The organism is Pedobacter alpinus (assembly GCF_042684645.1).
Classification (GTDB): domain Bacteria; phylum Bacteroidota; class Bacteroidia; order Sphingobacteriales; family Sphingobacteriaceae; genus Pseudopedobacter; species Pseudopedobacter alpinus.
This window is the reverse complement of the sequence record NZ_JBHULV010000029.1, coordinates 1-57,671: the sequence shown is the minus strand read 5'-3', so window position 1 is coordinate 57,671 and position 57,671 is coordinate 1. Positions and strand designations below refer to the sequence as shown.

Here is a 57,671-nt window from a genome sequence, read left to right as displayed (position 1 = left end):
ATTTCAACTCTAAAAGTTCCATTTTACGCCCGCTATAAGGACTTAACGTCGCCGGATCCGCCTCTTTAAAAATGTCGAAAACAGAAATTTCAGTTTTAATTGGACCTTCTAATTTTTTAACCGCAGTTACTACAACTTGGGCTCGCTCCTCTCCTTCTAAAAACTCGGCACCAAAAGGAAAACCTGTTCCTGCAATTAAATCACAGGTCATATTTAGTTTTTTTGCCTCGTCTAAAGTAAACTTTAAAAGATCAACCCATTCGTCACTTAACCATTCTACCGAAGGAATACCCATATCATCTGTGTTAGATGGAAACGAGATAGGATTAATTTCTACACCTCCAATACCGGCATCTTTTAATATTTTAAGTTCTCTGGCTAGTTCAGTTTTTTCTACTTTATTTCCATTCCACCACCAGCGTACAAAAGGACGATAATTTGAAGCAGGATTTTTAAATAATTGATATAAATCATTCTCAGAAACTTCCATTAATGTATTGGCAACAGTTTTAGAAAAAACATTACCATTTAACATTAATAAGCTTGCCGCCGAAAAAATTGCGCTTTGCTGTAAGAAAGTTTTTCTTTTCATAAATTCTATTTTTTTAGGCGTACCTATTTTGTAAAAAATCTTTCATCCATAAATTAATTCGCCACTGTTCATCTACCAAAGATGTTGTTCTATTGCCTTTTACCAAATATGGAGCTGGTCCAAATTCGGGAGTAATGGTAATTGGAGTTTGATTAAATCTCATTTGAGCTATCCATTTATCCCAAATTTTAAGATGAGCGTTTAATACTTCTTCATACTCTGGTAATGCCGGATCCCAAACTTGCGATGCTTGTGTGCTGCCAACTCTGGCGTGAATATGTTTTGCGTGTTTTATAGCACTTTGCACCGCGTTTTGTTGATCTTCTAATAAACTTTCTGATACACAAAACCAATGTGAAACATCAAAAGTTAGTTTTAAGTCCGGGTTTTTAGCCAAAATCGGTTCAACCGCGTGGGCTGCATAAGACCATTTATTTCTGTGTGTTTCTTGATAAATGGGTGTTTGATATTGCTGCTCAATTTTATTGCAAATGCTTAAACATTGTTCAATTTCTTGCTCGTTAAAAAACTCTCTACCTGTTTGGGCACTAAAAAACAAAGGTTTTTTATTTTCGTTTCTGATTTGCATCAGTTCATTCAAATCAGATTTAAGCTTTTTAAAATATGTTTCTGAATTGCTATAAGGTTCTACTACTGCCATTACAATAGCAAAATCTAAATCATAAAAAGCTAACAATTCTAAAACTCGCTCATCATCTCTTGGTTCTCCAAAGGGAAACCATTCAATGCCAGAATAGCCTGCATCTTTAACTTGCTTCAAAAAAACATCCCAAGGAACAGCTTCTGAACCCCAACGCGGACACAAAAATTTAATAGGCGAATTCATTTATTTTGCTTTATAAATTAATGGATTTTGTTCCTCGCTATTTAATAAATCGCCAACTTTTAATGTTTTTAAATAAGCATCTGGTAATATATTAGGTTCGCCGTTAAAAGTGTTTCCATCTGGCATATATGCGCATGTCATGGCTCTTCTATTGCCACAACTCATGTTTGCACCAGCACCATGTATGGTTAAACCATTATGGAAAGAACAACTTCCAGCTTTCATTTTAGCAGAAACCGATGCTACTTGTGCAAATTGAGGATAAGCTTCAAAAATACCATCCATATTTTTACCTATTCCTTTGTTTTCGTAGGTAGTTTCTTTAAATGAAGCTGGGATAAAATATAAACATCCGTTCTCTAAGGTTGCATCGTCTAATGCTACCCAAATAGATAATGCTCTTCTATCAGAAAAAGACCAAAATGGGGTATCCAAATGCCAAGAAGTTGGATTTGCCCATGGCTTTTTAAACAAAGCTTGATCATGCCAAATTCTAATTCCATCAGCACCAGAAAGTTGTGCTGCCATTTTACCAATTCTATCATCAAGCATAATTTCTTTTACCTTATCATTGGTTTGCCAAAGGTTAAGGAGTTGATCAAACACTTTAGAAAAATATTCTGAATCTTTATTTATGCCGTCATCTTCCCCAACAATTGCATCTTTACCTGGCATTTTCAATCCTTTTCTTTCTGCAATAGCCTCTGTAACGGCTTCACGCCATTTCTCTAATTCTTCTGCCGATAAAAAATCTTCAATTACAATAAATCCGTTCTCTTGGTAAAACTGAATTTGTTCTTTCGTTAATTCACATTTCATTTTTAAATATTTTAGGTTGAAAACATTTACTGGTTAGTTATTTTAGATAGCTGAAATTATCTAAAAACTGATTTGAGTACTACTTTGGTCGTCTAAAAACAATACCGCATTTGGATGATTTCTCAATAAAGTAGAGGGGAAATTATCACTTATTTCTTCGTTTAATGTATGATAAACCGCTTTAGCTTTTTTCTCTGTTGGCACTGTACAAAAAGCAATAGGAGCTTTTAATAAGGCAGGCAAAGTAAGCGTTAGTGCATGTGTTGGCACTTCGTCAATTGTTTTAAAGCAACCATCGTTTACTTGTTGTTTACGGCATTGTTGGTCTAAATCAACACGTTTAACAAAGAAAGGATCATCAACATTAGCCACATGCGGATCATTAAAAGCTAAATGTGTGTTTTCGCCAATTCCTAAACAAACTATATCTGTTGGCAAGTCCTTTAGTAAATTAGAATATCTTAAACATTCTGTTGTATAGTCTGTTGCATTACCATTAATATAATTTACTGTACGGAAAGGTGCTAAACCAAACAAGTATTTTTTTAAAAAATTGCCAAACCCTTGTGGCGCATCTGCATCAAGATTCAAATATTCATCCATGTGAAATGCATTTATCCTTGTAAAATCAACATCCTTTTTTAGCAGCGCTGCAAAAAAATCATTTTGAGAAGGCGCTGCTCCAAAAATTATATTTACGAAAGGTTGCTCAGCCATTAATTTATTAATACTATTGGCAACTGCTGTTGCAACAGTTTCGCCCATTAAAGCTCTATTCTCAAAAACCTTTACTGTTAATTTGTCTTTTGTAAACTGTATCATTTAATTTTTTTATTAGGCAAAATCTGGTGATGTATAAACTATATTTCCGTTAACCATGGTAATTTTAATGTTGATGTTTTCATCAAAAATTAACACATCTGCATCTTTTCCTGCTGTTAAAGTTCCTTTGTTTTTTTCTACTCCCATCACTTTTGCTGGCGTTTTAGAAATCATTCTTACTGCTTCAACTAAAGGAATATCTGCCATTTGCACCATGGTTCTTACCAATCTATCAGTTGTGGCAACACTGCCTGCAAAAGAAGATCCATCAGGCATTTTAGCAACTCCACCCTCCACAATTACTTTTAACCCCGTTTCTTTATTTCCTAAAATACTATCACCTTCTGGCATACCTGCAGCTCGCATGGCATCAGTAATTAAAACAATACGATCTGGTCCTTTAATTTTATAAACCAATTTTAAAAGTGGTGGAGGTACATGTATCCCGTCTCCGATAATTTCTACATCCATCGCATCAATTAGAAGTGACGCTTCAATTGAACCTGCGAAACGGTAAGTATCTCTTCGGGATACTGTAGACATTGCCGAGTAAAGATGTGTAGCTAAACTATATCCGTTTTCAACAGCATCTAAAACCTCTTCATAAATAGCATCTGTATGTGCAATTGCTGCAACAATATTTTTAGATTTTAGGTATTTACCCATTTCAACTGCGCCAGGCAATTCTGGGGCAACACTCCAGCGTTTGATAATATTTTCGCCTTGGGCAATTACTTCTTTATATTCTTCAACATCAGGGTTTCTTATATATTTTGGGTCTTGTGCACCACTTTGGTTTAATGCAAAGTATGGTCCTTCAAGGTGTAAACCTATAAACTGAGCTCCTTTGGTATTCTTTAAATTTGCACTTTTATATAAATCAATTGCCTCAAGTAACTCTTCATTTGCACAAGTAAGTGTGGTTGGAGCCATTGCTGTAGTACCATAAGTTGCATGTATTTCAGCAATTTTAAGATAAGCCTCTTCTGTGCCATCCATAAAATCATGCCCACCACCACCATGTATATGGATATCTATAAAACCTGGAGAAATATAATTACCCTTTGCATCTATGATTTGATAGTCTAAAGTTTCAATATCTACTTCGCTTATTAATTCAATTTTATCACCCTTGATTAATAGACTTCCGTTTTTAATAATACGGTAAGGAGTAATAATATGTCCGTTAATAATTTTAACCTTTTTCATGTATAGCTGTTTACAATTTTTTAATTGTATAATTTTTATCTGCTTTATGTTTTCTGTGTTAAGAAAATTCTATTTTTTTACTCGTTTGCAAAATATTTAGCAAAATTCACAACAACTTTATTCTCTTTTGTAGCATTCATTTTTTGTACTCAAAAACAATAGCTTTTAATATTTTTTACTTTACTTCTTTTGGCAACATCATAAAAAACATGTTGTTGTTCTATTTTAGCCTCATTACTTTATCAATAGGTAAATACTGATATTATTTTTTTATAACGCATATTCAGAAAAACTGAGATTATTTCTGAATCACAATTATTCTTAAACTTTACTTCTTAGGAGATAAAAATTATGAGCAAGCCAAATCCGTGGAATTGGCTTACTCAATAATTTCAAATTTTAAAACCCAGGGTTGTTGGGTAATAAGTTTGGATTTAAATCTGTTTCTGTTAATGGAATTGGGAACAACAAATACTTATCAGCAACTGTTCTATTAAAGGCTGCTAATTGTCTTGCTTTGTATCTTCCTAATCTTAACAAATCAAACCTTCTATGGCCTTCGGCACTAAACTCCCAAGCTCTTTCTTGCACTAAAGCGTCAATAAAAGCATCTTTTGTTGCTACATTAGCTAATAATAAATTTGGTAAATTTGCTCTAAATCTTACTGCATTAATACCTGTAAGTTTATTGGCATCAGCTGGGTTTATTTCATTTAAAGCCTCAGATTGTAATAATAAAACATCGGCATAGCGTGTAATTAACACGTTGTTTCTTGCGTTATTGGTTTGTCTTAGAGGATCGGCAAATTTAGAGTAGTAAGCAAACTGAGAAGTTGGCGTTTCTTTTCTTAATGTTAAAGCCTTTCTTATATCTAATGGTAAAAAAGAATCTTCAAAAGACTTCTCAACAACAAAAGATCCGGTACCGTTTAAACCAGCAGGTAAGTGCATACGTACAACAATATTTCCAACATTTGGAGGTAAATCAAACTGGATTGAAAATATATGGTCTCTGTTGTTTTCTTTAGTAACATCAAATACGTCGGCATAAGCACCTAAAGCGTATAAGCCAGAGTTAATTACCTTGTTAGATGCAGCTAAAGAATTTGTATAATCGCTTGCTTCTTTTGCAGCTGGAATTGATGCTTTTGTTAAATAAACTTTTGCTAATAAAGCAGATGCTGCACCAGTTGAAACTCTTCCTTTTGCATTAGCTGGGATTAAATTTTCTGCAAAGCAATTGGCTTCAGCATATTTTAAATCTCCAATAATTTGAGCATAAATTGCTGGAATTGGAGTTCTAGCTGGTTTTAAGTTGCTTAAATCTGTGGTTGGATTTAGAATTAATGGCACACTTCCAAAACTTCTTACCAAATCAAAATAAGCCATGGCTCTTAAAAAAGTAGCATTGCCAACAATATTGTTTCTTCTGGCAACATCCATAGGTACGTTCGGAACGTTTTTGATCACATCATTTGCCCTATTGATGAGGTTATAATTGCTGTTCCACCAGTTGCCAATTTCGCCGTTACTGGCGTCAAAGGTTTGTCCGTACAAGTTGTCTCTATCTGCAAGTGCGGCATTAACTCTCATTAAATCACCACTAAGCTCTGTTACTAACCAACTAGTTCTGCCAAAATAAGTTTGAGGTTGCAAACTACTAAACGCTCCGTTTAAGGCGGCATTTGCATCGCCTTCTGTTTTGTAAAAATTGGCAACTCCAATAAAATCGTAAGGTTTTTCCTCTAAAAATTTCTCACAAGAGATCATGGATACAGACACAAGGCCGACCATTGCTAAAATATATTTTTTCATCTGTTTAATTTTTAAAATCCAACTTTTAAACCTACCATAAACGTTCTTACATTAGGGTAAGCGTTATAATCTGTATTTAAGCTTAAATTGCTTCCACCAAATGAGTTAACCTCTGGGTCAAACCCACTATAATTGGTAAATGTGTATAGGTTTTGAGCTGTAACATAAATGCTTGAAGATTTAACAGTTTTAGCCATTGATTTTAAAACCGGAATTTTGTATGCTAATGAAACTGTTTTTATCCTTAAAAAACTACCGTCTTCTACCACATCACTTGTTACACCTGTTGATCTCCTTAAAACACTATTTGCTTTTGGGATGGTATTGCTAGTTCCTGGACCTGTCCAGCGGTTAGTAACGCTTTGTAATTTGTTGGTGTTTATAAGTCCAGATTCAATTTCGTATCTGTTTAAGTTAAGTACTTCAACCCCTTGCACTCCTTGTAAAAAAATGTTTAGATTTAAACCTTTGTAACTAAAGTTATTGGTTAAACCGTAAATAAAATCTGGTTGTGCCTTACCAATAATACTCCTATCGGCAGCATTAATTACTTTATCATCATTTAAATCTGCGTAACGTGGGTCTCCGGGTCTAACCGCATTGGTAATTCCGCTTGCAGTAATTTCTGCAGGTGTTTGCCAAATACCTTGAAAAGTATAGCCGTAAAAAGAACCAATTGGCTCGCCTACTCTTAAAACGCTACTTCCTGGGTTTGCACCTGGGAAAATACTGGTGCTTAAATCACCTACAAAACGCTGGTATTCGCCATTTAAGTTGGTTACCTTGTTTTTGTTAAAAGATATGTTGGCGTTGGTGTTCCACTGGAAATTTTTATTGTCAAAATTTACTGTACTTAAACCCAATTCTATCCCTTTGTTTTCTACACCACCTGCATTAATTAATGTGGTAGAATAGCCTGTACTTCTTGGAATTGAAACTTGCAATAATAAGTCGCTGGTTTTTTTCTGGTAATAATCTACAGTGAAAAGGATGCGATTTTGTAAAAATCCTGCATCTATACCTAAATCTAATGATGCGGTTGATTCCCAAGATAAATCTGGATTAGAAATATTATTAGGAGCAATACCAATAAGCCTAGTTGCACCGGTTGTGTAACCATTGTTAGAATATCTTCCTAAAGAAGAATAAGGCTCAATTTCTTGGTTACCTGTAATTCCGTAACTGGTACGTAGTTTTAAATCACTTAAGAAAGTAAGACTTTTCATAAAGTCTTCATCAATTACTCGCCAAGCAACCGCTGCTGATGGAAAATATCCCCATTTATTATTGTCACCAAAAGCAGATGAACCATCCGCCCTCATGGTAAAGGTAAATAGGTATTTTTCCATAAGGCTGTAATTAGCCCTTCCAAAGTACGATGCTAAACTTCTTCTAGATCTTGAAGACGAAGGAACTTGAACTGCAGAACCTAATCCAATATTATCGGCGCCTAAAATATTTGTAAAGAAATTGGCATTAGTAGCACTAAAATTAGTGTTATCAAACTGCTGCACAGATAAACCCGCTAACAAATTAAGTACGTGGTCTTTGTTAAACGACTTATCGTAAGTTAAAAAGTTTTCATTTATCCAGCTGTATCTATTTCTCGCCGTTCTGGTTGCAGTACCACCTTGTGGCCCTGTAGGAAAAAACAAGTCAGACGGTAAGTAATAATCACGGGTTTCGTAATTTAAATCTACACCTCCGTTTACCCTTAGCTTTAAGCCCTTCATAAATTCATATTCTCCAAATATGTTCATCAAACTTCTTAGGTTTGCGAATTTATTATCAACGGTTTCAGCATAAGCTACTGGGTTACCCATGTTGTTATCTGCATAGGGTGCTGGCCCATTTTGTATAGTGTATAGGCCTGTAACAGCATCTCTTACGGGTATAGCAGGATTGAATCTTAACGCATCTAAAATAACACCACCAGCACTACCTCCAGGTGTGTTTACCAAGGCTCTATCTTCATCTGTTCTAGAAATTTGGGTATTAAAACCAGTCTTAATTTTATCGCTTATTTTCTTATCCAAGCTGTATCTTACTGTTCCTCTTTTGAAACCAGAGTTTAGCACTACACCATCCTGTGTTAAAAAATTAAGACTTAAACTATGTTGTGCACTTGTACTTCCGCCAGACATACTTAATTGGTAACTGCTTATAGGTGCGGTACGTAACAGTGCATCTTGCCAATCTGTACCTTCTCCCAAAGCTGCAAGTTGTGCTGCCGTATATGCAGGCGCTCTTGTGCTACCAGTTTCTGCATTGGTTAATGTCACTACATCGTTAAGGTAGTTTCCAAATTCGGTAGCGTTCATCATATCGTAAGTTTTGCTAACGGTTTGAATACCTCTAAAGGTTTCAAAATTGATTGCTGTTTGCCCAGCTTTTCCTTTTTTAGTGGTTACAATTACAACTCCGTTTGCACCTCTACTACCATAAATTGCTGTAGCAGATGCGTCTTTTAAAACATCAATAGATTCAATGTCGTTTGGATTGATAGAGTTTAAATCGCCAGCACCTGGAAAACCATCGATAACAAATAATGGCTCGTTACCCGCAGTAATTGAGTTTGTTCCTCTAATACGAATAGATACGTTTCCACCAGGTTCTGAGTTTGTTTGGGTAACTTGTACACCACTTACTCGGCCTTGTAAAATTTGGTCAGCTCTGGTTATTGGTAAGTTTTCTACATCTTTCATGGTAACAGAACCTACTGCGCCAGTTACATCTCTTTTCTTTTGAGTTCCGTAACCCACAACAACTACCTCATCAATTTTGTATTTATCAAAATCCATGGCCATAGTTACGTTAACTGTAGTTTTACCTGTAATATTAATTTCTTGCGAAACATAACCTACATAAGTAAAAACTAAAGTTGCACCTTCTGGAGCAGTAATTTGATAATCACCATTAGTGTTTGTGCCAGCACTGGTTTTACTCCCTTTAACAGTAACAGTTACACCTTGTAATGCGCCGCCACCCTCGCTAGTAATTTTTCCTTTGATAACAACATCTTTTACAGATGAGATTTTGTTACTACCGCTTTTTAAACTTGTAGCAGCTTCAATATTATTAAATTTTGTTGTGCTTACAACCTTCTCTGATGCAGCATTTACATTTGAAGAAATTATTAATGCAGACGCACACAACAGTGTATGCTTGGTATTAATAACTTTGTAAAAGCTCAAAAAAGAACATGTTCTTTGTAATAGTTTTCTTTTCATTCTTTTGCGTTTAAAATTTATAATGATTTGCAGAAATGTGATCATTCCTGAGGTAACATTTGAAGATTGAATAAAAAATGCCCTTGGCTCCTTTTATCGTTCTGGTAATTTTAAGTTTTTTTAGAATTCATTGTCATTTCTTACGTTTAGTTAATACTGGTTAGTGTTATATTATTTATTGATTAATTATTCTTGCATTTTAACTTGAGATAAGCTGGTTTTTTTAAAACTTGGCATCCACCTTTTTACTAAATGACCATAAAAAGCATAATAAGCAAGGTACAGGTAACAAGGCACCAGTAACCAATAAGCACTTCTTACATCGTACAAATCAGCCAAATAGCCGTATATAACTGGAAAAATTGCGCTTCCAGACAAAGCCATAATTAAAGTTGATGAACCAACTTTTGTAAACCTGCCTAAGTTTTTTAATGCCAATGGCCAAATGCCAGCCCAAACCAAAGAGTTGGCAAGCCCCAACAAAACAATAAACCAAATTGAAATATCTATCTGATGGCCAAGTATCAGATAATCTCCGTTGGTGTATATTACTAGGAGCGTAAATATGGTTCCTAAAACAGTGCAAGTGCGTAAAATATTTACCTGCGAAATAAATTTTGGAATGAGCATAATACCAAGCATATAACCTACTATAGTTGCAAATAAGGTATAAGAAGGAAAAACCTTGGCTTCCATGATATTCATATTCATAGAAGTTGCATAACCTATTATAGTATCAATGGCTACAACTTGAGTACCTACATGAAAAAAGATAGCTAAAACACCTAAAATTAAATGAGGAAAATCAAACAGATTCTTCTTATCTGCATTTTGAGTCAACATTTCTGCGCTCTCTTGTTCGGTATCTATCTCTGGTAAAGGAGAAAATAGAATTAAAAAACCAAGTATAGTAAGCACTACACCTAATATGGAATAGGGCAAAATAACCCTTCTAATCAGCTCATTCAGCACCTCATTACGCTCAACATCGCCCATTAAAGGCAACTGATTTAACATTTCATTATCAGTAACCTTAAAAATTACAGATGCGAAAATTAAAGGTGCAATTATGCCAGCGCCTTTATTACATATACCCATAAAGCTGATTCGCTTAGCAGCTTTTTCTACCGGCCCTAAAATGGTAATGTATGGATTAGCCGCCGATTGCAAAACAGCTAAACTAGAACCAATAGTAAACAACCCTAATAAAAAAATTTCGTAAGTTCTTGTGAGTGCAGCGGGTACAAATATAAAAACACCTAATGCCATTATCCATAAACCGTACATAATCCCTTTTTTAAAACCTACCCTTTTTAAAAGATATGAGGAAGGAAGTGAAAACACGAAGTATGAAATATAAAAAGCGAAGGCAACTAAATAAGATTGAAAATTGGTAAGCTCGCAAGCAATTTTAAAATAAGGAATTAAAATAGCATTTACCCAAGTAATAAAACCGAAAATAAAAAACAAACCTCCCAAAATAATCATCGAGATGAGTGTTTGTTTTGAAGTAAGTGAATTTACTTGAACTGAATTTACTTTACTCTTATTTTGTATCATTGCGTTAAATAAGCATTATATATATGTTTTAATAGTTAAGATAATATTTACGTACACGTACACGTAACTTTTTTAAAAAATTTATACTGGTTAAGTATCTATTTTTAAAAATCTTGCTATTGCTAATTCAAATTGGTTATTCACGCAAAAACGTGAGCGTACACGAATATATGAATTTTTTATTTAAACCAAATTTTTTTGTTAATAATTTTTTAACAGTTTATCAATACTAAAATTTAGGCAGTTTAAATTACGGTTTGGAATAAAGCAATAGTTATTTGGTAATTTTGAGTTAGTGATATGCATTTAAAATTGCCTAATAGCATATCAACATTTTATTATTTCTAAGCATTTTGAAATTGAAAAAGCGGGGTGATTAAAAAGAGGAACCTTGCTTACACAAATTTCATTCACATACCCAAATCACAAATACAAAAACAGCGTCTTTTTAAAAAAAAAGACGCTGCCAATGTGAAAAATAATTTATTATCCTATAAAATCAAAACCTGTATAAGGTACTAAACACTCCGGTACTTTAATACCATCCTCTGTTTGGTAATTCTCTAAAATAGAAGCTAAAATACGTGGCAAAGCCAAAGCACTTCCGTTTAACGTATGAGGCAAAATGGTTTTACCTTCTTTTCCTTTATAACGTAATTTTAAACGGTTACTCTGGAAAGTTTCGAAATTTGAAACGGAAGAGACTTCTAACCAGCGCTCTTGTGCTGCACTGTAAACCTCCATATCGTAAGTTAATGCAGAAGTAAAGCCCATATCGCCACCACACAATCTCAAAACGCGGTATTGTAAACCTAGTTTTTGCAATAAGCTTTGTACGTGTAAACTCATTTGTTCTAAAACTTCATAAGATTTTTCTGGATGTACAATTTGTACAATCTCTACCTTATCAAATTGGTGCAAACGGTTTAAACCACGCACATGCGCTCCGTAAGAACCTGCTTCTCTTCTAAAACAAGGAGTATAGCCACAGTTTTTAACCGGTAATTCCTCTTCTTTCAAAATAACATCTCTGTATAAATTAGTTACGGGTACTTCTGCTGTCGGAATCAAATACAAATTATCAATACCTACATGGTACATTTGCCCTTCTTTATCTGGTAACTGTCCAGTTCCAAAGCCCGAAGCTTCATTAACCAACAAAGGAACCATCATTTCATCGTAACCTGCTTTTTCTGCTTCTGCTAAAAAGAAATTAATTAAAGCCCTTTGCATTTTAGCACCTTTTCCTTTATAAACCGGAAAACCAGCGCCGGTAATTTTAACGCCTAATTCAAAATCAATCAAATTATATTTTGCAGCCAATTCCCAATGAGGTAAAGCTTTGGCTGGTAAATTTGGTAAATCGCCATTAGATAAAACCACCTCATTTTCTTCTGGCGTTTTACCTTTTGGCACACTGCTATGAGGTAAATTTGGCAACTGAACTAATTTTTGATACAAATCTTGCTCAATACCGCTTAAATCTTCTTGCAGCTTTTTAATATCTTCTTTACCCTGTGAGGTTTGTGATTTTATAGCCTCTGCTTCGTCTTTTTTGCCATTACGCATTAACTCCCCAATTTGTTTAGCGGCAGCATTTCCTTTTGCCAGTAAATCATCTGATTGCGCTTGGGTGCTCTTACGTAAATTATCTAAACTGATAATTTCATCAACTAATTCTAATTGTTTAAAATTCTTTACGTTTAATCGCTCTAAAACTTCCTCTTTATTTTCGCGGATATAACTAACTTGCAGCATCTTTTTAATTTTTTACAAATATAGTATTGCGTACGGAAAATTGGGTATGTGATTGCTGATAGAATTTTAAAAACTGAGTTTAATGATTTAAGTTAAAGTAGAAACATAAATTACCGTTAAATTCGCCCTTGTCCGGTGCGGTTGAGATGAAGAAGTAAAAGTAATCCATTCATAGCATCAGGCGCAGGCGAGAGTTTATTCAATTTATTTGATATTTTTATTGGCTTTCATGTGTTCGCTTTCGCTCGATTTTTGATACTTTTTTCGGAAAAAAAGTTTCTGCCATTGCCCGGCATGAGGGCAGGAAGGACTGTGCGATTTTGGAAAAAAAGCACTCGATTATTATATAAATCGTAAAAATGACTGGCAAACTATACCTAGTACCCACGCCTATTGGCAATTTAGAAGATATTACTTTAAGGGCTTTACGCATTTTAAAAGAAGTGGACTTGATTTTAGCTGAAGATACTCGTACATCCGCACCTATGCTTAAACATTTTGAGATAGATCAAAAAGTTTTTGCCCACCACCAACATAATGAACATAAAGCTGTTGCAGAAATTGTTAAGTTTTTAAAAGAAGGTAAAAACATTGCTTTAATATCTGATGCAGGTACACCAGCCATATCAGACCCTGGTTTTTTATTGGTACGTGAGGTTCTAAAACACAATTTACCCGTTGAATGTTTACCAGGTGCAACTGCTTTTGTACCAGCTTTGGTAAACTCGGGCTTACCTAATGATAGGTTTACTTTTGAAGGTTTTATACCTGTAAAAAAAGGGCGACAAACTCGGTTAAAAGAACTCATTTACGAGCAACGTACCATGATTTTTTACGAATCGCCACACCGATTATTGAAAACCTTAGAAGAGTTTATTGAATATTTTGGTGCTGATAGACAAGCTGCCATATCAAGAGAATTAACCAAAATGTTTGAAGAAAATGTGCGTGGTACATTAACAGAAATTAAAACCCATTTTGAAGAAAACATCTTAAAAGGCGAATTTGTTATCGTAGTAGCAGGAAACGAAAAACCAGCACCAAAAAAAGATAAAGATTATTATAAATAATGAAAAAGTACATTTACTTAGCGCTAAGTTCTGCCGTTTTATTGTGGCTAGCGTGGCCTCCAATACCATACACCTCTCTTATTTTATGCTTTGCTTTTGTACCTTTAATGGTTGCTTTACAGCGATTAGAAAATGATGACAGCATTGTTAAAAAACCTATTTTTTTAATAGCAGGCCTAACTTTTTTAGTTTGGAATACTGCATCTATTTATTGGGTTTTCAACTCCTTAAACGCTGTAATGCCAACCATAGCTGCCTGCTTATTATCCCTAATTCCTTTTGGTTTAGGCGCACTTTTAATGACCTTAAGCTTTTGGATTTACCGTAAAATAACCAACAAAACAAAACCTTTTATAGCAGATATAAGCTTAATTGGTTTATGGATGAGTTACGAGTATTTGCACCAAAGTTGGGATTTAAAATTCCCTTGGATGACCCTCGGAAACGGTTTTGCAACTACACCACAACTGATACAATGTTATGAATTTACCGGCGTTTATGGCGGTTCTTTATGGATTTTAGTGAGTAATATTTTGATTTTTAGAATTTGGAGTTTGTGGAATAATGGAAAGTGGAAAGTGGAAAGTGGAAAACTTAACGTGGAAAGTAGAAAATGGAAAGTTAAAGGTTTATCCATTGCACTTTTTGCTTGGATTTTCATACCTACTGTTTGTTCTGTTGTTATTTATAACACTTACGAAGAGGAGATAAACCCATCAAATGTGGTGGTAGTGCAACCCAATATAGATCCTTATGGCAAAAACTACACTTATACAGCCGAGCAGCAATTAGAAGTTTTACTAAAACTAAGCAAAGAAAAAGCACAAGTTAATACCGAGTTTTTTATTTGGCCAGAAACTGCTTTGGTTGGTTTTACCGAGGAAACCAATTTTTTAAGTAGCCAAAACTTTAAAACTACCAGTCATTTTTTAGATAGTTTTAGAAATGCTACCGTAATTACCGGTGCCGAAACTTATGCTGTTTACCAAAACAAAAAAACACCATCTGCAAGATTAGATAAACAAAACAATATTTACTGGGACAGTTTTAATACAGCCGTGGCGATAGAGAACTCTCCAAAATTGCAATTTTACCATAAATCTAAACTAGTCCCCGGAGTTGAGAAAATGCCTTTCCCGGCATTTCTAAATATTTTAACGCCACTTTTCGAAAAATTTGGAGGTTCAACAGGTGGTTATGGCGGTCAAGAAGAGCCTAGCAATTTATACACTGCAAGCGGAATTGGTGTTGTTCCGGCTATTTGTTACGAATCTATTTGGGGCGATTGGGTTGCGAAATCAGTAAACCAAGGTGCACAATTTATAGCAATTATTACCAATGATGGCTGGTGGGGCAATACATCTGGCAAAGACCAACATTTAGATTATGCCCGTTTAAGAGCCGTAGAAAACCGCCGTTGGGTTGCCCGTTCTGCAAATACAGGCATTTCTGCATTTATAAATCAACGTGGAGATGTGGTACAACAAACCGAGTGGTGGCAACCAGCAGTTTTAAAGCAAGATATTAACCTAAACTCCGAACTTACTTTTTACACCAAACACCAAGATTGGCTAGTTTATCCTTTTTTATTAATTGGGTTTATGAGTTTGGTTTATGGGTTATTTATTCAGTTTTTAAATAAGAAGAAATCAGGAGGATAATAAAATCTTTATTGTGCGTGTTCACCTGTCTAAGAGCATTAATTTTATTGTTTAAAGTAGAATCATTAACTGTCGTAAAATTCAACCTTATTCTCTAGCACAATTCCGTTAATTTGAGCAATTATTTTCTCCGCGGCGTCATGTCGACGACAGGAGACATCTCACTAGCATGTTCTAAATATTGAACTTCCAAGATACCTGTAACGTGTTTCCCATCAAGCCAACGTAGCAACATGGTCATTATCTTCGCCAGACAGGCTTTGTCACTTTTTTCATTTCGTGATATTATTTTTATAGGCATTCAAGAGTGCTTCGCAATTCTCCTTGATGAGAATTAAACAACGAATCACTGCTTCACAATATTTGTTCGGTTAGCTCCAATAAATCTTTAAGAGCGCAATCTGAGCCGTTACAAAGGGTTTGCTGAAACAAAGTTTCTGCTTTTTCACTTCTACACATTGCTTGGTTCTTCTGTTCTCGAAACTACCTGCAAAAGATTTATCGGGATTTTTCGGTAGTTATTTTGTTTTTAAAGGTACTCAAGAACTTCCTTTGGTCGTTTCCCTTCCAAATCTTCTGATGCCGTCCTTATTTAATGGCTCTTCAAATTTGATATTCACACTTAGCATTTCCACAATACAAGGAGCGGTGGAAGTGCTAGGAAATCAGAAAATCGGTAGCACAAACATCATGAAAGCACCTCCGAGCCTATAGCGTAGCGGTTTTACGAATGTGTTTGCAATACCATTGTTTAGGCACAAACGAGTAAAAATCAGCGAACTCGATTTTCTGATGTGTGGTTGCCTTGTGACCAAAGCACCTTGGCAAAAAAAGAGATTTTTGTTTCTTTTCATCTGAAAAGAAATAGCCCCCATGGCAATGAATGGCGAATACTTGAAAATTTTAAAATCACTTTTTATCATGATAAAAAAGAAAGTCTTGCATACATTCAACTCAATTTTTAAACAAATTTCAAATCGAAATAATAAACAAAAACACCAAAAAACAAATTCCCGTCATGTTTTAACTACTTACATCATCAAGTTATTGATTTCTGTAAATTTGCGCCTTCAAAATTTTACCGATGAAAAGCAAAGAAAAAATCATCCTCCTATTATTAGCAGCAATCAACTTTACACATATACTAGATTTCATGATTATGATGCCTTTGGGCAACTACCTCATGCCATATTTTAACATTTCGTCCCAGCAGTTTTCTATGTTGGTAGCGGCTTATACCTTTAGTGCCGGAATTTCGGGCTTCTTAGCGGCTTTTTTTGTTGATCGGTTTGATCGTAAAAGGGTTTTATTGGTAGGCTATGCTGGTTTTTTAATCGGGACGCTGTTTTGCGCTTTATCTCCCACCTATTCCCTTTTATTATTATCGAGAATTGTGGCAGGTATTTTTGGAGGTTTAATTGGCGCACAAGTTCTTTCTATCGTTGCAGATTTAATTCCGTACGAAAGACGAGGAACAGCAATGGGCGTCATTATGGCTGCTTTTTCTGTTGCCTCCGTATTTGGAGTACCTTTTTCTTTGTACTTAGCTAATATATTTAACTGGCATGGTCCCTTCTTTTTTGTAGCCGGCATGGGTTGCTTACTATTACCATTCTTAATTAAATACCTCCCAAAAATAGATGGACACCTTACCGAAAACAGCAAAATAAAAGTAAACCCAATTGTTTTGTTAAAAGACATCGCAAAAGATAGAAACCAACTTTTGGCATTGGCACTATCTGCAAGTGTAATGTTAGGGCACTTCATGATTATCCCATTTCTAAACCCATTTTTAGAGTTTAATAAAGGTTTTAGTAAATCGCAAACGCCAGTAGTATATATGGTAGGTGGGGCATTAACTTTAATTTCTTCGCCCTTTTTAGGAAAAATAGCCGATAGAATTGGGAAACATCGTTTGTTTACCATCATGGCGCTCACCGCAATCATCCCTATCGCTATCATTACCAACTTACCAAACATACCCTTTTATGCCGTTTTAGTAGTTACTGGCTTTTGGTTTGTAGTATCATCCGGCCGCACCATTCCGGCACAAGCTATCATTAGTAACGTTGTAAATAGCGAACGCCGAGGAAGTTTTATGAGTATCAACTCTTCTGTACAACAAATATCTGTAGGCTTAGCATCTGTAATTGCCGGCTTAGTGGTTATCAAAACACCTACAAACGCCTTAGCACATTACGAGATTACAGGTTACATTAGCATTGCCGTTACACTTGTAAGTATTTTTGTTATCTCTAAATTGAATGCTAAAGTGAGTAGCAAAGGGGTTGTGGGGAGTAAGGAAGTGGCTTAGGTTTTGGGCGTTTAAACACGCTATCCGCTATATCTTTTTGTTCCGAAAGAAGAACAAAAAGGATGCCGCTGCTATCGTTAACGCGGTTGTAGCGTTTGCTAAAAAAGGATAAAATTTTCTTGAGTTTTTGAATTATAATTTTTTTTTCTTAAAAAAAGACACCCTTATTTAAGAAAAATGCCAAAAAACTTAAATAAAAGAATTCTTATTTAAAGAAAACAGCAAAAAGGTTAAATAGTGAGGATTAATTTTTAATCAAATTATAGATTATTGGCCGCTTCCTGCCTCACTAAGGCGAGACAATTTGTAGGTAGGCTTTTTGTCCCCTTTTTATTGGCAAAAAAATTTAGAGAAAAGCTTGTTAACGTTTAACCAAACATTGTTTTGTAAGTCTGATTATGTTTTAATTAATCTGTCAATTAATTCTATTTATATTACCAATGTTTTTCATTGAAGGTAGCTTACCTTGTTCTAGAGCTTTTCCAATTTCATCATAAATAGCATAAAACTTTCCTCCTTTTAACTTAACTAATTCTCGCTCTTTTTGAAATGCGGATCTAATATCTTTCCCTTCTTTTAAACAATGGTTGTAAATATTTACTATTTCATTAAGGTTATCTATCCAATGGCTTTCTTCCTCATAGTTGATCTTATCAAATATTTCCGGATTTTCTGAACGAACATGGTTAATTAGTTCCTTTTCGAAGTAACAATGCGCTTCTGAAATATCATTTTTATTATTTATACAGTTAATGATATGATCAATTTTTGCTCTTTGGGAGACACTGATATTATCAGCAATTAGCAAACCTAGTTTTTGATAATATGCAGAGGATAGAGCATAAATGCGGGCATTATCATATAAATTTGAAAAATCAATTTCCTGAATTTTATTCCTTTTCTGTTCTCGCTTTTTAAGTTCTTCTTTTGTAATCTTAAACTTGGAAATGCCATCTTGAAATAATTCAGAACTTACGAATTGTTTCATTTCATTAGACTGTATAATAGCATCCCAAAGCTCTTTCCGTTTTGAGAACTCACCATAATCATCACTTGGGGAATATTTTTTAATTAAATCATTGGTAAGTATCATTAACTCATTAAGCATTTGTATTAGAGGTTCATCAAGGCCTTCTAGTTGCCATATTTTTGCTAAATCAAAAGACGCTGAACCTTTACTACCGTTTGTATTTACATACAAAACCCCCATGGTATAAGGTATAACGGCAGAACGCAATTGTCCAATAGCATTTTTACCCACCCCATAGGTTTTTTCAAGGCTTTTAAATAAAATAATGCGGGCAACTACCTCCTCAAAAAAATCTCTGGTAACAATTATACCCTTACTGTTTTCATTGGGAGATATGACATCAATAAATTGTTTGAAGATTTTCTCTCCTCCCTTTTTTACCAGATAAGGCTGATCTCCCCATGACATAAAATATTTTGCAAGCTCTTCTTTGGTAAATCGTCTTTCTTTAGGATACTCATTATTAATTTTGGTTTTACCATTTGGGTTTTTACGTAATAGTGTATTAAATTCACCCTTGAATCTTTCAAAAAACCATTTACGCCCACTAGGTGTAGGAGTGCTTTCTGAAACTGATTTCAGTTTGATCAACTGTTCGTTTCTAGATCTTAAATCAGCAGTACTAACCTTAGACTGTGCATTGGAAAATCTACTGATATTTGAAATCAGATCATTTAGTTTTTCTTCATCAGCATTTTTGGCTACATTGATTTTAGCCATCACTCTTATTTTACTAATATCAAACCCATCTTTTTTGGAAAAATATATCGTTGCCGTTGTTTGCCCACCATTTACAATTTGAAAATCTGTTAGAGTGTTAATCACAACCTTTCCATTATTTTTTTGAATATCACCACCAACGGCTGTGATGGTTAAACCATTATTATAAGCAATAAAATGTTCTGGCTCCTTACGTATCGTATCCCTGATTCCCTGATTAACTCCTTTAAACTGTAGAAATGACCTCACATTCTTCTCAAGCATGCGGGAACTATAACGCTTATAAAGTTCTGCTAGCATTGAGGCAGGTAACACACAAAGATAGGATTCAAAATTCACCTCATCTGCTGCCTGAATCGCGGCTATCCCACTGCCAAAAACATCCGTAAAATTTACTTCGAGCAATTCTCGGTTTCCTTGTGAAATCAGAACACTATGCAAAAAATTCAAATCTATCAGTCGCTTATAAACCTGTATTTCTTTTTTAATAGTTTTCTTCTCTTTGTTCTGATAATTAACTGAAATTGATTCATTCTCAAAATCAATCCTTTTAGGTTGTGGTATGCTACCTCTTTTCTCTACGGTCGCTGAGGCCGAAATCAAAAATATCTCTATAACATCTATTTGCTCCATACCTTGTAGAGAGGAAGAGATAAATGATATTAATGCTTTTACTGGATGTGAGTCTTGCACTTCATCATCCAAATGATTTTTAATCGATTTATTAATGAATCTGAATATTCTGTTAAACTGACTGTCATAAACAGTTTTTTGGGAAACAGAAAGATCTTCATCCGAAGCCATGATATCAATAGAATCTTCATTAATCATGAACAATTGCAATCTTTCACCAGATTCATTAATTTGATAACCGTTAATTTTTAAATTATCCTTTTGCAAAAGAAAATAACAATCCTCATAGGATTCAGAATCAACGAGCTTAGCATCATTTAATGATGGCAAAATAGTTTCTAGAAAAGCTGATTCTGATACATACCCTTCTTCGTCTTTGCAATCTTCTAGAAGCTCAGTGCGGTATTTTAAAAACTCATTAATTTCCATTAAAACTCTATTTTGTTAGTTAGGTAAGATGCAATAGTCTGTATATTTATTTTATATTTAACTGAACTGATTCCCTCATTTAGTTCAGATCTTATAAGTTTTGGAAAACTTGATTCTTCTACGTTGTAGAAACTCATTTCAATTGGAGTATATCTTAAATGATCATAAGTATCTAGGTTTAGCATGGTTATTCCCTTTTGTAAAAGTGCCGTAATAACAATTCCAAAATCACCCAGCTTTAACCCTATGGTTTCTCTTATCATCATGACCAGTTCTTTTAATGTTATTCCCTCCGTGTCAGATTCAATAGTAACTATTAGTAAGTCTAATTCCTTATTGGGTTCGGTTTCTAGTTGATACTCACTTGAAATTAAAATACCTGAAGAGCTTATTGTTTTGGTTTTCACCTCCGTATTTTTAAATTCACCAATAAAATCATGTCCGGTATCATAAGGCCCCTTCCAAGAGTTGAGCATATCATTTAATTCGGTCGCCTTACATTCTTTAATCTGTTCATGCAAATAAATCAGTTCACCTAATAGTCCACGAATCGTTTCGTCCGATAGAGTATCCCCTCTGTTATCCTGAAAAAATTCGCTCCATTTATAATAAGTCAATAAAAATTCACTTATATATGCTTTAGGTTCTAACATTTGCCTAACCTTATAGTAAATGGAATAAATAAGATCATCAAAAAGATCGCTGTATTGTACATCCAAAAGTGTAAGGACCACCCATTTAGTTTCGGTATAAAGTTCAAGAGAAAGGTTCTGCTTGGTTGAGGATTGAAAGTCAGCTACATAACCTGATGGCAATTTCAATATCAAATTTCTGTATCCTTCTATATTAATACCAATGAAAAGATCAGGTATAGTTTCACTATTCAGTCTGATAGATTGTATACCGACTTTTCCTACATCGAGTAATGCCCATTTCTGGCTAAGTTGTTTTAATTCCATTTATCGTTTATTCATCTGTAGCTTCCATACTTTCATCCCACTCCTCTGTCTCATCAATTTCATCTTCAATGTCATAATCACCATGCAGATATTCCCCTCCAGGATCAGGCGAAATTGGAGGAAACCCTATTGCATACCCGATAAGGGGGATATCTGTATCAATCCTATTTTTGGCAACCATTTCATCCATTTCTAAATCATTTTCACCTTTTCTGAAAACAGTATCTAGGTCCATTAAATACACGACAAGTAATCCTTCATCATCAGACATTGCTTCTCGATAAACTCTTTCAGGTATGGTAGTCTTTTGTGATTTCTGCTCAGGATTAAGGATCCCTTTCTTCTTATAATCTTCAAGTATTTCATTTCTGAACAGCGCTTCAACTTCCTTTTGTTTTTCATCACTCAGTAACAAAGAGAAATCCTTTCCAGCACCTACAATATTGGCAGATTTTCCGGATGCTCCGAAAACTCCTTTTGTAAAAAATATATCTCTGTAATGACTATTTTTTTGTATCGGACCACTTCTTTCTGAAAGTGTTATATTTTCGTCAAGCCCACTTTTTTCAGAAAATAATACTTTTCCTTTGCCACTGGTCTTGATAGCAATAGTCCAGTTTCTAAGTTTATTTTTCTCTTTTGCAATCTCAATAAATTTAATAATTTGTGGTATTTCTATATTTTCAAATGCGTTTGGTAATTTTAGAAAATCAATAAGTTGCTGAACATCTAATTTTATAAGGTAGAAATCCTGCCCTTTATTTTTAATAATATTATTTTTCTGATCTTTAATAAAACCTTTAAAAGCCTCCCATGCAGTGGTTAATTTAACAGCGTCATTAATTATAAACTTTGTTGTTTGAACCAATTGGTCCTGATAAGACCAGTTCACCAGCTTGGTGTTTTTTAGTATAGATGGTCTGGTCACTTTTAAAGTGCCAGGATGTTTCCTAACCCTTAATACAAAATCAGCAGGTGTACGTTCCAACCTGCTCATCTTTTTAAATTCTATTTCCAGCTCTTCAATTGCTCTAGTGGTGGCGTCAAATTTATTAACTGCATCAGTATTTGTAAATATTTTACAACAATCAAGATAGCCAGGTCGATAACCAAACCATCGGCCCATTTGCAAAAGTGTATCTGAAAAATTTGTGTTTCTGATAAAATAATTGATAGTTAGACCCTCAAGAGTAAAACCTCTGGAAAGACGGTTTCCGCCAACTGCAATAATCTTTTTTCCATTTCCGTTATTATCTTTTTCATAATGCAGTTTATCACCTGTAGCACTGTTTACTGCCTTGATTTCAATACCTTTAACAGCATCAATAAGAAATGGTCTGATGTCATTAAAGGTTTTTGGCAATAAAAATTCATCCTGATAACCTTCAGGTAAATAAGCTCTTATGTTATGAACAATGGCTGCATAATATTTATCCCAAGTTTTCTCAAGTGTACCATAAATAAGCTTTGAATTATTGGGTAAATCATTATTGATGTCTGATTCCAGTTTCCAGAGGTATTCAATTAGTAGCTCTTTTGTCTTATTTTGCCAAGTGATAAAACGAGAGATGTGAACCAGCATGGTATGATGAGGATTTAAAAAACCTGAATCTGTCATATTAGCCAGTCTGCTGAATCTTAAAGCAATTGTTAAAATAAAACATTGTGTCGCTTCAATTAATGACCTTGGCAGATTGACAGGAAAATCATCATACTTAGTTACAGCCCGATCACTTTTCTCGTCCTTTGGCACATGGGAAGGAAATTCAATATTTGTATCATGTATTAATTCCACTAAAGGGAGCTTAATATTATCCTCAAAAACCGTTTCAAATATTTGCTTAGCTCCAACATAATTACTTGGTGTGTTTAAAAGCTCTATAAAATCATCTGGAAAAATATTCCCAACTTGATTGAATTCTTTCAACACCTGTTCACCATTCATTTTGTATGTTACTGGCCATTTCAAGGCTATGGTTTGATTTCTGTCCTGCAATACATTTGCGAAAGGAGTAGCAGTATAGCCCAGATAGCTTTTTTTGGTAAACAGATCCAGTAATGCCCTTATGTGGCCGTTTATGGCACTGGCATACTCTACTCCCTTTTTACCTAAGTTATTCAATGAAGCATTATCCGCTTCATCATCAACTATTAAAAAGGGTATATCATGCTTTTCTTTATTCTCATTTAGATAGTCACTTAACCAAATGAGAAGGTTTTTTAATACCCCTGTGTTTTTCTTACAAACAAGAATATTTTTATTATTTAATGAAAATACGGTATCCTTTACAGATTTTTTAAAATCAGACTTATAGGACGTTACAGAGAAAACCTGGCTTACGTTCTGATCTCCCATTTCTCCAAATCTGCGAATTTCTCCGACTCCTTTAAATCCTGTTCTATCCTTGGTAACATCTACTGTTCCTTCACCAATCACTTCTTCCTCAATTCTTAACTGTGTCTGGCTTCTAAGATCTTCCATTATGCCAGAAAGCACAATTATGAGACTGTACCCAGCATCAATCGACCTGTTAATAACAGCATTAAAATTACCCGTCTTACCAGATTGAACACTTCCGACCACCAAACCCTTGATATAAAATGACTTTTCTGATTTTGGATCACCTAGTTTAGAGAGGATTTTCTCACTACTTGTGCTGATTTCACTCAGCACTTTCTCTGAGCGGCCTTTTTTTGCCAAAAAAGTCATATAGCGTTTAATATAGTCATCCTTAATACTCTTTTTCCTTTCTTCGGTCAACCAAATAGGTAGCCCTTTCTTAGTTAAAGAATTGGATGGATCAATATCAATCGGGTTTACTGATTGAAACTCTTTCACACTGGTTTGATATAAATGATCAAGAGTTCTGTCATCCTTCTCCGCTATTCCTGGAAATATTCTTACCAAATTGACGATTTCATTCTTTATTTTGTCAAAAAATGAATGTGTTAAATATTCCTCCTTTTTTGCTTTTTCTTTAATAAAGGTTTTAATAATTTCAATAGTCTCAGTATTATTCATAGCCTTAATTAAGTAAATGTGTAATGTGGTCAGGGATGGTGTCAATATGATAGCCAAGAGAAGGCAAAATAATTTCTTTTATTATTGCTTTATCAGTTCCATTTTCTAATAATTTTTGAATAGTAGTTGAAATTTCACTGTCATGTTCTATTTCACTCTCGGTAAAGTAATTTTTATCTACGTGGGTTTGCTTTAGAATGTTAACACTTCTGTTAATCATTCTCATCAGCACATTAAATAATTTCTGTTGTTCCGGATTTAATTCAGAAAGTAGAAGCTGGATATTAGGATAATTTTTATTTAGCTCTAGAATTGGCCCTTTACTTGATGAAATTCTTTCAAAAAGTTGAGGTATTCCATCAGCTTTTTTTGAAGATATTTTTCTTAGACCTCTGTTGTAATATTCCTTTATCGCTTGCTCTTTTAATTCAGCTATATATTTTAAGAAACCATAATTTAAATCGTATGGAATGGTAATTTGTGATTTTGCAACATTCAAATGCATGTGCTGATCAATTTTATTTCCTATTTCTACCCTTAGCCTTGCTAATTGTAATCTGGGTGATTTACGTATGATTCCGTTCCATCCACCAAAAAGAATAATCCTGTTTGCTCTGTATATGTAAATCCCTTCCATATCCATAAGACCCCTAGATTTAGTAGTCCAAATATTGTTTATCTCTTTACTCTCTTCTAAGCTTCTTGAAGGCATTACAAAACCTTCCAATTTAATTACGTCATTTTTAAAAGGCTTTTGTTTCGATTCAATTAATCTGACATCTGTTTCGGTTATAGGAAATGGATTAAAGGATGTAAGTAATGTGTTATTTACCCTTATTTTAATAGGTTTATACTGGTCTTCCAAAAATCTATGAAAAACCAAAGAAAGATACTCGGTGGTTGTTTCTGTAATCTGACGTTTTAGTGAATCGCTCCGATTGGTGCCTTCAAGGTATTCATCAAATTTATACAAGCCTTCCCATTGTATAATAGTATTGGCTTCAAATCCATCAAACTCTTTTGAAAAACCTTTTGATAATGAGATATATTCTGTTAATATTTCCTCGACTTCAATTGTGGTATTAACAATTATTCGCCATTCTTTTTTCTTTTTTAGATATTCAACATCCCAAGTTCTTGCTGCAAAATTAACAACACCCTTGGGTCTGGATAAGACGGTTAGTTTTCTAGTCTGTGCAAAGGATGCTGTTTTCATTCCTAGACCAAATCGTCCTAGATCGTTATCACTCCTGTTTTCATCTACTGAAGAGCTGGGGAATTTCATATTTTTCTTAAGTGCATCTTCATCCATCCCAATGCCATTATCTGCCAGAAAAAGTTTAAAGGGAAAAGTCTCAGTATTGATTAAAATCTCAATTTCATTAGCGCCTGCAGTAATAGAATTATCAATCAAATCTGCGAGAGATGTCTCCAGTGAATATCCTTGTTCTGCTATAGATTTTATCAGAAATTCAGGAAATGGTGTACCATCTTCATAACCTTGATTTTCTTTTGTTTTATCTTTCATTTGTTAATGACTGGCTAGGACAAACTTCTTTTGATTATTCTTTTATTTCTTTTGTTTTCCCAAAGCATTAATTGCGATCAATTATAAGTCAGTAAACGAGCAATTACTCGTTTATTTAAACTCACTCATTGTTTTGATTTTAATTATGATATCAATAGGTAATCATTTATTTGATTCATAATTTTAGTTGTGTTTTCAATAGGTCTGCAATTTTCTTCGCCATCAATGGTGGTACTGCATTTCCTATTTGTTTAAAAGCAGCCGTTCTGTTAGCACCTTCTTTAACTCCTTCAAAATAAAAATCATCAGGAAAGGATTGTAACCGAGCAGCCTCTCTTACACTTATAGATCTATTCTGCTTAATGTCTGGGTGGATGTAATAATGTCCGTCTTTTGATATATGTGCTACTACTGTATGAGAGGTGTTTAAATCTTCTGCAACTACTTTAAATCTGTCCGTAAAAGAAGTGATATTATTATGGGTCTTAAGGTTTTCTGCTAAGTCGTTATAATTTAATCGCTCTTTATTAGTATTCCACTTTTCAACGGCAACTCTATAAATTTCTTTATCCTGCTCAGAATGGGGCCTAGCAATATGTTGTGTCAAAATGTCTATTCCATTTCTGATATATGATTTTCCCAAATAATCATTTGTTTCGGCTGTGTAATTTGTGTATTTGTCTTTTCCCTCTCCGGCTCTAAGAAATGGTAAATCGCTAAATAAATCTGAAATTGGCGCAGTTAAGCCCAAATTATAACTATCAAGATTTGGTAGATTAGGAACAAAGTCTTGCTTCCAACCTATTATAATTAATCTTCTCCTCTTTTGGAGTACACCAAAATTTTCTGCTTTAACTGTATAAATATGTATGGAATAACCTTTTTTGTTAAAAAGTCGTTCCATATTATTTAGATAAACCCCTTTACCAGCAGATCTTAAACCTAAAACATTTTCAAAAACAAACATTTTTGGCTTATACTTTTCTAAGTAAGCAGCGTATTGTACATATAAATAATTGCGAGAATCGCTTTTCATGTTGTTTTCAGATCGGGCTCTTCCAACTAATGAATAGGCTTGGCAAGGAGGTCCTCCGATAATTAAATCAACTTCTTTGTTTCCTAATGAGCGATTTATCTTATCAAAAATGACTTCATTATTTTCATTGCTTATGCCTAAATCTATTACAGAATCTAAAAGTTCAGTAGGGATTAATTCGTAAAGTTCTTTTCTGTTAATTTCTCCTTTTAGGTATTCTACATATTTATCATACAGATTATTTTCTTTTAGATAATAATATGCTGTTCTTGTTTTCAAAGTATAAGCTGCTGCTTTGTCTATTTCTACGTGAGCTATTGGATTTAATCCTGCTCTTTTGAATCCTTCAGATAATCCACCTGCTCCCGCAAACAAGTCTATGTAATTTAACTTATTTGCCATCTTGAAATATATTTACATTAAAAAACTCCAGCATAGAAACTTCTAGACCATTAACAATTATTTTTTCGAGATTGATAATTGAGATATTTCTTTTACCTTTTTCTACATGGTTCATGTAGGTACGGTCAACATCAGATTTATAGGCTAAGACCTCTTGAGTTAAACCTCTTTTATCTCTTAACTCTTTGATACGATTGCCGATTTTGACTTTTATATCCATCAGCTAAAAGTAGCAATACGTGACTCATAATACATTTGCTTATAAGTCACGTTTGCTTGTTCTTTAACTAACAAGTTACTTAAGTTTGAAACATTAATATTTAACGTTGGATATTATTTTGAGTCGATTTATGATGAGTAGCTACAAACATACTTTACCATATAGCAAGTCCCGCGTTAGGCATTTGGAGCAAGGTTTTGCAAAAACCTGTTCTTTTTGCTTTTTCAGCAAAAAAACCGCAGCGTAGCGGAGTGCGTAAAACGCCGCCCTTGCGTTGGCCATAGGGATGGAAGGGAACGCCCAAATAAAACAAACTAGAGAATTTACATACTCTTCGCTAACATGTAAAACAGCATGAGTTTTAAAAACCCGTTTTTATTTAATTGATGTTAAATTCTATCCTCATAAATTAGCCTAACCTTATATTTAATTAAAATCCCTTAAAACCACCTCCCCCATCCCATTTTTCTCATAAACAGCTAAGCAGTATTTCTCAAAAGTTTGATCAAAAACAGGTTCAATTAAATTTAAAGATTTTGGAAATGGTTTATTGGGACTGAAGAAATAAACTTTGGTATTTCCGTATTTATTATGAGGCATAAAGTTACCGTAAGTGGTCATATCTGCTAAGTTTAAACTATCAATAGTAACAAGATAAGCTCGTAAAATGGGTCCGTCATTTTGTTCATTACGGATGGAGGTAATTTCTTTAAATTCTGATTTTAAATCTCCAATGCCAGGTTGTGAAAGGCTGTTGTAAACCATTATTGCTATTAAAATTATAGCAGCGGAGATTAAGAAAATATTTCTTTTTTGGTTTTTCATTAGTTAAAATTACAAATTATTAGGTTAAAGGTGTTTCTATTCGCACATACGTTAAATTTAAACCTTTTATTTTGTCTCCATACAATTTTGTGTTAAGGATAGTAGCGGCAGCTTTTTTGTTTATCCTGAGCGAAAGCGATGGGAGAAACAAAAAACTATATCCGCCAGCTGGCGGACCAACCCCAATTTTTCATTAGGGAAACACCAAAAGTTTGAAACGCTTATACCCAAAACTAAAAATCCTTTAACCCAAATTAAACCTCGCACCTCAATCCTTAAAGTCTAACCTTAAACCCTACACCTTAAACCTTTTTCAAACCTCCTACCCTAAACCCTCTTTTTTATGACTCAACATTTACCAGAAAAACCCGTATTTTTGGCAAAATTTATTTTTAGATGGACGTAAAAGCAACAGCAGCTTTAAAAGGATTATACTGCAACTCAATTACTCAATACAGCAAGTTTATAACTAAAGAAGTAAATATTGGGGGTATAAAAATGGGCGGCACACAACCTATCCGCATACAATCTATGACTACCGCATTCACCATTGATACCGAAGCATCTGTTGCGCAAAGCATTAGAATGATTGATGCCGGTTGCGAATATGTGCGTATTACTGCTCCGTCTATAAAAGAGGCGCAAAACCTTGCTGAAATTAAAAAGGGTTTAATAGCAAAAGGCTACCACACGCCATTAGTTGCCGATATTCACTTTACACCAAATGCTGCCGAATTAGCTGCTAAAATTGTTGAAAAAGTAAGGGTAAACCCAGGCAATTACGCCGATAAAAAGAAATTTGAAGAAATAAATTATACGCCAGAAGCTTATGAAAAAGAGCTGGCTCGTATTAAAAAGAAGTTTGCCCCACTGGTAGAAATTTGCAAAGCCAACGGAACGGCAATGCGTATTGGTACTAATCATGGCTCGCTGTCCGACAGGATTATGAGCTGGTATGGCGATACTCCGAAAGGCATGGTAGAATCGGCAATGGAATTTATACGTATTTGCCGCGAGTTAGATTATCACCAATTGGTGATATCTATGAAAAGTAGCAATACGCAAGTAATGGTGCAAGCTTACCGTTTATTGGTGCAAACTATGGTTGCCGAAGGGATGAATTACCCGCTACATTTAGGCGTTACCGAAGCTGGTGATGGCGAAGATGGCAGAATAAAATCGGCAGTGGGGATTGGGACTTTGTTAGAAGACGGTTTAGGCGATACCATTAGGGTTTCTTTAACAGAAGAGCCTGAATTTGAAATTCCTGTAGCACAAGCTTTGGCACAACGTTATGAGCAGAGAAAAGCTGTTTTGGCTGATGATGTGGAAATGCCAGATTTTGAAATACCTCTTGATTTTTCTCCTTTTGCGTATAACAAAAGAGCATCTGCAGAGCTGAATACTTTTATTGGTGGCCACCAAGTACCGAGGGTGATTTTAGATTTATCTGATCAAAACTTAAAAGACGCACAAATTTTAGCTGCCGCTGGATATAATTATTCGCCAATTTTAGATAAATATAACATGGGCGACCAGTCCATAGATTTTGCCTACCTAGCAGATGAGTTGCCTTCTTTCAACTTTCCGGGTAATTTAAAACAGCTTTATAACTATAAAACTTGGTTAACACTTAAGGATAATACCAATTGCCATCCGTTATTCAGTTTAAAAGAGTACATCAGCGCAAGCGATAAAGACAAATCTTTAAACTTAGTTAGCGTTTGTAATACCGATTTAGACGGTGATAATTTTGCAAACCTTCCGTTTGATAAAACTTTAGTTTTTGTTTTAGAAACCACTAAAGAGCATGGTATGGCCGACCAAAGGGCATTCTTTTTTAAATTGATGAATGCTGGTATTGATACGCCGGTAATTATAAAACGTAGTTACCATTTTGCTGATAGCGAAACTTTAGCACAAAAAGAGTTAAAAGCTCAACTATACTCCGCAACAGATTTAGGTGCCTTATTATTAGATGGTTTGGGCGATGGTGTTTGGTTAGATGCGCCTCAAGTTTCAACAAAATTCAGAGTTTCTACTTCATTTGGTATTTTACAAGCCACGCGTTCTCGAATATCAAAAACAGAATACATTAGCTGCCCAAGTTGTGGCCGTACGCAGTTTGATTTGCAAGAAACTACTCAAATGATTAGAAGTAAAACTGACCATTTAAAAGGAATAAAAATTGGTATTATGGGTTGCATAGTTAACGGCCCCGGCGAAATGGCTGATGCCGATTATGGTTATGTGGGCACTGGCCCCGGTAAAATCACTTTATACCGAAGCAAAGATGTGGTAAAGAAAAATGTGAGTTCTGATAACGCTTTAAATGAACTGATTGATATTATTAAAGAAGATGGTAATTGGGTGGAAAAAGAGGTTTTGTAAAAGGTGAGTTTGAGTTTATCTTTCTCCTCGGTCTGTGTCCTCACAGACCGAAACTAATGAAAAGAAAAATGGTCTGTGAGGACACAGACCATGGGATAGAAAAAAAAATCAAAAAAGTTGATGTGGATCTATTTTTAAAAATTCTTGCCAAGGCAAACCTCCATTTCCGATCATTAAAACTTTATCAGGATGGTGCATTTTACTAAAAGCCGTCATGCCGCCAGTACTTACTGTATTATTTGTTTTTACTTCTAAACCTATCACTTTTCCTCTCTTTTCAAGCACAAAATCTAATTCATCGTTTCTATGTCGCCAATAGTGAACTTTGAAATTATAAACCAAACCTGCATTTATTAAATGGCTGCCAATAGATGATTCTACCATTCTTCCCCATTCTTCTTTATTGGTTAAAATCTCATTAAAAAACTCATTTCGTTGTGCACTAATTAAAGCGTTATTGTGTACCTGAAATTTGGGACTTGATGAACGTTTCCTAATTACATCCGCAGCATATTTTTCTATCCCAGCTAATAAACCAGCGGTATCTAACAGCTCTAAATAATTAGAAAGTGTAGTGGTATTTCCTGCATCTTGCAACTGCCCCATTACTTTGGTATATGACAGTATTTGCCCTGAGTATAAACAACCCAATTCAAATAAACGCTTCATTAAAGCGGGTTTATCAATACGGGTAAGCATTAAAATATCTTTAGAAATACTAGTTTCTATTAGTGCATTTCTAACATAATTCTTCCATCTTTCCTCATCATTAATTAAAGAAACAGAACCCGGATAAGCTCCAAACCAAACATATTGTTCTGGCGAAAACCCAAAAGCTTGTTCCATTTCACTAAAACTCCAATGCGGAATATAAGTACTTTCAAACCTGCCAGCTAAAGACTCTGTTAAACCTTGCTGCAATAATAACCTTGAAGAGCCTAGTAGAATAACTTTTAATTGGAGCTTATTTCTAGCATCCTCATCCCAAAGCCTTTTAACCATCTCGCTCCAGTTGTCAATTTTCTGAATTTCATCAACGATGAGTATCACATCTTGACCTTTCACACTACGAGCTAAAAGTCTAGCCTTTTCCCACAGCGTAGCAATCCAAGTATGGTCTGTTGCAGCTACCGCATCAGCAGATTCAAAAATATATTGACAATTAATTTGAGCGGTTAACTGTTCAATTAAAGTAGTTTTACCTACCTGCCTTGGCCCCATTAACACCTGTATAAACTGTTTTGGCTCATTCATTCGTGTTATAAGCTGCTGTAAATAAACTCGTTGAAACATACTTTACAAATTACTCAATACATTGAGTAAAATTACTCAATGTATTGAGTAAAATGAAATTATTGTAAATAATATTTATAATGAGGTATTTAAGAAAATATTATTGTTTGATAAAATCGACTGAATACTGCAAAAATTCTTGCAAGTGATTTGGAAGTTCTTCTTTTTGGTAAGGATGTGTAGCGCCAAAAACATGATCTCCACCTTCGATAATTAACAACTGAGATTGCGGTTGCAACTGATGAAAATTTTCGGCAACGCTTACTTTAACAGCGGGGTCTTTTGTGCCTTGAGCAATTAACCAAGGTTTATTTAAGGATTGTGCAGCAGTGTTTAAATCAAACTCTTCTTCATGGTTAAGTACATCCTCTAAAAGCGCAACAGAAAGTGGCATCTGCTCTTTTGTCCTGCCGTTTAAAATGTATTTAACACCATTTTTTTTCCATTCCTTTTCATCCTCTAGCTTCCATAAGTTACGGAAACTACCAATTGCTGCCCATGTAATTAATTTAACAACTCGTTTATCTCTTGCAGCTTGTAAAATGCTTAAAGCTCCGCCCCTGCTATGCCCTAATAAAGCAATTTTAACTTTAGGAAATTTCTGAACTGCAAAATCGAGTATTTGATTTAAATCATAAAGTTCTTTGCTTGGTGTATTCAAAGAAAAAGTTTCCAAATCATTTATATCAGATAAATCTGTTGGCTTAACACCACTATGAGAAAAATTAAACTTTAAAAAGTAGATTCCGTTTTGTACAAAAAAATTAGCCATTAATTGGTGCGTTCCCCAATCTTTAAAACCTTTAAAACCATGAGCAAAAATCACCAAAAAATCTGGGTAGCTGTTGGCATAAGTGATATCACCAACAATAGGTAAACCATCTGCTCCCTCAATTTCAAAATCTTCTTTACTAAACTCCTCTAACAGCATAATTTCAAATTAATTAAATTTATTTTATTCAACCACTATACTCTCAATACTCAATACCCAATACTCAATACTCTATACTCAATACCCAATACCCAATACTCAATACCCAATACCCAATACCCAATACCCATAAACTAATGATTCGCCTTAGCAGAAAAGAAGTTAAAAAATAATACGATATAAGATATTGAGCAGAAAATTTGAACTAAAGCAATCCTTTTCCCTATTACAGTAATTGGATACATATCTCCATAACCAACGGTTGCACTTGTAACAAAAGAATAATATATAGCATCTATTGGCATTAACAATTGCACATTTAAATAATTACCAGATAAGTATATAATAGCAAAAGTTAAACCCGATTCTAAAAAATTTAAAGTCAACAATAGCAATGTTCGCATGTGCGAAGCTTGAAGATGATGTTCTGCAATAAATATTTTACTAAATAAATATAAGTAGGTTTCTACCAAAAGGTAGATGCAAAATAAAAGTGCAATTTGATTGGTGTACCAGCCATTTAGTAAAACTAATACCGGAAACACAATTTTAAGAATCACATAAGTTTCAACAATTAATTTCCGAGTAAGCGTAGTGCTGTTTTTAAATAATTCATCAATAAATACACCTGGAAATAAAATCAAAAACGAAACTAAGCTCAGCCTAAAAACTCTAAGTATCCCATAATCATCTTTCCTATTTCCGTTCCAAACCGCTGCTATTTTTTGTAAATGAGACCTAAACCCCGCATGTTTTTTCTCTTGAAAAGAGTGGTCGCCCCTAAATATTTTACCTAAGTTCCTGCTCAAAATTTAAGCTTGTGCAGTTGGGCCTCCAAAATTAAAAGGCATCCCTCCATTGTTGTCTCCGCCAACATTTATAGTTCCGTTTATCATTTCAAATTTCTCTATATTATCTGCTAACGCGTTTAATAACCGCTTGGCATGGTCAGGTGTAAGCACAATTCTGCTTTTAACTTTTGCCTTAGGTACACCTGGCATTACCCTAATAAAATCTAAAACAAACTCACTATTAGAATGCGTAATAATTGCTAAGTTAGAATAAGTTCCTTCCGCCATCTCTTCAGATAGCTCTATATTTAATTGATTATCGTTATGTTCTTCCATGCTACTAAATTAAAAAAGTAAAGGGGTAAAATTATAATTATCTAATAAAATCTCATATTATTAAGAATTCTTGAAATTTAAAGTAAATTGATAGCATATGAATAGCATCAAATATCTTATACTTACTATATTTCTATTTAGCTTATGCTCGGTAAAAGCCCAAAAGCTCAATAATACACAAACTAACGATTCTCTTCCTAAACAATTAAAACCTTTACAATTAATTGATGGTCAAATTTTAGGCCCAGGGCTATTCTTATCAGTTAATTACGATACGAGATTTAAACCTAAAAACAAAGGTTTAGGGTTAAGATTAGGCATAGGTTCTAGTCTTTTAGGTTTAACATTTCCATTATCTATAAACTACCTAATCGGCAATAATAACAAAAGAAGTTTCTTAGATATTGGAGCAGGAGTTACACTATATATACCATCAGAACAAAGTTGGAACCAGTTTGAACAAACCACTCTATTACCAAATACCTATATCATGTACAGGTATCAAGCGCTAAAATCTGCAAACACTTTTAGAATTGGTCTCTCACAAATGAGAATATTTGAAGACAGTGGTTTTATTCCTTACTATCCTAGTATAAGTTTAGGACATATCCTAAATCGTAGAAATTAAAAAAGGTCTGCATAAAAATGCAGACCTTTTAATGAAATCTAGTATTTGCTTGCAGCTTTTAGCCTTCTGCAATTAGCTCATTAAGCTTCAACTTCTTCTTCCTCTTCTTCTTTTTTAGAAGCCATTAATTTATCGTATTCTTCTTGAGAACCAACAATGATTCTTTCGTAATCACGTAAACCCGTACCAGAAGGAATTAAGTGTCCAACAATAACGTTTTCTTTCAAGCCTAATAAATGGTCACGCTTACCAGCAATTGCTGCTTCGTTTAACACTTTAGTAGTTTCTTGGAAAGAAGCCGCAGAGATGAATGATTTAGTTCCTAATGAAGCTCTAGTAATACCTTGTAGCATTGGGCTTGCTGTTGCAGCTCTTGCTTCGCGGGCAGTAACTAATTTCATATCCTTACGTTTTAACTGTGAGTTTTCATCACGTAATTTACGTACAGATACTATTTGACCAGATTTTAACACATTAGAATCTCCTGAATCTTCAACTACCATTTTATCAAAGATTTCATCATTTTCTATAGAGAAATCAAATCTATCAACAGCTTGTTTTTCTAAGAAAATTGTATCACCAGCGTCTTCAATCAATACTTTTTGCATCATTTGGTGAACGATTGTTTCAAAATGCTTATCGTTAATTTTCACACCTTGCAAACGGTAAACCTCTTGAATACCATTTACTAAATATTCTTGAACCGCAGCCGGACCTTTGATAGATAGGATATCTCCAGGAGAGATAGCTCCATCAGACAATGGCATACCCGCTTTAATAAAATCATTATCTTGTACTAAGATGTGCTTAGAAAGTGGTACTAAATACTTTTTAACTTGTCCGTCTCTTGATTCAATAGTTACCTCACGGTTACCACGTTTAACACCACCTAAAGTTACCACACCATCAATTTCGGTTACAACTGCAGGGTTAGAAGGATTTCTCGCTTCAAACAATTCAGTCACACGTGGTAAACCACCCGTGATATCTCGTGTTTTACCAGTTGTACGAGGAATTTTAACAAGGATTTCTCCCATTTTCATTTCCTGACCTTCATCAACAACTACGTGAGCACCAACCGGAATATTGTATTCTCTGATTGAACCACCTTTTTTGTCAACAATTTTAACAACCGGATTTTTAGTTTTATCTCTAGTATCGATAATTACTTTTTCTCTGTGACCAGTTTGCTCATCAGATTCCTCGCGGAAAGTAACACCTTCAATTACTGCTTCAAACTCAACCCTACCTGAGAATTCAGAAATAATAACAGCATTGTACGGATCCCAAGAACAAATCTTATCTCCTTTAGTTACTTTATCACCTTCTTTTACAAAAAGGAATGAACCATAAGGAATATTATTTGTCATAATTACCCTTCCAGAATTTGGATCAGTAATTTTGAATTCACCTGAACGTCCTAATACAACCTCAGTATCACCTTCTTCTGTGGTTCTTGTTACAGTTCTTAAGTTTTCAAACTCAATAACTCCATCAAATTTAGCATTAACTTGAGACTCGGCTGCAATGTTAGATGCTGTACCACCCACGTGGAAAGTACGTAAAGTTAACTGTGTACCTGGCTCTCCAATTGATTGTGCTGCAATAACACCAACTGCTTCACCCATTTGTACTGGTTTACCAGAAGCTAAGTTACGACCGTAACATAATGCACAAACTCCTCTAGAAGCCTCGCATGTTAATACAGAACGAATTTCAATACCTTCTAAAGCAGATTCCTCTATTTTTAAAGCAATTTCTTCAGTGATATCTTTATCAGCTTTTACATACAACTCGTTGGTAATTGGGTCATAAACATCATGTAATGAAGTACGTCCTAATATTCTATCGTATAATGGCTCAATAATATCCTCGTTGTCTTTCAAAGCAGTAGTAAACATACCTCTTAATGTACCGCAATCATGGTGTTTAATCACCATATCTTGAGCAACATCATGTAAACGACGAGTTAAATAACCAGCATCGGCTGTTTTCAAAGCCGTATCGGCCAAACCTTTACGAGCACCGTGAGTAGAAATAAAGTATTCTAATACTGATAATCCTTCTTTAAAGTTAGAAAGAATAGGATTTTCAATAATCTCACCACCTGAACCTGATTTTTGAGGTTTCGCCATCAATCCCCTCATTCCACATAACTGACGAATTTGCTCTTTAGAACCACGGGCTCCAGAATCAAGCATCATGTAAACAGAGTTGAAACCTTGGTTATCGTTAGTCAATTGGGTCATTACGTGAGTAGTTAACCTGTTATTGATACGAGTCCAGATATCAATAATCTGATTGTAACGCTCATTATTAGTGATGAAACCCATGTTATAGTTACCCATAACATCAGCAACTTCTTTTCTAGCTTGCTCTAATAAAGTATGCTTCTCTGTAGGAATGTTTAAATCTTTCAAGTTGAAAGATAAACCTCCGATAAATGCAGATTGGAAACCTAAGGTTTTAATCTCATCTAAGAAATTAGCAGCACCAGCCATACCAGTAATTTTAACTACTTCTCCAATAATATCACGTAATGATTTTTTGGTTAAAAGTTCGTTAATATAACCTACTTCTTTTGGTACAACTTCATTAAATAATACCCTACCAACGGTAGTATCAATTAGTTTTTCAACTAAAGAACCATCTTTTTCTCTTACTAAAGCTTTTACTTTAATAAATGCATGTAAGTCTAGTTTCTTCTCGTTGTAAGCAATAATTACTTCTTCTGAAGAGTAAAAAGTTAATCCTTCTCCCTTTATAATATGTCCTTCTTCAGTTCTACGGCCTTTGGTCATGTAATACAGACCCAAAACCATATCCTGAGATGGTACTGTAACCGGTGTACCGTTTGCAGGGTTTAAAATATTGTGAGAAGCTAACATCAAGATTTGGGCTTCCAAAACCGCAGCGTTACCTAGTGGTACGTGAACTGCCATCTGGTCACCATCAAAATCCGCGTTAAACGCAGTACACACTAATGGGTGTAATTGAATAGCTTTACCTTCTATTAATTTTGGTTGGAAGGCTTGAATACCTAACCTGTGTAATGTTGGTGCTCTATTTAATAAAATAGGGTGACCTTTCAATACATTCTCCAAAATATCCCAAACTAATGGGTCTTTTCTATCAACAATTTTCTTTGCAGATTTAACTGTTTTAACTACGCCACGTTCAATCATCTTACGAATAATAAACGGTTTAAATAGTTCGGCAGCCATATCTTTTGGTAAACCACACTCGTGTAGTTTCAAAGTTGGTCCTACAACAATTACAGAACGTCCAGAATAATCCACACGTTTTCCAAGTAAGTTTTGACGGAAACGACCTTGTTTACCTTTTAAAATATCTGATAAAGATTTTAAAGCTCTGTTACCTTCAGTTTTAACAGCATTCACCTTACGTGAGTTGTCAAATAAAGAATCAACAGCTTCTTGAAGCATACGTTTTTCGTTACGTAAAATTACTTCTGGAGCTTTAATTTCCATTAATCTTTTTAAACGATTGTTACGGATGATTACTCTTCTGTATAAATCATTTAAATCTGAAGTAGCAAAACGACCACCTTCTAGAGGTACTAATGGACGTAATTCTGGTGGAATAACTGGAACGATTTTAACAATCATCCACTCTGGGTTATTCTCTATACGTGTTTTTGCACCACGGAAAGCTTCTACAACTTGAAGACGTTTTAAAGCCTCATTTTTACGCTGTTGAGATGTTTCGTTAGCTGCTTGGTGACGTAAATCGTAAGATAATTGATCTAAATTTAATCTTCTCAATAAATCTTCTAAAGCCTCAGCGCCCATTTTGGCGATAAACTTATTAGGGTCTTTATCGTCTAAGTACTGATTCTCTTTAGGTAATTTATCTAAAATATCAAGGTATTCTTCTTCTGTTAAGAAATCCATGTAATTGATTCCTTCATCAGCCATCATACCCGCTTGGATAACCGCATATCTTTCGTAATAGATAATTAAATCTAAACGTTTTGTAGGCAATCCTAATAAATAACCAATTTTGTTAGGTAAAGATCTAAAATACCAAATGTGTGCAACAGGAACCACCAAGTTGATGTGTCCCATACGCTCACGACGTACTTTTTTCTCAGTTACCTCAACACCACAACGGTCACAAACAATTCCTTTGTAACGAATTCTTTTGTATTTACCGCAATGACATTCGTAATCTTTAACCGGACCAAAAATTCTTTCACAGAATAAACCATCACGCTCAGGCTTATAAGTTCTGTAGTTAATGGTTTCCGGTTTCAACACTTCGCCACTTGAGCGTTCCAAAATTGCTTCTGGAGACGATAAGCTAATGGTTATCGAAGTGAAATTACTTTTTATTTTACTATCCTTTTTGTAAGACATATATTTTTTAAGCTAAAAGCTTAAGGCTGAAAGCTTAAAGCATTACGCCTTAAGCTTTCGGCCTTCGGCCTTATTAATCTAATGTAATATCTAATCCTAAACCTCTTAATTCATGAACCAATACATTGAATGATTCTGGAACTCCTGGAGTTGGTAAGTTTTCGCCTTTTACGATAGCTTCGTAAGTTTTAGCTCTACCCACCACATCATCAGATTTTACGGTTAAGATTTCTTGTAGGATGTTAGATGCACCAAATGCTTCCAATGCCCAAACCTCCATCTCTCCAAAACGTTGACCTCCAAATTGAGCTTTACCACCCAATGGTTGTTGTGTAATTAAAGAGTAAGGTCCGATAGAACGAGCATGCATTTTATCATCAACCATGTGACCTAATTTAAGCATATAAATTATACCTACAGTAGTGTGTTGATCAAAACGCTCACCTGTTAATCCGTTGTACAAATAAGTTCTTCCAGATTCTGGAACACCTGCTTGTTTTACGTAATCTTCAACCTCGTCATGAGAAGCACCATCAAAAATTGGAGTAGCAAATTTTAATCCCAATTCTTTACCAGCCCAACCTAAAACAGTTTCGTAAATCTGTCCTAAGTTCATACGAGAAGGTACACCTAATGGATTTAAAACGATATCTACTGGAGTTCCATCAGCTAAGAACGGCATATCCTCATCTCTTACGATACGAGCAACTATACCTTTATTACCGTGACGACCCGCCATTTTATCACCAACTTTTAATTTACGTTTTTTAGCAACATAAACTTTAGCCATTTGTACAATTCCAGATGGAAGCTCATCTCCTACGCTAATAGCAAATTTATCTCTTCTGTAAGCACCAAGCTCTTCGTTGGTTTTGATACCGAAATTGTGTAATAAGATTTTAATTAAATCATTTTTATCATCATCAGTAGTCCATTTTGTTGGGTTGATGTGGTTATAATCTAATTCCATTAATAGTTTTTGAGTGAATTTAACACCTTTAGCTATTAACAATTCTTTGTACACATTGTAAACTCCTTGAGAAGTTTTACCATTTACAATAGTGAATAATTTTTCAACTAAACTTTCTCTAAGCTCTCTTACTGCTTTCTCATGTTTAGCATCTAATTTTTCAATCATTGCTTTCTCTTCAGCTTTTGAAGTTTTCTTAGCTCTAGAGAATAATTTGGTATCAATAACTACACCTTTAATAGATGGTGGAGTTTTTAAAGATGCATCTTTAACGTCACCAGCTTTATCACCAAAGATTGCTCTCAGTAATTTCTCTTCTGGAGACGGGTCAGACTCCCCTTTCGGAGTAATCTTACCAATTAAAATATCACCTTCTTGCACATCAGCACCAACTCTAATAATTCCGTTTTCATCTAAGTCTTTAGTCGCCTCTTCAGAAACGTTAGGAATATCTGGTGTTAATTCTTCTTCTCCTCTTTTTGTATCACGTACTTCTAATTCAAATTCTTCAATATGAAGAGAAGTAAAGATATCTTGAGAAACTACTCTTTCAGAAATTACAATCGCATCCTCAAAGTTATATCCTTGCCAAGGCATGAATGCAACTTTTAAGTTGATACCTAATGCTAATTCTCCGTCTTGGGTAGCATAACCTTCACATAATACTTGTCCTTTTTCAACTTTTTGGCCTTTTTTAACAATTGGCTTTAAGTTGATACAAGTACTTTGGTTGGTTTTCTTAAATTTAATTAAGTTGTATGATTTAGATTCGCCATCAAAAGATACTAATCTATCATCATCATTTCTATCATAACGGATAGTGATTTTGTTGGCATCTACATACTCAACAACACCATTTCCTTCTGCATTAATTAAAGTTCTAGAATCACGAGCAACCCTACCTTCTAATCCAGTCCCAACAATTGGGGCTTGTGGACGTAATAAAGGCACAGCTTGACGTTGCATGTTAGATCCCATCAGGGCTCTATTCGCATCATCATGCTCTAAGAAAGGAATCAAAGAAGCTGCAATAGAAGTAATCTGATTTGGAGCAATATCAATGTAATCTAACTTTTCAGGATCGATTACAGGAAAATCACCTTCGTATCTTGCTTTTACTTTATCTTCTTCAAAAATACCTGCATCACTGTATTGCGCACTTGCTTGTGCAATCGTCATTCCGTCTTCATCCTCAGCACTTAAATAAGTAACCGGTTGGTCCATCACTACCTGTCCGTCATTTACTTTACGGTAAGGAGTTTCAATAAAACCAAGGTTATTAATTTTTGCGTGAACGCAAAGAGAAGAAATCAAACCAATATTTGGTCCCTCTGGAGTTTCAATCGTACACAACCTACCATAGTGGGTATAGTGAACGTCACGAACCTCAAAACCAGCTCTCTCACGTGATAAACCACCAGGGCCTAAAGCCGATAGACGGCGTTTGTGCGTAATCTCTGCTAATGGATTGGTTTGATCCATAAACTGAGATAACTGGTTAGTTCCAAAGAAAGAGTTAATTACAGATGATAATGTACGAGCATTAATTAAATCTGTTGGTGTAAACACCTCGTTATCACGAATGTTCATACGCTCACGGATTGTTCTAGCCATACGAGCTAAACCAACACCAAACTGAGCGTATAATTGCTCACCTACAGTTCTTACTCTTCTGTTTGATAAGTGATCAATATCATCCACATCTTCTTTAGAGTTGATTAATTTGATCAAATATTTAACAATCGCAATAATGTCTAACTTAGTTAAAACCTTAGTTTCAACAGGGGTATCCATTTTTAATTTACGATTGATTCTGTAACGACCTACGTCTCCTAAATCATAACGTTTATCAGAAAAGAATAAACGATCAATGATACCACGAGCAGTTTCCTCATCAGGTGGTTCGGCGTTACGTAATTGTCTATATATATGTTCTACCGCTTCTTTTTCAGAATTGGAAGTATCTTTTTGCAACGTATTGTAGATAATTGTATAATCTCCAGAGTTACCATCTTCCTTAGAAAGGATTAAGGTTTTAACTCCAGCATCAACAATCATATCTATGTGATCTTCTTCTAAAATGGTTTCTCTCTCGAAAATAATTTCATTTCTGTCAATAGAAACTACCTCACCAGTATCTTCATCAACAAAATCTTCTACCCATTTTTTCAGAACTCTGGCAGCCAATTTACGTCCTACGTATTTCTTCAAACCAGATTTACTAACCTTAACCTCATCGGCAAGATCAAATAATTCTAATATATCTTTATCAGAATCGTAACCAATTGCTCTTAAAAGTGTAGTTACCGGGAATTTCTTCTTACGATCAATGTAAGCATACATGACGTTGTTCACATCTGTTGCAAATTCAATCCACGAACCTTTGAAAGGAATTACACGAGCAGAGTACAGTTTACTTCCGTTTGTATGACGACTTACGCCGAAGAATACTCCCGGAGAACGGTGTAATTGAGAAACAATCACACGCTCTGCACCATTAATTACGAAAGTACCTTTAGGAGTCATATAAGGAATAGTTCCTAAATAAACATCCTGTACAATAGTTTCAAAATCTTCATGCTCTTCATCATTACAAGACAAACGGAGTTTGGCTTTTAGAGGAACGCTATAAGTTAGTCCACGCTCAATACATTCATGAATGTCATAACGAGGTGGATCAATAAAATAATCCAAAAATTCGAGAACAAAAATGTTTCTTGAATCAGAGATCGGGAAGTTTTCAGCAAATACCTGGAATAAACCTTCAGTATGACGGTTATCCGATGTGGTTTCTAGCTGAAAGAATTCCTTGAACGATTGGATTTGTACATCCAGAAAATCAGGATAATCTAACACATGCTTACTTTGAGCAAAGTTTATCCTTTGATTGCTTTTGTTTGCCAAGGGTCTTAAATTTTAGTTAAACCGAGAATTCGATTAAAAACTGAACCTTTGTTCAGCACAATTTTGGTGATATACACCAAAAGCCGTAAACTCCGTCCGCCTTTTGGCAGATGGAGTTTATGGCTATTTTTTTATTGAGGTAGTAAATTACTTGATCTCAACAACAGCTCCAACTTCTTCAAGTTGTTTCTTAAGAGCCTCAGCTTCGTCTTTAGCAACACCAGCTTTTAATTCTTTTGGTGCACCATCAACTAAATCTTTTGCTTCTTTTAATCCAAGACCTGTTAAGTCTTTAACTAATTTTACAACAGCTAATTTCTGACCACCAGCTTCTTTTAAGATTACATCAAAAGATGTTTTTTCTTCAGCTACTTCAGCAGCAGCAGCAGGACCAGCAGCAACAGCAACTGCAGCAGCAGCTGGCTCGATACCATACTCGTCTTTTAAGATTTGAGCTAACTCATTAACTTCTTTAACAGTTAAGTTTACTAATTGTTCAGCAAACGATTTTAAATCCGCCATTATATTTAATTTTAATTTTTTTACAATAATTTACTTCCAAACTTAAGGTGTTTGAATTAACCTTCTCTTTCTTGTAAAGTTTTGACAATACCTGCCAATTTGTTTCCGCCAGACTGTAATGCTGAAATAACATTTTTAGCTGGAGATTGTAATAATCCAATGATTTCGCCAACAAGTTCTTCTCTTGATTTAAGATTAACTAATGCGTCTAATTGGTTATCGCCAATGAAAACAGCTGAATCTACATAAGCTGCTTTTAATACTGGTTTCTCTGCTTTTCCTTTTCTCAACTCTTTTATTAGCTTAGCCGGAGCATTAGCATTAGTTGAAAACATTACAGATGAAGAACCTTTAAGGACTTCAAATAATGGAGAAACATCACCATCTAATTGCTCTAAAGCTTTTCTGATAAGTGTATTTTTCACTACTTGCATTCCGATTTCGTTCTCGAAACATTTACGGCGAATATTATTGATTTTAGCAACCGATAAGCTTGAAGTATCAGTAATATAAAAATTACCTGATTCTTTCATTCTATCGACTAAAGCAGAAACAACTTCGTGTTTTTCTTCTCTTCTCATAATATTAAATTCCCGCTACTGATTTAGTTTCAATATTTATTCCTGGAGACATTGTAGAAGAGATATTAATACTCTTAAAATATGTTCCTTTTGCAGCTGATGGTTTTAATTTAGAAATGATTTGAAGAACCTCCAAAGCATTTTCATAAATCTTATCAGAAGGGAAAGATACTTTACCTATTGAGCAGTGAATGATACCTGTTTTATCAACTTTAAAGTCGATTTTACCACCCTTTACATCTGTAACTGCTTGTCCCACATTCATGGTTACAGTTCCTGATTTAGGGTTAGGCATCAAATTACGAGGACCCAAGATACGACCTAATTTACCAACTTTAGCCATACAGCTAGGTGTAGTAATAATAATGTCAACATCCGTCCAGCCACTCTCAATCTTAGCTATATACTCATCCAAACCTACAAAATCAGCTCCTGCTGCTTTTGCTTCTTCCTCTTTATCAGGAGTTACTAAAGCTAAAACACGAACTGTTTTACCAGTACCATGTGGTAAAGTTGCAATACCACGTACCATTTGATTCGCTTTACGCGGATCAACACCTAAACGAACATCAATATCAACTGATGCGTCAAATTTAGTAGTAGTAATGTCTTTCACCAAGGCTGCCGCATCTTTTAAAGAATAGGCTTTACCAGCTTCAAGTTTGGAAAGTGCCGTTTTTTGATTTTTTGTTAATCTTGCCACTGTCTTTTACTTATTTTTGTTAATTAATTAGTCCAGGGTGCATCTCCTGTAACATTGATACCCATACTACGGGCAGTTCCAGCAACCATTTTCATTGCTGATTCCATTGTAAATGCATTTAAATCAGACATTTTATCTTTTGCAATTACTTCTACCTGTTCCCAAGTAACTTTAGCTACTTTTTTACGGTTAGATTCTGCTGATCCACTTTTTAAGTTTGTAACTTCCAATAATTGAATAGCTACTGGTGGATTTTTAATGATAAATTCGAAAGATTTGTCTGCATAAACAGTGATTACAACAGGAAGTACTTTGCCTGGTTTATCTTGGGTACGAGCATTAAATTGTTTACAAAACTCCATAATATTCACACCTTTTGCTCCTAATGCAGGACCAACAGGTGGAGATGGGTTTGCAGCTCCTCCTTTGATTTGTAATTTGATTAACGCACTGACTTCTTTTGCCATTTGTTTATTTATTTATTTCTCAACGTTAATAATGTGGAAGCATTTGTAACATTTAAGATTTTGTTAGTATTGAGATGTAGGTATAGAGTATTGCGATTAACCGCTATACTCATTACGCTATACGCAATACTTTATAATTATTCTTTTTCAACTTGCATATAGTTAAGTTCTAATGGGGTTTTACGTCCAAATATCTTAACCATTACTTTTAGTTTTTTCTTTTCCTCGTTAACTTCTTCAATAACACCAGAGAATCCATTGAAAGGACCATCCATAACTTTGATGTTTTCTCCAACATAATAAGGCACATTCATGGTTTCGCCTTGTTCGGCCATTTCATCAACCTTACCTAAAATTCTGTTTACTTCAGCCGGTCTCAAAGGCACAGCATTACCTGCTTTGTCTCCTAAAAAACCTATAACACTATTTATGGCTTTAATAATTTGTTCTAATTCTGCGTTCAATGCAGTTTCAATTAAAACATAACCAGGGTAGTAATTTCTTTCTTTTGCGATTTTTTTACCATCACGCATTTGGTAATATTTTTCCATAGGTATTAACACCTGCGGAACTAAATGCGTAAGACCTAAACGGCTTATCTCTGCATCTATATATTGCTTAACTTTCTTTTCTTTCCCACTTACCGCTCTTACAACATACCATTTCAATTGATCGCTCATGCCCTATATCTTATGCAAATGATTTATACATTAACTTTAATAAATTACCTGCTGACTCATCCATTGCTAAAATGATTAAAGCAATGATTAAAGATGCTACTAGGGTGATTACAGCACTATTTTGTAATTCGCTCCAAGTAGGCCAAGTAACTTTTTGAGTTAACTCTATATATGATTCTTTTACGTATTCTGCAAAACCAGCCATGCTTATTTTTTTTGCGTTAGCACGGGAACAAGGATTCGAACCCTGATCAAAGGTTTTGGAGACCTCTATTCTACCGTTGAACTATTCCCGTGTGTATATACCTCTTTCGAGCTATAAATTTGTTATTAGATAAAAAGTACTTAGGAAGTATCTCCTAAGTACTTTTTTATTTAAAAAACCCTAATTAAAGGAGTTTTAATTATTTAACGATTTCAGTTACCTGACCAGCACCTACTGTTCTTCCACCTTCACGGATAGCAAAACGTAAGCCTTTTTCCATTGCAATAGCATTAATCAATACTACATTGATTGTTACGTTATCACCTGGCATAACCATTTCAACACCTTCTTGTAACGTAATTTCTCCAGTTACATCTGTAGTTCTGAAATAGAATTGTGGACGGTATTTGTTAAAGAATGGAGTGTGACGTCCACCTTCTGCTTTTGATAATACGTAAACCTCAGCTTTGAAATCTGTGTGAGGAGTTACTGAACCTGGTTTACAGATAACCATACCACGACGGATATCAGTTTTCTCAATACCACGTAACAATAAACCTACGTTATCACCTGCTTCACCTCTATCTAAAATTTTACGGAACATCTCAACTCCAGTTACTGTAGATTTTAAGTTCTCAGCTCCCATACCTAAGATATCAACACCTTCTCCAGAGTTGATAATTCCTCTCTCAATACGACCTGTAGCAACTGTACCACGACCTGTAATAGAGAAAACATCTTCAACTGGCATTAAGAAAGGAAGATCAGTCAAACGTGGAGGAATTGGAATGTAGTTATCTACTGCTTCCATTAATTCTAAAATTTTTCCAACCCATTTAGCATCACCATTTAATCCACCTAAAGCAGAACCTTGGATTACTGGAATATCATCACCAGGGAAATTGTAGAATGATAATAATTCACGAATTTCCATTTCAACTAATTCTAATAATTCTGGATCATCAACCATATCCACTTTATTCATGAATACAACTAATGAAGGAACACCTACCTGACGAGCTAATAAAATGTGCTCGCGAGTTTGTGGCATAGGACCATCAGTAGAAGCAACAACGATGATTGCACCATCCATTTGTGCAGCACCTGTTACCATGTTCTTAACGTAATCCGCGTGACCTGGACAATCTACGTGAGCATAGTGACGGTTAGCCGTAGAATATTCTACGTGTGCTGTGTTAATAGTGATACCTCTTTCTTTTTCTTCTGGAGCCGAGTCAATTGAATCAAATGAACGAGCTTCAGAGAAACCTGCATCTGCCAATACTTTTGTAATAGCTGCAGTTAACGTAGTTTTACCGTGGTCAACGTGACCGATTGTACCGATGTTTAAGTGTGGTTTACTACGGTCAAATTTTTCTTTTGCCATGATTTTATACTTATTAGTAGGTTAATTTTTATTTTTAATCTTCAATATTTTTTGTGAGCCAAAGATGGGACTTGAACCCACGACCTCTTCCTTACCAAGGAAGTGCTCTACCGCTGAGCTACTTCGGCTTATCTTTTTCACTAAGTTCAAAACAATAAAAATAGCTCATTAGTTATATAACTATTGAACTAAGTTGAACTTTTTCTCATCAATAAACTCAGCTTACCAATGAACTCAAAGAGCGAAAGACGAGGTTCGAACTCGCGACCTATAGCTTGGAAGGCTATCGCTCTACCAACTGAGCTACTTTCGCAATTTAATGTTGAATGAGAGAATAATGAATGAGAGAATAAATTCAATCATTAAAAATCTCAGCCCTTCAATCATTATTCAGTGGGGGGAGAAGGATTCGAACCTTCGAAACCGAAGTAACGGATTTACAGTCCGTCCCATTTGACCGCTCTGGAATCCCCCCATCTTTTTTTAGATCATTAAATCTAAAAAAAAGAGCCTCCTATCGGGATCGAACCAATGACCTACTGATTACAAGTCAGTTGCTCTACCAGCTGAGCTAAGGAGGCTTTTTTAATATTTTAAAGAACTTTTTCTTTATCCCCGTACAAGTCGATTGCTTAAGGGACTGCAAAAATACAAAAATTAATATCCGAACAAAATTTTTTTGAAAAAAAAATCAATGTTTTTTAAAGAACATTGATTTTTAAAATGAATTAGCTTAGTAGCCAATATCTTATCAAATATCTATTTGATTTACTATTTCTTTATGATTACTCTCATGAGACTTTATTTTGTCTTTATGCTTAGTAATTTGCTTTCTTAAAGACTCAATTGCTAAATCTGTGGCTTCTTCAAAAGATTTACAAGTTTCTTTTGCAAATAAAGTACTCCCAGGAATCATGATTTTTATTTCCGAAACCTTATTTGCATCATCTGCAACATTGTCTAGTTTCAAATAAACCTCTCCGCCTATAATTTGATCATAAAACAGGTCTAGTTTATCAACTTTTTTTTGAATAAATGCTAATAACTTCTGATCAGCATCGAAATGGATAGATTGAATCCCAATTTTCATTTTTCCTCCTTTTTTTAAGCTTTTGGATGTGCTTGTTTATAAATTGATTTTAATCTTTCTATAGAGTTATGCGTATATACCTGTGTTGCAGCTAAATTTGCATGTCCTAATAAATCTTTAATTGCGTTAATATCGGCTCCCTTATTAAGAAGACTTGTAGCAAATGAATGTCGTAAAATATGGGGACTTTTTTTTGATTGTGTTGAAATAAAACTTAAATATTTTTGAACAACTCTATAAATTAATTTTGGATAAGCTTTTTCTCCTTTGTCTGTTAGAAACAAAACGCCATCATCAACGCATAGTTGTTGGGTTTCCCTAAGTTTAAGATAATCACTAAACAAGTGTAACACAGTGTTGTTTAAAGGGATTATACGCTCTTTATTCCGCTTTCCCAAAACCTTTATTGTTTTTTCGGCTAAAAAAACGTCGTTACACTTTAAATTTAAAAGTTCACTTAACCTTATTCCTGTGGCAAACAGTAATTCTATTATTAGTTTATCTCTTATTCCAGAAAAATCATTCGTAAAATCTACTTCATCTAAAAGATAATTTATTTTATCATCACTAATAAATACAGGTAGTTTTTTGGAAACTTTAGGACTTAAAACTTTTAAAACTGGGTTTTCTGTTATTAAACCCTCTTTAAGTGAAAATTTGTAGAAAGATCTGATGCTAGAAATTTTTCTATTTACAGATTTTGCATCTAAATGGTTATCCATTAAAGAAACTACCCAAAGCCTGATATCTTTATGATTTGCTTCTTGAAACTGTAATTCTGATTTTTCTAAAAATTCCTGATATTGAGAAATATCTGTTTTATAGGCAGTTATTGTATGGCTCGAGTATCTTTTCTCGTATTGTAGATATTTTAAAAAACCCTCTAAAACCATAAAAACTATTTGCTTATCCCCTATAAAAGTGAATATACAAATAGTTTATATATAGTAAGAAATTTAAGCTAAAAAGATTAAGCTTCTTGGTTCATTCCTTGAACGTAAATTGCGTGTTTTACTTCCATTCTTCTAGCTACAGATTTTTTTTCGTAAGCTTGACGACTGCGAAGTTCTCTTAAAACACCAGTTTTCTCGAATTTCTTTTTAAAGCGTTTTAATGCTCTGTCAATTGATTCGCCATCTTTTACATTGATAATAATCATTTATTAAATACCACCTTTCTATCCCCTTTTAAAATTCTGTTGGGGCTGCAAATGTAGAAAAATAAAATAACAATTAAAATTAAATACCAAGTTAATTTTCAAGAGCTTACAAAATATTCAATTTATAATTCTTCATTAAACCTATAACCAACTCCCCTAACTGTTTGTAAATAATCGGGTCTATCTGGGTTAGCTTCTATTTTTTTTCTTAATCTAACAATGTGCATATCTAAAGTTCTGGTATTCACATCAGAATTGTAACCCCATACTTCCATCATCAAATCGTCTCTGCTAATTACTTTGTTTCTATTATTTAAGAAATATAACAATATCCTATTTTCTAATATGGTGAGCTCTATTTTCTTATTGTTTCTTAGAAGCGAGTGGGTATTTGGATGGTGCTCCATGTCTCCAAATTTATTGTTCTCTTCTTTTCCGTGAACTACATACTTAACTTTACTATCTAACATGGCCACTAAAACATCCATATTAAACGGTTTGCTTACATAATCTGACACCCCAAAATGAAAAGCGTCAATTTTATCAACGTCTTGAGATTTAGCAGACATCATGATAATGATGTTTTCAAATCCTTTAGAGCGTAAAGTGGTGCAAATTTCTGAACCTTCTTTACCTGGGAGCATCCAATCTAACAAAACAATATCTGGTAATTCTGTAAGAATTAGTTCTACTGCCTGATTACCATCACCAGTTTCAATAATTTTATAGCCCTCTTTTTGTAATCGATGATTTACTAAAAACCTTAGATTTTCATCATCTTCTATAATAGCTATTTTAATTTCTTTTTGCATGATTATTTATTAAGAGGTAAAAAAACATCGAAAACGGATCCTTTATTGGGTTTGCTTTTTGCAGTAATATCACCATTCATAAAGTTAACTAGTTCTTTACAGAAAGCCAAACCTAAACCAACACTTCCTTGTTGGTTATATCTGTTTTGTATTCTGTAAAATTTCTTAAAGATATTATTTAGTTCGGAAGCTTCAATACCAATTCCTTTATCTCTAAAAGAAAAAACTATTGTTTTTTTAAATTTATAGATAGATATCTTTAAATGCTTATTTCCAGTGTTGGCATATTTATAAGCATTTTCTATTAAATTATAAAAAATACTACTTAATAATACTGGGTCGGTTAAAAATGTTTGAAGATTAACTATATTTAATTCAATTTCATAATCAGGGTATTTAAGCTGAAATGCATCAATTATATTTTGTGAAAAGATTTCGAGGTTTATTTCTTGGTAGTTTACTTTAATTGACTTGGTTTCAATTTGGGTAAATGAAAGCAACTTATTCATTAAATCGTTCAGTTTATCAGCTTCTTCATCTAATATCTTCCCATAGCGCTTCCTATCTTTATCATCTAAATCTGTAGCATTTAAAATATTATTACCTGCTATTTTAATGACTGCAACAGGTGTTTTAAATTCGTGTGTAAAATTATTAATGAAATCATATTGTAACCTAAAAAGTTTTTGGTTAACTGCAAGATTTCTGTTGAACAAAAAAACGATAACGCCCAAAATAATGTAAACAGCAAAAACGCCTAATGCTATGGGTAAGAATCTTTGTCTCACTTCCTTATCTAAATAAGATCTATCGCTGGTTAAATACAATTTATAATCAGAAAATGCCCAAGGCAGTGCAATTTCTGTGGTTATTAAATTTGGTTTTTCTAAAATAGATTCAAAAGACAAGGGCCTAATTGTAATTGTCTGATACAATTCTGGATGTGTATTTTTTATGCTTAATTGATAGGGGTTAAGCTCAAAAGAGAAAACATCTTGCTCGTAGTATGGAGATGGTGCTTGCTTTTGAAGCATTAATTGTTGGTATATTTTTATGTCCTCTCTTCTTGGAACATTCATGTAGGTGATTTTATTGCTTACGATGTTATAAAATGTTTTAAAAATTTCATCGTTGTTTAATACTTTAGTGGTATCTGCATTTTCTATGTAGCTGGCTACTTTTAAACCAATTTTATTAAACTCGTCTCCACTAGTTAAAGAAAGTGAACCTGGTTCTTTTCCTGAAAATAAGACTGTAGAATCACTATTTATATTTCTGCCATATTGATAAAGACTTTTTAAACCTAAAGAAAAGTAACCTGTTCTTAAACCATCTTGTACAGGGTGATTACTTATTTGCGCATCGTAAAAAAGTATTTTTTCTACAAATGAATAATTTTTAAGAACTGTATCGGCATATTTTGCAGCTGAGGCCGAGTCGAGAAAGCCTTGATAAAAAGATATTTCGGGAATTTTATTTTGAAAAAAGGTATTATACGGTGCAACGGTTTTTTCTAAAACATCAACCTTAAGGGCAGAAAACTCATTGTCAATTACTTTTTTAGTTAAGTTATAACTTACCAGTAAAACCACTATTAGAGAAATTGAAATCAAAACCATAAAGGAAATGATGAGCATAAAGTTTTTACGATAGCTTAAGTTTTTAGCTCTCATTTATTACTTATCTGGATTGATTTGCTTATCCAAAAAGTCTCCCAATTGCCTATAAAAAGTGAATTTATTTTCCGGATTCTTAAATAGCTGCGTCTCATTCTCGTTTAAGATATAATTAACCGCTATTTGTTTTTTACGAAGTTCTTTAACAAATTGGTTAGTTTCTGTAACGTTTACCTTTGAATCTTTACCTCCTTGAGCAATTAAAATAGGGGTTTTAATTTTATCAACTTGAAAAATTGGGGAAGAACTTTTAAGATAATCTATGTCTTTTTCTGGATCTCCAATCATTTCATTTAACATTAATTTGTAAGGCTTATAATATGCCGGGAAACCTTTAAGGTATGTAAATAAATTGATATAGCCAGAATATGATGCCGCACATTTGTAAAGTTGAGGGTAATATACTACTTGATTTAAGGCCGAATAACCCCCAAATCCGTAACCAAATACTCCTATTTTTTTAGGATTAATTAGGTCTTGGTTAATTAACCATTTTACACCATCATAAATATCTTCTTGAACTTTTTTGCCCCATTGCTTAAAACCAGCGTTTTGAAAGTTTTTACCATAACCTGTTGAACCCCTATAATTCATCTGGAAAACAGCATAACCTTTATTGGCTAAATATTGTACTTCTGGTGTGTAACCCCAAACATTTCTTGCAGATGGACCTTGATGAGGCATTACAATGCATGGTAAGTTTTTCTCATCCTTTCCAATAGGTAATGTTAAATAGCCATGTATAATTTGACCATCTCTGGCTTTATAACTTACTGCTTTCATTGCACACATATTATCAGGATTAATCGCTGAATTTACATCTGCAAGTTTTGTTAAACTTTTATCCTTAACTGCATATAGGTAATAAACTCCTGGACTTTTATCTGTATAAGTTTTAACAATGAAGTGATGTTCTGAAGCGTCTTTATCAACAATTATAACCTCATCATTAGGCAATATTTTGTGAATATCATTATAAATGCTTTGATAATTTGCATCTAAAAAATGTATTTCTCTTTTATCTATTTCGTAGGTTAAGTAGGCTAAATTACCTTTGGTTTTAGAATTTACTACCTCCAAAATATCAGCATCTTTATTTTCATAAATCACTTTTATTTCTTTCCCTGTAGCACAATCAAACTCAACCAATGCTAATTTATCTCTACTTAAATTAGATAGTGCATAAATATGATTTTTATCTTTAGTAAAACCTAAAGGCTTTAAAGTGCTTTTAAAATTATTGCTTATCACAGGTTTAAATTTCTCCGACTCATTGTTTCTAAAATACAAAGTTTCATTTACACCATCACTACCAATTGCTAAATTAACCTCACCATCATTATCAGTAAACCATAAAACTATATTCCCCGGGTTTTTTACCAATAATTCTTTTTTACCTGTATTTATATTTAGCTTATACACATCAAAAAAAGTTTCATCTCTTTCATTTAATGCTATCAAAATATGCTCTTGATTTCTTAATTCTTGATCTACTATGTTAACTTTTGTGTTAGGAGAGGTTTGTATGGCTATATTTTGAGTGCCATCCTTATTCACTAAAAATGCAGGATAATTATCTAAGCTATCTTTTTCTTTTAGGTAAATTAACTTATCGTTACCTACCCAATTAGCAGTTCTAACAGACCTATCTGTATAGGCTGTTACCTGTGTAACCAAACTATCATTTACACATTTAACATAAACATTTAAATAACCCTTGTAAGGTTTCAAAAAAGACAAATACTTGCCGTTAGGAGAAAGACGATACATAGATTGCTCAGGATTTTTAAAAAACGTTTCTACAGCAACAGGATCTACTGGTGGATTATAATTGCATCCCATTATCATGAAAAACAAAAAGCAATAAAGAAAGCTTCTATACAAATGAGACATTTTTATTTAAGTAGCGATTAAAATAAATGAAATTTAATATAAGTGATTATTAGCTGAAACAAATTAACTGTTTTAATATGATTTAGGTTAAAAAAAGGAGTAACATTTAAAATACATGTGGAAGGTGATAAATATTAGGTTTACGATAATAGAAGTATCGAAGAACCTGTTTAAAATTCTATTTATATAAGAAATATACTTTAAAGAAACCCCTGTCTTTTATTCTTATCCAAATAGTAGTTATCCAGTTTATAAATATGCAAATAGCTAAAAACATAAATATCAAAACAAAATTACCCCAACTCCTTAAGTTAAGCGCTATATATATGAATAGTAAATTAGTTAAAGCTAGTAGTAAAGTGGTTTGGATATGAGAAAAACCTAGTCTTAAAATTCGATGGTGAATGTGGTTTCTATCTGCTCTAAAGGGAGATTGTCTTTTTAATATTCTGATGGAGAAAATACGAAATGTATCAAACAGTGGGATAATCAAAATTGCTACTGCAATTGCTGGGGCAGAATAAAAAACAGGTCTTATTTCGTTAGAAGTGAATTTATTCAATTCTATAAATTTAAATGCTAAAACTACAGATACCAGTCCAATTAAAAGACTGCCTGTATCTCCCATAAAAATTTTTGCTGGGCTGTAATTGTAAATTAAAAAGCCTACAATTGCACCTACCATACTAAACGCTAAAGAAGCCATTTCTATTTGCCCCATGTGAATAAATAATACTGCAAAGGTTAAATTTACTACTAAACCTATTGTACCCGCAAGACCATCTATACCATCAATTAAATTGAAAGCATTAACAATAAACATGATTAGAAGTATTGATATAGAAATACTTAGATAAAGCGGAATTTCAAAAACATCAAACACTCCGTACAAACTTGTTAAACGGACATTACCCAATAAAACTAGTATTGAACCAACTAAAAACTGCATGGCAAACTTTGTTCCTGGTCCTGCTCCTGCTAAGTCATCTTTTAAACCTACTGCAAATAAAATGATACAAGATGTGAGAAGGATATTTGTAGGAAGAACGGCGTCGTATTTAGCAAATAACAGGGAAACAATTGTGAATGAACAAAAAATAGCTACTCCGCCCAAGCGAGGTATTCCATGATCGTGTTCTTTTCGATGGCTTTGCAAATCATCATATAAATGCCTTTCTCTGGCAACAAAAATAATTGATGGAATAGCTGATACAGAAACTAATATTGAAATAACTATTACTACTAAATAGTATAGCCACTCTATATCTAAAAAAGAATAATCTACATTCACAGCACAAATTTAGAATTTTTTATTTCAAATATTGGGTGATTTTAGATAAGGGTTTAAGTATTGATACCCATAAAGAATTTGGAACTCCATTTGTTTTCAAAGCTAACCTATCTTCTCTGTTGGCTCTAATTCTGTTTTTAATTGATTTATTACTTAAACCCCCTACCCTCATTTTTACTAATACCTTAGGTAGGTAGCTTGTAGTTATTTTATGCTTAAATAAAAACCGAAGAATTAAATCGTAATCTGCTGCTGATTTATAAGTCAAATCATAGACACCAAATTTTTGGAAACATTCTTTTTTTATGAAGAGTGTGGGGTGTGGAGGCATCCAGCCTTTTGCAAAATTATTTCTATCAAATTTTCCTGACACCCAGTTTCTAATGATTTTATTAGGGTCATCTCTATCTACGTATTGTAAATCGCCATAAACAGCTTGCAAGTTTGGATCTTTTTCGAATAGATCTGTAACGTCTGCTAACAATGTAGAATATGCAAAAAAATCGTCGGAATGTAATATGCCAATGATATCTCCACCTGCTAAATTTATTCCTTTGTTGAGGGCATCATAAATCCCTTTGTCTGCTTCAGATACTGATTTATTGATGATTTGATGGTTCTGTTTTAATATTTCGAGGGTCTTATCTTTACTTAATCCGTCTATTACTATTAATTCTTTATTTTGTAGTGTTTGCGATTTATAGGAATTTAATGCCTCTTGCAAATGGGTTTCAGAATTGTAAGTAGCAGTAATAATAGATATTTGCATAACATTCAATTTTAAAGAAAATATTGGTGATTTGGAAATGATTTTTTTAAGCATGGATATTTTAAGTCCAAGCAGGGTCTCGCTCAATGTCATTAAGTTCAGGAAAATTCATATAGCATCCCTTCTGTCCAAGCAGGGTCTCGCTTCAGCTGACCCTGCGTTTTGAGTTTATTGCAATCTGATTTTTCTTTGAAAAAAGTCCAAGCAGGATCTCGCTTCAGCTTAGCATTGTTTGTTTTTGCAATCTGGTTTTTCTTCTGTACCAAAATCTTCCCGCCTCATTGCCAGCGGAAGGGCTAGTCACTTTTTTCATTTTTTGCATATTTTATTTTTATGCATTCAAGAGTGCTTCACAATTTTTTCCGCAAAAAAAGTAACCAAAAAACTCTCCGCTGCGCCAGTTGCTACAAAGCAAGTGCAAGAACTTCTTTATCGCTACCGCAACTGCCAAGGCGGAATTTTCCGTTAACGAAGGGTTATTACTTACAAGAATACTGCTTTTAGTGAGAGCACTCCTTTTAACCTGCACTTCCTCCCCTTCCACCACGTCACCCTGAGCGGAGTCGAAGGGTCTCTGCGTTAATTGTTTCTGGCTTGTTTTTATGGTTGTTACTTTTTTTGATTTGTTCTTTAAGCTACTACCTTCCCGCTCATTGCCGCGGAGGGCTAGTAACTTTTTTTTCCGCAAAAAAAGTAACCAAAAAACTCTCTGCTGCGCCAGTTGCTACAATGGAAGTGCAAGTCGTTCTTCTTCTCTGCCGCAACCGCCAAGGCGGAATTTTCCGTTAACGAAGGGTTATTACTTACGAGAATACTGCTTTTAGTAAGAGCACTCCTTTTAACCTGCACTTCCTCCCCTTCCACCACGTCACCCTGAGCGGAGTCGAAGGGTCTCTGCGTTAATTGTTTCTGGCTTGTTTTTATGGTTGTCTTTAAATTGGAAATTCTTTTGTAAACTACTACCTTCCCGCTCATTGCCGCGGAGGGCTAATAACTTTTTTTTCCGCAAAAAAAGTAACCAAAAAAACTCTCCGCTGCGCCAGTTGCTACAATGGAAGTGCAAGAACTTCTTTATCGCTACCGCAACCGCCAAGGCGGAATTTTTCGTTAACGGAGGGTTATTACTTACAAGAATACTGCTAGTAGTAAGAGCACTCCTGTTACCCCGCACTGCCTCCCCATCCACCACGTCACCCTGAGCGGAGTCGAAGGGTCTCTGTGTGAATTGTTTCTGGCTTTTTTTACGGTTGTTACTTTTTTTGATTTGTTCTTTAAACTACTACCTTCCCGCTCATTGCCGCGGAGGGCTAGT

Annotated in this window: 43 protein-coding genes and 5 tRNA genes (1 of these 48 running past the window's edge); 5 read left to right on the top strand and 43 right to left on the bottom strand. The window is 34.3% G+C overall.

Going from position 1 to position 57,671, the window contains the following annotated elements:
* From ACFSSE_RS10150 to serS, 9 genes are all read right to left on the bottom strand, one after another.
* Positions 1-592 carry the beginning of a glycosyl hydrolase gene (locus ACFSSE_RS10150; RefSeq protein WP_379041392.1) on the bottom strand. Its footprint begins 2,276 nt before the window's first position, so only the first 592 of its 2,868 coding nucleotides appear in the window; it begins with the start codon at positions 590-592; the stop codon falls past the left edge of the window.
* Between the two features lie 13 nt (positions 593-605).
* The gene (locus ACFSSE_RS10145) at positions 606-1,439 is read right to left on the bottom strand and encodes a sugar phosphate isomerase/epimerase (protein WP_379041391.1); all 834 of its coding nucleotides are present in this window, start codon (positions 1,437-1,439) and stop codon (positions 606-608) included.
* The gene (locus ACFSSE_RS10140) at positions 1,440-2,258 is read right to left on the bottom strand and encodes a phytanoyl-CoA dioxygenase family protein (RefSeq protein WP_379041390.1); all 819 of its coding nucleotides are present in this window, start codon (positions 2,256-2,258) and stop codon (positions 1,440-1,442) included.
* 60 nt (positions 2,259-2,318) lie between these two features.
* On the bottom strand, positions 2,319-3,080 hold the full coding sequence (locus ACFSSE_RS10135) for a 6-phosphogluconolactonase (RefSeq protein WP_379041389.1): 762 nt from the start codon (positions 3,078-3,080) through the stop codon (positions 2,319-2,321).
* Positions 3,081-3,092: 12 nt separating this feature from the next.
* Positions 3,093-4,289, bottom strand: a complete 1,197-nt coding sequence (gene nagA, locus ACFSSE_RS10130; RefSeq protein WP_379041388.1) for an N-acetylglucosamine-6-phosphate deacetylase — start codon at positions 4,287-4,289, stop codon at positions 3,093-3,095.
* Between the two features lie 399 nt (positions 4,290-4,688).
* On the bottom strand, positions 4,689-6,104 hold the full coding sequence (locus tag ACFSSE_RS10125) for a RagB/SusD family nutrient uptake outer membrane protein (RefSeq protein WP_379041387.1): 1,416 nt from the start codon (positions 6,102-6,104) through the stop codon (positions 4,689-4,691).
* 11 nt (positions 6,105-6,115) lie between these two features.
* Positions 6,116-9,334: a SusC/RagA family TonB-linked outer membrane protein gene (locus ACFSSE_RS10120; protein ID WP_379041386.1), complete on the bottom strand. Its 3,219-nt coding sequence runs from the start codon at positions 9,332-9,334 to the stop codon at positions 6,116-6,118.
* 186 nt (positions 9,335-9,520) lie between these two features.
* A complete protein-coding gene (locus ACFSSE_RS10115; protein WP_379041385.1) occupies positions 9,521-10,894 on the bottom strand; it encodes a sugar MFS transporter in 1,374 nt (457 codons plus the stop codon).
* 486 nt (positions 10,895-11,380) lie between these two features.
* Positions 11,381-12,652, bottom strand: a complete 1,272-nt coding sequence (gene serS / locus ACFSSE_RS10110; protein ID WP_379041384.1) for a serine--tRNA ligase — start codon at positions 12,650-12,652, stop codon at positions 11,381-11,383.
* A gap of 359 nt (positions 12,653-13,011) precedes the next feature.
* On the opposite strand from serS, the gene rsmI reads away from it, so the two are divergent.
* From rsmI to ACFSSE_RS10095, 3 genes are all read left to right on the top strand, one after another.
* Positions 13,012-13,722: a 16S rRNA (cytidine(1402)-2'-O)-methyltransferase gene (rsmI, locus tag ACFSSE_RS10105; protein ID WP_379041383.1), complete on the top strand. Its 711-nt coding sequence runs from the start codon at positions 13,012-13,014 to the stop codon at positions 13,720-13,722.
* Positions 13,722-15,383, top strand: a complete 1,662-nt coding sequence (gene lnt, locus ACFSSE_RS10100; RefSeq protein ID WP_379041382.1) for an apolipoprotein N-acyltransferase — start codon at positions 13,722-13,724, stop codon at positions 15,381-15,383. Before rsmI ends, lnt begins: the two co-directional genes overlap by 1 nt.
* Positions 15,384-16,467: 1,084 nt before the next feature.
* Complete coding sequence (locus ACFSSE_RS10095) at positions 16,468-17,697, top strand: MFS transporter (RefSeq protein WP_379041381.1); 1,230 nt, start codon at positions 16,468-16,470, stop codon at positions 17,695-17,697.
* Between the two features lie 415 nt (positions 17,698-18,112).
* Here ACFSSE_RS10095 and ACFSSE_RS10090 read toward each other — a convergent pair whose 3' ends face one another.
* The 7 genes from ACFSSE_RS10090 to ACFSSE_RS10060 all read right to left on the bottom strand — a co-directional run bounded on the left by ACFSSE_RS10090 (position 18,113) and on the right by ACFSSE_RS10060 (position 28,501).
* Complete coding sequence (locus ACFSSE_RS10090) at positions 18,113-20,509, bottom strand: AIPR family protein (RefSeq protein ID WP_379041380.1); 2,397 nt, start codon at positions 20,507-20,509, stop codon at positions 18,113-18,115.
* The gene (locus ACFSSE_RS10085) at positions 20,509-21,468 is read right to left on the bottom strand and encodes a PD-(D/E)XK motif protein (RefSeq protein WP_379041379.1); all 960 of its coding nucleotides are present in this window, start codon (positions 21,466-21,468) and stop codon (positions 20,509-20,511) included. The genes ACFSSE_RS10090 and ACFSSE_RS10085 overlap by 1 nt, the downstream gene beginning before the upstream one ends.
* 7 nt (positions 21,469-21,475) lie before the next feature.
* Positions 21,476-24,490 carry a Z1 domain-containing protein gene (locus ACFSSE_RS10080; RefSeq protein ID WP_379041378.1) on the bottom strand — a complete coding sequence of 1,005 codons (3,015 nt, stop codon included), beginning with the start codon at positions 24,488-24,490 and terminating at the stop codon, positions 21,476-21,478.
* Positions 24,491-24,494: 4 nt separating this feature from the next.
* Positions 24,495-26,018 (bottom strand): ATP-binding protein, encoded by a 1,524-nt coding sequence (locus tag ACFSSE_RS10075; RefSeq protein WP_379041377.1) that lies wholly within the window; start codon positions 26,016-26,018, stop codon positions 24,495-24,497.
* A gap of 175 nt (positions 26,019-26,193) precedes the next feature.
* Positions 26,194-27,456: a DNA cytosine methyltransferase gene (locus tag ACFSSE_RS10070; RefSeq protein ID WP_379041376.1), complete on the bottom strand. Its 1,263-nt coding sequence runs from the start codon at positions 27,454-27,456 to the stop codon at positions 26,194-26,196.
* Positions 27,446-27,676 carry a helix-turn-helix domain-containing protein gene (locus tag ACFSSE_RS10065; protein WP_379041375.1) on the bottom strand — a complete coding sequence of 77 codons (231 nt, stop codon included), beginning with the start codon at positions 27,674-27,676 and terminating at the stop codon, positions 27,446-27,448. The genes ACFSSE_RS10070 and ACFSSE_RS10065 overlap by 11 nt, the downstream gene beginning before the upstream one ends.
* A 426-nt stretch (positions 27,677-28,102) precedes the next feature.
* Positions 28,103-28,501 (bottom strand): hypothetical protein, encoded by a 399-nt coding sequence (locus ACFSSE_RS10060; RefSeq protein WP_379041374.1) that lies wholly within the window; start codon positions 28,499-28,501, stop codon positions 28,103-28,105.
* A gap of 396 nt (positions 28,502-28,897) precedes the next feature.
* Between ACFSSE_RS10060 and ispG the strand changes: the two genes are divergently transcribed.
* Positions 28,898-30,892, top strand: coding sequence for a (E)-4-hydroxy-3-methylbut-2-enyl-diphosphate synthase (ispG, locus tag ACFSSE_RS10055; RefSeq protein WP_379041373.1), 1,995 nt, complete (start codon positions 28,898-28,900; stop codon positions 30,890-30,892).
* A 108-nt stretch (positions 30,893-31,000) separates the two neighbouring features.
* Here the strand turns inward: ispG and ACFSSE_RS10050 are convergent, their stop codons facing one another.
* The 4 genes from ACFSSE_RS10050 to ACFSSE_RS10035 all read right to left on the bottom strand — a co-directional run bounded on the left by ACFSSE_RS10050 (position 31,001) and on the right by ACFSSE_RS10035 (position 34,243).
* Positions 31,001-32,146, bottom strand: coding sequence for an ATP-binding protein (locus ACFSSE_RS10050; RefSeq protein WP_379041372.1), 1,146 nt, complete (start codon positions 32,144-32,146; stop codon positions 31,001-31,003).
* A 139-nt stretch (positions 32,147-32,285) separates the two neighbouring features.
* The gene (locus ACFSSE_RS10045) at positions 32,286-33,116 is read right to left on the bottom strand and encodes an alpha/beta hydrolase family protein (protein ID WP_379041371.1); all 831 of its coding nucleotides are present in this window, start codon (positions 33,114-33,116) and stop codon (positions 32,286-32,288) included.
* 134 nt (positions 33,117-33,250) lie between these two features.
* Positions 33,251-33,925, bottom strand: a complete 675-nt coding sequence (locus ACFSSE_RS10040; protein WP_379041370.1) for a potassium channel family protein — start codon at positions 33,923-33,925, stop codon at positions 33,251-33,253.
* Positions 33,926-33,928: 3 nt separating this feature from the next.
* Positions 33,929-34,243 carry a DUF3467 domain-containing protein gene (locus tag ACFSSE_RS10035; RefSeq protein ID WP_379041369.1) on the bottom strand — a complete coding sequence of 105 codons (315 nt, stop codon included), beginning with the start codon at positions 34,241-34,243 and terminating at the stop codon, positions 33,929-33,931.
* Between the two features lie 97 nt (positions 34,244-34,340).
* Between ACFSSE_RS10035 and ACFSSE_RS10030 the strand changes: the two genes are divergently transcribed.
* On the top strand, positions 34,341-34,871 hold the full coding sequence (locus tag ACFSSE_RS10030; protein WP_379041368.1) for a hypothetical protein: 531 nt from the start codon (positions 34,341-34,343) through the stop codon (positions 34,869-34,871).
* Positions 34,872-34,951: 80 nt separating this feature from the next.
* Here ACFSSE_RS10030 and rpoC read toward each other — a convergent pair whose 3' ends face one another.
* The 23 genes from rpoC to ACFSSE_RS09915 all read right to left on the bottom strand — a co-directional run.
* Positions 34,952-39,250, bottom strand: coding sequence for a DNA-directed RNA polymerase subunit beta' (rpoC, locus tag ACFSSE_RS10025; protein WP_379041367.1), 4,299 nt, complete (start codon positions 39,248-39,250; stop codon positions 34,952-34,954).
* Between the two features lie 73 nt (positions 39,251-39,323).
* Positions 39,324-43,124 carry a DNA-directed RNA polymerase subunit beta gene (gene rpoB / locus ACFSSE_RS10020; protein ID WP_379041366.1) on the bottom strand — a complete coding sequence of 1,267 codons (3,801 nt, stop codon included), beginning with the start codon at positions 43,122-43,124 and terminating at the stop codon, positions 39,324-39,326.
* A gap of 147 nt (positions 43,125-43,271) precedes the next feature.
* A complete protein-coding gene (gene rplL, locus ACFSSE_RS10015; RefSeq protein ID WP_379041365.1) occupies positions 43,272-43,646 on the bottom strand; it encodes a 50S ribosomal protein L7/L12 in 375 nt (124 codons plus the stop codon).
* Between the two features lie 56 nt (positions 43,647-43,702).
* The gene (rplJ, locus tag ACFSSE_RS10010) at positions 43,703-44,227 is read right to left on the bottom strand and encodes a 50S ribosomal protein L10 (RefSeq protein ID WP_379041364.1); all 525 of its coding nucleotides are present in this window, start codon (positions 44,225-44,227) and stop codon (positions 43,703-43,705) included.
* 4 nt (positions 44,228-44,231) lie between these two features.
* Entirely contained in the window at positions 44,232-44,930 is a 699-nt protein-coding gene (gene rplA, locus ACFSSE_RS10005; protein ID WP_379041363.1) for a 50S ribosomal protein L1, read from the bottom strand.
* Positions 44,931-44,953: 23 nt separating this feature from the next.
* Positions 44,954-45,397, bottom strand: a complete 444-nt coding sequence (gene rplK, locus ACFSSE_RS10000; RefSeq protein WP_379041362.1) for a 50S ribosomal protein L11 — start codon at positions 45,395-45,397, stop codon at positions 44,954-44,956.
* Between the two features lie 137 nt (positions 45,398-45,534).
* Positions 45,535-46,077: a transcription termination/antitermination protein NusG gene (nusG, locus tag ACFSSE_RS09995; protein ID WP_379041361.1), complete on the bottom strand. Its 543-nt coding sequence runs from the start codon at positions 46,075-46,077 to the stop codon at positions 45,535-45,537.
* A gap of 10 nt (positions 46,078-46,087) precedes the next feature.
* Positions 46,088-46,282, bottom strand: a complete 195-nt coding sequence (secE, locus tag ACFSSE_RS09990) for a preprotein translocase subunit SecE (protein WP_379041360.1) — start codon at positions 46,280-46,282, stop codon at positions 46,088-46,090.
* A 20-nt stretch (positions 46,283-46,302) separates the two neighbouring features.
* Positions 46,303-46,373: transfer RNA gene (locus ACFSSE_RS09985), tRNA-Trp, on the bottom strand.
* A gap of 108 nt (positions 46,374-46,481) precedes the next feature.
* Entirely contained in the window at positions 46,482-47,669 is a 1,188-nt protein-coding gene (gene tuf / locus ACFSSE_RS09980; RefSeq protein WP_379041359.1) for an elongation factor Tu, read from the bottom strand.
* A gap of 56 nt (positions 47,670-47,725) precedes the next feature.
* A tRNA-Thr gene (locus ACFSSE_RS09975) sits at positions 47,726-47,797 on the bottom strand.
* Positions 47,798-47,909: 112 nt separating this feature from the next.
* Positions 47,910-47,982, bottom strand: a tRNA-Gly gene (locus ACFSSE_RS09970).
* An 81-nt stretch (positions 47,983-48,063) separates the two neighbouring features.
* Positions 48,064-48,144, bottom strand: a tRNA-Tyr gene (locus ACFSSE_RS09965).
* 33 nt (positions 48,145-48,177) lie between these two features.
* A tRNA-Thr gene (locus ACFSSE_RS09960) sits at positions 48,178-48,250 on the bottom strand.
* A 170-nt stretch (positions 48,251-48,420) separates the two neighbouring features.
* Entirely contained in the window at positions 48,421-48,759 is a 339-nt protein-coding gene (gene hpf, locus ACFSSE_RS09955; RefSeq protein ID WP_379041358.1) for a ribosome hibernation-promoting factor, HPF/YfiA family, read from the bottom strand.
* A 14-nt stretch (positions 48,760-48,773) separates the two neighbouring features.
* On the bottom strand, positions 48,774-49,652 hold the full coding sequence (locus ACFSSE_RS09950) for a tyrosine-type recombinase/integrase (RefSeq protein ID WP_379041357.1): 879 nt from the start codon (positions 49,650-49,652) through the stop codon (positions 48,774-48,776).
* A gap of 77 nt (positions 49,653-49,729) precedes the next feature.
* Positions 49,730-49,918 (bottom strand): 30S ribosomal protein S21, encoded by a 189-nt coding sequence (rpsU, locus tag ACFSSE_RS09945; RefSeq protein WP_200585467.1) that lies wholly within the window; start codon positions 49,916-49,918, stop codon positions 49,730-49,732.
* 122 nt (positions 49,919-50,040) lie between these two features.
* Positions 50,041-50,730, bottom strand: coding sequence for a response regulator transcription factor (locus tag ACFSSE_RS09940; RefSeq protein ID WP_379041356.1), 690 nt, complete (start codon positions 50,728-50,730; stop codon positions 50,041-50,043).
* 2 nt (positions 50,731-50,732) lie between these two features.
* Complete coding sequence (locus ACFSSE_RS09935) at positions 50,733-52,403, bottom strand: sensor histidine kinase (RefSeq protein WP_379041355.1); 1,671 nt, start codon at positions 52,401-52,403, stop codon at positions 50,733-50,735.
* A 3-nt stretch (positions 52,404-52,406) separates the two neighbouring features.
* Positions 52,407-54,248: an alpha/beta hydrolase family protein gene (locus ACFSSE_RS09930; RefSeq protein ID WP_379041354.1), complete on the bottom strand. Its 1,842-nt coding sequence runs from the start codon at positions 54,246-54,248 to the stop codon at positions 52,407-52,409.
* A gap of 229 nt (positions 54,249-54,477) precedes the next feature.
* The gene (locus tag ACFSSE_RS09925) at positions 54,478-55,590 is read right to left on the bottom strand and encodes an MraY family glycosyltransferase (protein WP_379041353.1); all 1,113 of its coding nucleotides are present in this window, start codon (positions 55,588-55,590) and stop codon (positions 54,478-54,480) included.
* 19 nt (positions 55,591-55,609) lie between these two features.
* A complete protein-coding gene (locus ACFSSE_RS09920; RefSeq protein WP_379041352.1) occupies positions 55,610-56,359 on the bottom strand; it encodes a glycosyltransferase family 2 protein in 750 nt (249 codons plus the stop codon).
* A 1,125-nt stretch (positions 56,360-57,484) separates the two neighbouring features.
* On the bottom strand, positions 57,485-57,671 hold a 187-nt coding region (locus ACFSSE_RS09915; protein ID WP_379100877.1), incomplete at its 5' end, for a hypothetical protein.

Coding starts and splice junctions, on each gene's coding strand:
- ACFSSE_RS10145 (WP_379041391.1), bottom strand. CDS start 1,439: ATGAATTCGCCTATTAAATTTTTGTGTCCGCGTTGGGGTTCAGAAGCT.
- ACFSSE_RS10140 (WP_379041390.1), bottom strand. CDS start 2,258: ATGAAATGTGAATTAACGAAAGAACAAATTCAGTTTTACCAAGAGAAC.
- ACFSSE_RS10135 (WP_379041389.1), bottom strand. CDS start 3,080: ATGATACAGTTTACAAAAGACAAATTAACAGTAAAGGTTTTTGAGAAT.
- nagA (WP_379041388.1), bottom strand. CDS start 4,289: ATGAAAAAGGTTAAAATTATTAACGGACATATTATTACTCCTTACCGT.
- ACFSSE_RS10125 (WP_379041387.1), bottom strand. CDS start 6,104: ATGAAAAAATATATTTTAGCAATGGTCGGCCTTGTGTCTGTATCCATG.
- ACFSSE_RS10120 (WP_379041386.1), bottom strand. CDS start 9,334: ATGAAAAGAAAACTATTACAAAGAACATGTTCTTTTTTGAGCTTTTAC.
- ACFSSE_RS10115 (WP_379041385.1), bottom strand. CDS start 10,894: ATGATACAAAATAAGAGTAAAGTAAATTCAGTTCAAGTAAATTCACTT.
- serS (WP_379041384.1), bottom strand. CDS start 12,652: ATGCTGCAAGTTAGTTATATCCGCGAAAATAAAGAGGAAGTTTTAGAG.
- rsmI (WP_379041383.1), top strand. CDS start 13,012: ATGACTGGCAAACTATACCTAGTACCCACGCCTATTGGCAATTTAGAA.
- lnt (WP_379041382.1), top strand. CDS start 13,722: ATGAAAAAGTACATTTACTTAGCGCTAAGTTCTGCCGTTTTATTGTGG.
- ACFSSE_RS10095 (WP_379041381.1), top strand. CDS start 16,468: ATGAAAAGCAAAGAAAAAATCATCCTCCTATTATTAGCAGCAATCAAC.
- ACFSSE_RS10090 (WP_379041380.1), bottom strand. CDS start 20,509: ATGGAAATTAATGAGTTTTTAAAATACCGCACTGAGCTTCTAGAAGAT.
- ACFSSE_RS10085 (WP_379041379.1), bottom strand. CDS start 21,468: ATGGAATTAAAACAACTTAGCCAGAAATGGGCATTACTCGATGTAGGA.
- ACFSSE_RS10080 (WP_379041378.1), bottom strand. CDS start 24,490: ATGAATAATACTGAGACTATTGAAATTATTAAAACCTTTATTAAAGAA.
- ACFSSE_RS10075 (WP_379041377.1), bottom strand. CDS start 26,018: ATGAAAGATAAAACAAAAGAAAATCAAGGTTATGAAGATGGTACACCA.
- ACFSSE_RS10070 (WP_379041376.1), bottom strand. CDS start 27,456: ATGGCAAATAAGTTAAATTACATAGACTTGTTTGCGGGAGCAGGTGGA.
- ACFSSE_RS10065 (WP_379041375.1), bottom strand. CDS start 27,676: ATGGATATAAAAGTCAAAATCGGCAATCGTATCAAAGAGTTAAGAGAT.
- ACFSSE_RS10060 (WP_379041374.1), bottom strand. CDS start 28,501: ATGAAAAACCAAAAAAGAAATATTTTCTTAATCTCCGCTGCTATAATT.
- ispG (WP_379041373.1), top strand. CDS start 28,898: ATGGACGTAAAAGCAACAGCAGCTTTAAAAGGATTATACTGCAACTCA.
- ACFSSE_RS10050 (WP_379041372.1), bottom strand. CDS start 32,146: ATGAATGAGCCAAAACAGTTTATACAGGTGTTAATGGGGCCAAGGCAG.
- ACFSSE_RS10045 (WP_379041371.1), bottom strand. CDS start 33,116: ATGCTGTTAGAGGAGTTTAGTAAAGAAGATTTTGAAATTGAGGGAGCA.
- ACFSSE_RS10035 (WP_379041369.1), bottom strand. CDS start 34,243: ATGGAAGAACATAACGATAATCAATTAAATATAGAGCTATCTGAAGAG.
- ACFSSE_RS10030 (WP_379041368.1), top strand. CDS start 34,341: ATGAATAGCATCAAATATCTTATACTTACTATATTTCTATTTAGCTTA.
- rpoC (WP_379041367.1), bottom strand. CDS start 39,250: ATGTCTTACAAAAAGGATAGTAAAATAAAAAGTAATTTCACTTCGATA.
- rplL (WP_379041365.1), bottom strand. CDS start 43,646: ATGGCGGATTTAAAATCGTTTGCTGAACAATTAGTAAACTTAACTGTT.
- rplJ (WP_379041364.1), bottom strand. CDS start 44,227: ATGAGAAGAGAAGAAAAACACGAAGTTGTTTCTGCTTTAGTCGATAGA.
- rplK (WP_379041362.1), bottom strand. CDS start 45,397: ATGGCAAAAGAAGTCAGTGCGTTAATCAAATTACAAATCAAAGGAGGA.
- nusG (WP_379041361.1), bottom strand. CDS start 46,077: ATGAGCGATCAATTGAAATGGTATGTTGTAAGAGCGGTAAGTGGGAAA.
- secE (WP_379041360.1), bottom strand. CDS start 46,282: ATGGCTGGTTTTGCAGAATACGTAAAAGAATCATATATAGAGTTAACT.
- tuf (WP_379041359.1), bottom strand. CDS start 47,669: ATGGCAAAAGAAAAATTTGACCGTAGTAAACCACACTTAAACATCGGT.
- hpf (WP_379041358.1), bottom strand. CDS start 48,759: ATGAAAATTGGGATTCAATCTATCCATTTCGATGCTGATCAGAAGTTA.
- ACFSSE_RS09950 (WP_379041357.1), bottom strand. CDS start 49,652: ATGGTTTTAGAGGGTTTTTTAAAATATCTACAATACGAGAAAAGATAC.
- rpsU (WP_200585467.1), bottom strand. CDS start 49,918: ATGATTATTATCAATGTAAAAGATGGCGAATCAATTGACAGAGCATTA.
- ACFSSE_RS09940 (WP_379041356.1), bottom strand. CDS start 50,730: ATGCAAAAAGAAATTAAAATAGCTATTATAGAAGATGATGAAAATCTA.
- ACFSSE_RS09935 (WP_379041355.1), bottom strand. CDS start 52,403: ATGAGAGCTAAAAACTTAAGCTATCGTAAAAACTTTATGCTCATCATT.
- ACFSSE_RS09930 (WP_379041354.1), bottom strand. CDS start 54,248: ATGGGATGCAATTATAATCCACCAGTAGATCCTGTTGCTGTAGAAACG.
- ACFSSE_RS09920 (WP_379041352.1), bottom strand. CDS start 56,359: ATGCAAATATCTATTATTACTGCTACTTACAATTCTGAAACCCATTTG.